Raw genomic sequence first — 57,671 nt, 5'->3', positions numbered from 1 at the left:
GCACAAGGGGGCGCCGGTGGTACCGGATTTCGGCAAAAGGGATTTTTCAGGCATGCCTGCCGGCGAGCAAAACATTCCCGGCCTACGGCGTTCGCCGAGCGGGCGTATCCCACAGTGGGCAATTGATGAAGCCCTTGGCAAGCTGCAGGATCCCGAGCCCTGGCGTACAGTCACGGTACAAAGTTCGGGCAAGAGACGCGGCTATCGCCGAATTAGACCAGCACGCAAACGGAAATGGAAGGCGAGGTCGGCCACGGTACTGGGCCTCGCACTCGTCGTAGGGCTCTATTTCGCTCCCACCCTCTTCGACCGGTTCGTCCTGTCCGCGGCGCTGCCGCACCTGCCCGGATCAGACGTGCCTCCCCCGGGGTTCGAAGCTGCTTCGTCTCCACTCGGCGTCCCACCTGCCACGACCGGATCCACCGCGTTTGTCCTGCAGGAGTCTCCTGACCCGGGCCAGCCATTTGTGGCATATGACCCGTGCCGCCCGGTCCATTACGTTGTCCGCCCGGAGTTGGCGCCAGAAGGCACCGAGCAGCTCATCAAGGAGGCCGTGGCCGCGGCTTCCGCCGCGACCGGGCTGCAGTTCGTCTACGATGGCCCGACGGACGAAGCACCGTCACAGGACCGCGAGGCATACCAGCCTGACAGGTACGGCAAGAAGTGGGCGCCTATCCTCATCTCGTGGTCAACGCCGGAGGCAGCGCCGGAGCTGGCGGGAAGCGTCGCAGGGACCGGCGGCAGTACATCCATCCAGATGCCAGGACAGCCCTATGTGTACGTCAGCGGCCAGGTCCTCCTTGACGCACCGGCCCTCGCGGAAACGCTGGCCTATCCGGACGGGCCCGCATTGGTCCGGGCCGTCATCATGCATGAGCTGGCGCATGTGGTCGGGCTGGACCATATAAACGACCCCACCCAGCTCATGTACGAAGAGAACAGCGGGCAGCTGGACTTCGGTGCCGGGGACCGAGCCGGCCTGGCTTTGTTGGGGACCGGCGAGTGCGTGCCGCAGATATGACAGCCGGCTGATCTGCCGGTCCCCGACGGACTTCAGCGGGCTGTGCGTGCCGGTGCATCCTCAACCGCATTTTCGTCCACCAGATGGTGCAGCTGTTCGGCGTGGCCGCGCGGGGCATGTGCCTTGTCTTCACCATTTTCATAGGCGTTCTCGGCGTGGAGGCTGATATCGAGTCCCTTCGCCTCCACCGGCGCCGCAACCCGGATGCCCATGGTCAGGTCAAGGACCTTTGCGATCACCCACGTGACCGAGAAGGTGTAGGCGAAGACGGCCAGGATGGCGAGCGCCTGCCGGCCCAGGAGTTCGAAGCCGCCGCCATAGAGCAGCCCTGCCGCTCCGCTGGGCGCCTCCGGAGTGGAGAGGACACCGATCAGGAGGCCGCCAACTACGCCACCGATGAAGTGCAGCGCGGTGACGTCGAGGGCATCGTCGAAACCGAGTTTGTACTTGAGTGCGACGGCGAAGTAGCAGACGGCTCCGGCGGCACAGCCGATGGCCATTGCAGCAAGCGGGGTGACGGCACCGCAGGATGGGGTGATGGCGACGAGGGCGGCGATGGCACCCGAGGAAGCGCCCAGGGTGGTGGGATGACCATCCCGGAGCTTCTCCACGAGGAGCCAGACGACGACGCCGGCGCAAGTGGCCGCGACGGTGTTGAAAACAGCGACGGCTGCGTTATTGTCGGCAGCACCCAGGCCGCTGCCGTCGAATCCGATCCAGCCTGTGAAGAGTAGCCCGACGCCCAGCAGCGTCAGGGGGAGGCTGTGAGCTTTGGGCTGCACGGGCCACGTGCGGCGCTTGCCGAGCACAAGAGCCAGGGCGAGTGCGGCCACACCTGAGTTGACGTGGATGGCTGTGCTGCCGGCGTAGTCGACGGCACCGAGAGTGTTGGCGATCCAGCCTCCCTGGACTGAACCGTCCGCCGAGTCGAAGGCGAATACCCAGTGGGCAACCGGGAAATAGACCAGGCTGGCCCAGATGCCCGCAAAAGCAAGCCAGGCACCAAACTTCATCCGGTCAGCCGCCGCACCAGCTACGATGCCGGCCGTCAGGCCGGCGAACATCAAGTGCAGTGCCGCGAGCGCGAGTGGCGGCAGGGCGGCGTCGTCCGGGGCGGTCAGAAGCTGGCCCAGCCCCGCGAACTCCAGCGGGTTGCCCAGCAGGCCCAGCCCGCCGATGGAATTGCCGAAGACGGCGGAGTAGCCGAAAACGATCCAGAGAACACCCACAACGCAGAAGGAGCCGAACACCATGAGCATCATGTTCATGGCGGTTTTGCGGCTGACCATCCCGCCATAGAAGAGCGCCAGGCCGGGCAACATCAGCGCGACGGCAATAACGGCGGTGAGAACCCACGCCGTGTTGCCCGCGATAGTGGCAGTGTCCATTCGAATCTCCAAAGGCTAGATAACGGGCACGCCGCCCGGGAGCGGGGCACCAGCGTTTCGATACGCTATCTAAATTCTTGGAGCCGACGTTTTCGATGCCATATCGAATTCGTTTCGGGTGAGTTAACTTTCGGCGGTGGGGTTCCACGCGGCGGTAAGGGCCGCTGCATCTGCCCTAATGTCAGCCAAGTCCACTTGCAACACCAGCAGCCGGGCGAGGGTGGTGTCTGCGCTGAGTCCGGAAACCTGCTCCGCGGTATAAGACCGCAGCCCCGGAAGCGGCTGGCGGTAGTGCCTTTGCAGGCCCTCGTTCAGACCCAAAGCAGCCGTGGCGGCATCCTCGGGATCAGCAGCCTGGAACTCACCGGCCTCGACACCCTGCCGCACAATGGATGCGGTCAGCCGGTGCAGGGCGGCGTAGTCGTCAAAGAATGCGCCGAAATTCTGAGGCTGGGAGCGTGCCACCCGCTCAAACTCGTAGAAGTCCAAGGGCGCGGAACACAACTGCATGGCATCGGCGTGCAGGACGGCGTAAAGCCTGGCCGCAGCCGGACCGGGCCGGACCTCCAGTGCCGCCGCAAGCGCAAGCGAACCCCGGTTCTCCTCCAGAAGCGCCTGAAGGATGTGCTCCTTGCGCGCGAACCAGTAGTAGAGCGAGGACTGGCGCAGCCCGGCGCTGCGGGCGATCTCGCTCATGGTGGTTTCCGCGTACCCCTTTGCCACGAACAGTGCGGTGGCTTCACGGATGACCTCCTGCCGCGGGGAACCGGCGGGGGCGCCGCTCAGGCGCGGACGCCCCGCCGTTGATGATGCCGCATCCTTTGCCATGCCCTACCCCTGCCGCCGCGCTGTCCGGAACTTACCCACGAGCCTATCGGGGAATGATTTACGGGCACGAAACAATTTCGACACTCTATCGAAATTGCTGGCGGCGAGACTTTCCATAACTTATCGAAATGGCATCGTCCGCGTTGCCACAAGCACCGAACAGGGAGACACCATGAGTGTGGAAACAGCACAAGCCGCAGTTGAGACAGTGCAGCGAAAGCTCCGCGAAGCGGGGGTCAAATACGCAATGTCGAGCTTCGTTGACCTGCACGGGAACATCAAAACCAAGTTTGTCCCGCTGTCCCACCTACCGCAGATGGCCGCCGGCTCCGAACTGTTCACCGGTGCCGCCCTGGACGGGCTCCCCCAGGACATCAGCGACGAGGAACTCTCAGCAATCCCTGATCTGGACAGCGCCGTGCAGCTGCCCTGGCGCAAGGAAGTGGCCTACTTCGCCAGCGACCTCTACACCGCAGGCAAGCCCTTCGAGGCGGCCTCCCGGAACATCCTGAAACGGCAGCTTGAAGCCGCCAAGGAGCTGGGATTCACCTTCAACCTGGGCATCGAGACCGAGTTCTTCGTCCTCAAGGACACCCCTGACGGCCCTGTGGAGGTCAGCGACCGGGACAACCTCAGCAAGCCTTGCTATACCGCCCCGGCAGCCCTGGACAACTTCGACTGGCTCACAGAGATGGTCGAGGCCATGAACGACATGGGCTGGGGCGTCTACTCCTTTGACCACGAGGATGCCCAGGGCCAGTTCGAGATTGACTTCAAATACTCGGACGCCCTCACTATGGCAGACCGGGCAGTGTTCTTCCGGCTCATGGCCAACGAGATGGTCCGCAAGCACGGGTACTTCGCCACGTTCATGCCGAAGCCCTTCGCCGACCGCAGCGGCTCCGGCGCCCACTTCAACATGTCCCTCGCCGATGCGGAGACGGGCGTCAACCTCTTCGAGACCGACGACGACCCGCGCGGTTGCGGCATCTCGGAACTGGGTTACAAGTTCATCGCCGGCGTCCTGAAGCACGCACCCGCCATCTGTGCCGTCATCGCCCCCACCGTCAACAGCTACAAGCGCCTGGTCCGCAAGGGCAGCATGTCAGGCTCCACCTGGGCGCCCGTGTTCGTCAGCTACGGCAACAACAACCGAACCAACATGGTCCGCGTGCCCCTGGCGGGCGGCCGGGTGGAGTGCCGGGCAGCGGATATCAGCTGCAACCCCTACCTGGGGGCGGCCATCATCCTCGCTGCAGGGCTCGAAGGCATCCGCGAAAACCTCGATCCCGGGGCGCCGCACACCGAGAACATGTACAACTACACGGAATCCGAGATCCTGAAGAACGGCCTGGGCCTTCTCCCCCGCAGCCTGGGCGAGGCTATCGAGGAGTTCGCCGCGGACAGCCTGTCGCGCGATGTCTTCGGCGAGTCGATGTACAACGCCTACATCGACTACAAGGGACAGGAATGGGACGAGTACCAGGCCCACGTCTCCGAATGGGAGACCAAGCGCTACCTGAAGTTCTTCTAAGCGGTCCCGTGCACCAGGAATTCGTACTCGGCAGGTTCGGGCTGGTCTCCGGCCTGGACCTGCCGGACGCCAAGCTCGCCTATAAGACATACGGGGAACTCAACGAGGCCCGGGACAATTGCATCCTCCTGCCCTCCTACTACACCGGCACGCACGCCAGCTACGAACCCTGGATCGGCCCGGGCAGGATGCTGGACCCGGAGCGCTGGTTCATCGTTGCCGTGAACATGTTCGGCAACGGCCTGTCCACCTCCCCCTCTTACGCCTCTCCCGAGACCAGGGGTGCGGCTTTTCCGGACGTCGACATCGCGGACAACGTCATTGCGCAGCATCGCCTGCTCACCGCCCTCGGAGTCCGCCACATCCGCATGGTTGCCGGCTGGTCCATGGGGGCGCTGCAGGCGTACGAGTGGGCTGTCCGCTATCCGGAGATGGTTTCCGGCATCCTTCCGGTTGCCGGGGCAGCCCGGTGTTCACCGCACAATTTTGTGTTCCTGGAAAGCGTAAAAGCTGCGCTGACTACTGACCAGGCGTACGACGGCGGCAGGTACAGTTCCCCGCCCGTCCTCGGTCTGAGGGCGTTTGCGACCGTCTACGCCGGCTGGGCGTACTCCCAGGAGTTTTTCCGGGACGAGGTTTACCGGGAACTCGGTTACAGGAGCGTTGAGCATGTTCTGGACGAGTGGGCGAAGGACCATGAACAGATGGATGCCAACAACCTACTGACGGTGCTGGGCGCATGGCAGCGGGCCGATGTCGGGACGCCCGCGCGCGGCGGGTTCGAGGCGGCCCTGGGCCAGATCCGGGCGCGCTGCATAGTTATGCCGGGCACCACCGACCTCTACTTCCCAGCCGCGGACAGCAGGATCGAGGCCGGCCTGGTCCCGGGCGCCCAATTCCGTCCGCTCGAATCAAATCTTGGGCACGTTGCCGGACGGCCCGGAATCCGAGCCGCGGAAACGGATCAGATCGGCGATGCCATGCGACAGCTTCTTGATGGCTGACAAAACGCCACAACAACTACCCGTGGGCGAGGAACTCCAAAAGATGGGAAATCAGCGTCCGAGGTGCCCGATCCAGCGCACCGTGATCCGCTCCCGGCACAGCCGTGCACCGGCCGTGAAGCAGCTGGGCGGAGAGGCTCCTGGCTATCACCGAATAGAACTCGTCGCTATCGGAACCGAAGAGCACAAGCACGGGAACCGGAATGCCGGCGTAGCGCTCTGCAGGAGGCCGGTTGCCGTCAAGGAATGCCAGTTCATTGACGGCACTGTGCACCGTTCCTTTCCACGCCCGGCCTTTTCGTGTGGCAATTGCCAGCAAGCGGACCACCGCTTGGAAGGCAGGTTCCGGAAGCGGGCTTGCGGTGAGCTTGGTGGATATACCCTTACCCAGGATTGACACAGCCCGGTGCGCGTCACCTCGTTGCACCGCCGATTCGAACTCGGGCAGGAAATGGGTTGGCACTGCACCGCCGATGTTGGGAACGGCATCGAATACGGCGATCCGCCGGACGGGCAGCTGAAGCCCGGCTTCGAGGGCAACTGCACCGCCATAGCTATGACCGAAAACCATGATGCTGCCGGTGGCGTCCAGGATGCGCCCGAGGTCAGCCACCTCGGTGTGCATGGAGTAGTCGTGCGGCTGCAGGCTGGATCCAGGCCTGCCCCGTCGGTCGTACACGTGGACGGGCAGGCCCTTGCTGAGCCGCCTCGCGGTTCTGAAGTAGGTTGGCGCAACGGTATTCGTCCCGCACACAAGCACCACACCCGGCCCGTCCCCGAAGCTGAAAACGCGAAGGTGGCCGCCGTCGGATGTTTCCACTGTGTGCTGCCGCACGGCTCTGTTACCGCGGCCCTAAAGGGCTACCGTGCGGAATCCGGTGTTCCCGCTGGAGGATTCCGGGGTGTTCGAACTCCGGGCGGCCACACGGTAGCGGTTGCAGTAGGAGTCGTGGCACAGGTACGAGCCGCCGCGCATCACGCGCCCCGCACCGATGGTGGGCCCAGGCGGGTTCTCACCCGCTGAGTTGCGGTAGTACTTCGGCAGGAACCAGTCGGAGCACCATTCCCACACATTGCCGCTGACCTCGTAAAGGCCGTACCCGTTCGGGGGAAAGGACATCACGGGAGCCGTCCCCAAATGGCCGTCGTCCTGCGAGTTCGCAGCAGGGAAGGTGCCCTGCCAGATGTTGCAGAGGTGTTCCTCCCCGGGACCGAGCAGGCTGTTCCCCCAGGGGTAGCGCTGCCCTTCGAGGCCGCCCCTGGCTGCGTACTCCCACTCAGCCTCCGTGGGGAGCCGGCGTCCGGCCCATGCGCAATAGGCCAGCGCATCATTGTGGGAGACATGGACCACCGGATGCGTCGCCAGCGCCGACCAGTGGGACTTCGGCCCGCCGGGGTGCGCCCAGTCAGCCCCACGGACGTTGAGCCACCAGGGAGTCCCGGCAGCAACGCCGAGCACATCCTTTGTGTCTGCCTGCACCAAGAGGTGGAAGACGGCGGACGATCCGAACAGTTCCGCTTCCGTCCGGTAACCGGTTGCCTCGACAAAAGCGGCGAACTGCTCGTTGGTGACGGCAGTGGCGTCAATGCGGAAGCCGTCGAGCACCACGTCGTGCACGGGTGCTTCTCCGTCGGCCGGGTAACCTTCATCGAAGGGGTCCCCCATACGGAACCGTCCGGCCGGAACAGCTACCTCGGCCCTCGCCTGGGATGCTCCCCCTACCCGGATTGGCGGTACGGCTTCGGCGGGGAAGTCTTCGGCAGTCCGGTTTCCGGAACTCCGCCGGGCCGGGGCGCAGCATCCGTCCGCGTCGTGCATCTGCCCTCCGGATCACCTGTTGCCGGCAGGCCAGCATGGTGGGGGCGGCCGCCGTCGTGGTTTAGTTGAGTTAGATAACAAAACTATACCCTTTTCATCTCAGGAGACTCCGTGACAAAGCTGGGGGGCAGGCCCACTGCGGGAAAGCAGCAAACGACGGCGTCAGCTGGCGGAGCAGGTGTCCCGCCGAGCCTGGTGGACATCCGCCGGCACAACCTCTCGGCGACCTTGAAGGCTGTGCGGGACCGCCAGCGCGTCACCCGTGCGGACCTCATTGCCGAATCAGGGCTGAACCGGGTTACCGTCCTGCACCTCGTCAACGAGCTTCAGGAGATGGGGCTGATCCAGGAATCCGGCCTGGCGCCGACCGGGAAGTCCGGACGGCCCGCGCGCGTCCTTGAGATGAGCGACACCGCCCTGGCCGTGGGCGCCCTCGAGCTGAACGTGGACCACATCGCCCTCAAGTGCACGTCGCTCCAAGGCAGGGTGGTGTTCACCAAGCGGCTGGAGGTTTCGGCCAGTGACCACCAGCCGGAATACGTCCTGGATCTTGCAGGCGACCTGATCAGGCAGGCCGAGTCCTCCGCCGCAGCCGAGGACATGAGAATCGTGCGTGTCAGCGTCGGCTGCCCCGCCTTCGTGGACAACGCCGAAGGCGTGGTGGTGAAATCCCTCAGCCTGGGTTGGACGGACGTGCGGGTCGTCGATGAGCTGGAAAAACGCTCCGGCGGAGGCGTTGCCTTCACCCTGGACAAACTGGCGGATCTGGCGATCCACGCCGAACGCAAGAACTCCGAGATTCCCAGCGAAGAGGGCGTCCTCCTCCTCTACGGCGAAATGGGCGTGGGAGGTTCCTTTCAAAAGCATTCGGAAATCCTCAGGGGTGATGCCGGCATGGGCGGCCAGTTCGGCCACCTGACGGTCAACCACGACGGCCGCCCGTGCTACTGCGGCCGGGCCGGCTGCCTCGAAACCTACGTGGGTGTTGCCCCGCTGTCACTGGCGCTGGAGAGTTCCACCGGCCACCATTCGTCCTCCGCTGCGGTCAGGGTCAGTGAAGCCCTGGCGGCAGTCCAGGACGGGGACCCTGCCGCCCGGAAGGAACTGGCCGACCAGGGAAAGTGGCTTGCCCGCGCGGTGTCCACCCTGACGGCCATCTTTGATCCGCGCGTGATCATCCTGGGCGGATACCTTACCCAGCTGGCTCCGCTGCTGATGCCCGCCTTCGAAGAAGAGCTCGGCCTCTGGGCCGAGGGCGAGTTCACCCACGGCACGGAAATCGCCGTTTCGCGGCTCGGAACTGACGCTGTCCTTGATGGCGGGATTGATACAGCCATCAGCGATCTGGTGCGCTCCCCCTGGACCGTCACAGGGTAGAGCCATGTATTGACAATGTGATGCAGCCCACCATAATCTGAATTTAGTTACATCACCTAACCAAACCCTATCCCTCCGTTGATGCGGAGGCCGTTCAATGGAGAGCGCGATGATCCCCAAGAGTGACCAGGCCAAGTTTGAGACCAACCGCCGCCGCTTCCTGCAGGTTCTTGGACTGGGAGCTTCGGTCCCGCTCCTGGGCGGCGTGGCGGCGTGCAGCCAGGGGGGCGGCGGCGCACTCGGAGGCGGCGGCGGTGGCGGAAAAGTCACAGAGCTTGTGATCCCCACGGCCAAAACCCCATGGCTCGACGCCTACCGCAAGATGGCAGCCAAGTACCAGGAACAAAGCGGCATCCGGGTTACCCTCCGCGAGTTCCCGTACGACGGCCTGTTCACGCAGCAGACGAACGCCGTCCAGGGAAGCAGCTTCCCCTTCGATGTCTTCCAGATCGATGAATTCGGTGTTGGCCAGTTCTACTCCAACGGCTGGGTCCAGCCCTTCGATGCCATCGATCCCGGCTTCACCATCGACTCCGAAGTCCTGACCTATGCAAACCTCCCCTACTGGGACGCGGAAAAGAAGAGCTCCGCCGAGACCGGCAAGGTCATGGGCTACCCGATCAACGGCAACATGGACCTTTTCGTCTACCGCAAGGATCTCTACGAGGAATTGGGCCTTTCGGTTCCCAAGACCTGGGAGGAAGCCATTTCCAACGGACGCAAGGCCGTGGAGTCCGGAAAGATCCGCTACGGTTACGTGCCCCGCGCCCAGGCCGCCCAGGCCGGCCTTTCGGTGACCTATGAATTCATGCCCGTCTTCTACAGCCACGGAGGCTCGTGGTTCAAGGAAGAAGGCGTGGACTGGACACCCACCATCAACTCTCAGGCAGGCATCGCGGCCGCCACAACGTACCGGGAACTGGCCAAGATCGGACCCGAACAGCCCCAGACCGTGGGCCAGGCGGAAGTCATCTCGCTCATGCAGGGCGGCCAGGCACTGCAGACCCATGTGGTGGCCGCAGCGGCCAGCCAGTTCCTGAGCGAGGACAAATCCCAGATCGCCGGCGTCGTGGGCTTTGCCGAAGTACCTGCGGGGCCCGGCGGCACTCCGGCCCCCACCAGCGGCACCTGGAGCCTGGCCATCCCCGCCGGGCTGCCGGCGGAACGGGCGACGGCGGCGCTGGACTTCATCAAATGGGTCCTCACCGACGAGGCGCAGTCCATCTTCATGAACGCCGGCGGCATCCCCACCCGCCGCAGCGCGCTGGCCTCCGGTGCGGAATCCGGCGACGGCTCGGCCTACCTGAAGCCGCTGCAGGAATCCGTGGAACACATCAAGCCGTCCATCCGGCAGCCTTTTGGCCCCGCCATGGCGGCTGAGACCGAGAAGTACCTTTCCCAGATCGCCGCGGGGCAGGTCAGTCCCGCCGAGGGCATGGAAGCCCTGCAGTCCGCGGTCACCAAGGTGGTCAAGGATGCGGGGTACCTGAAGTGACCGCCGCCACTACGACGGCGCCGCTGCGCGCCTCGCGTGGAACAGCGGCCCGGCGCGGGAAGAAGTCCTGGTCCAAATTCGGACTGGTTGCGCTCACCCCGTTCGCGCTCTTCCTCCTGCTGTTCGGCGTCTATCCCGCCGTGGAGCTGTTCCGGATGGCCACCTCCGAAGTACAGGTCATCCAGGGCGGATTCCAGATGGAGTTCGCCGGGCTGGACAACTTCTCCCGCATCCTGACGGATCCGGATACCCTCCCCGTCTTGTTCGCCACCGTCGTCTTCATCGTCGGCGCCGTCGTGTTCACGGTGGTGCTGGGAACCATGCTGGCCGTCATGCTGGACCGGGCCGTGTTCATGAAGACTGTTGCCAAGCGGATCCTGATCTGGCCCACCGTGGTGGCTCCCGTCGTCGTCAGCGTTATCTGGCTCCTGCTCCTCAGCCCCACCATCGGCGCCGTCAACAAGGTGCTCCTCGCCGTCGGCCTTCCTGAACAGGGGTGGCTGGGCGAGCCCGTCGGCGCCATGCTGTCCATCCTCGCGGTGGACGTCTGGCACTGGACTCCCCTGGTGTTCCTGCTGGTGTACACCTCACTGCAATCGATCGACACCGAAATCCTTGAGGCTGCACGGGTGGACGGCGCCAGCGAATGGCAGAGCATCAAGATGGTGGTCCTGCCCATGGTCCTGCCCGTCATCATCACCTCCGCCGTGATCCGCCTCATCATGTCCGTCAAAGCGTTCGACGAAATGTTCCTGCTGACCCACGGCGGGCCCGGCAACGCCACGAACCTCATCAGCCTCCACATCCGCACCATCTTCTTCGACAGGCTGGAACTGGGCTACGGCTCAGCACTGGGCGTGGCCATCATCCTCATCTTCGCTGTGCTGGGCGCCCTCTACGTCCTGGCCAAGAAGGCAGTTACCGGAAGGCGCACCTCCAATGCTTAAGACCCAAACCCGCTCCAGCATGGGCATCATCGGGACCATTGCCGAACTCGTGCTCATCGCTGCCATTGCCGCCACGATCGTGCCGATTCTCTGGATGGTTGCGCTCAGCTTCCAGCCCCTGAAAAATATCATCGGCGCGGACATCGTTGCGGGCTTCTCCCTCAGCAACTACACCGACCTGCTCTCACCCGGCAATCCCCTGCTGGCACAGCTCGGGAACAGCCTGGTCATTGTTGTTGGCACCGTCCTGCTGTGCCTGGTGTTCGGTTCGCTCGCCGGCTATGCGCTGTCCCAGCTGGTCATTCCCCGTGCCGTCCTCCTGCCGCTGCTGGCACTGACGGCCTTCATCCCGCTGATCCCGCCCATGGTGCTGGTGCCGGGCCTCTACGCCACCATGTCCTCCTTCGGCCTCATCGGCGGAACCCTTGGCCTGGTCATCCTGAACACCGTGTTCCAGCTTCCGTTCGCGGCACTGCTCATGAAGGTCTACTTCGATGGACTGCCGGCGACCCTGCGCGAGGCTGCGCTGATCGACGGCGCCTCTGAGGCCACTGCCTTCCGGTCAGTGATGCTCCCCCTGGTGAAGCCGGGCCTGGCATCCGTGGGCACGTTCACCGGGATCATGGCCTGGAATGAGTTCCTGTTCGGCCTCACCATGACCTCCGGCGGCGTCACCGCACCGCTCACGGTGGGCATCGCCTCGCTGGTCCAGCCCTTCGAGGTGGCCTGGGGCCAGATGGCGGCGGCCGGAACGCTGGCGGCCATCCCCATCATCGTCATCACGATCATTGCCAACCGCTACATTGTTGCGGGCCTGACCGCAGGCGCAGTGAAGGGTTAGGAGCCGCTATGAATGACACTCCCACGGCTCCGAAGCAGCCAAACATCGTGCTCATCCTGGCCGACGACCTCGGGTACTCGGATTTGGGATCCTACGGCGGCGAGATCGACACCCCCAACCTGGACCAGCTGGCCGCGGGCGGCACCAGGCTCACCCAGTTCTACACCACCGCCCGCTGCAGCCCCTCCCGGGCGTCCCTCCTGACCGGACTCCACCCGCACCAGACCGGCATTGGCGTCCTCACCGGGGATGACTCTCCCGTTGGCTACAAAGGGAACCTGAACCGCAGCTGCGCCACAGCGGCGGAGGTCTTCTCCGCAAACGGCTACGCCACGGGCATCACCGGCAAGTGGCACCTGGCCGCGGACGCCCGCACCCCGAACGATGCCTGGCCCACGCGGCGCGGGTTCGACTACTTCTACGGAACACTCACCGGCTGCGGCAGCTTCTACAGCCCGGGGACGCTGGTCCGGGGCGAAACCAACATTGAGCATGAAGCCCAGGACCCGGATTTCTACTACACGGACGCCATCACCCAGGAAGCCGTTGGTTTCCTGGACCGAGCCACAGCCGAGAACAAGCCCTTCTTCCTCTACGTCGCCTACACCGCCCCGCACTGGCCGCTCCACGCCCCGGAGCGCGACATCGAAAAGTACGGGGGCCGCTTCGACGCCGGCTGGGACCAGCTGAGGCAGGAGCGCTTCGAGCGCCAGTACGAGCTTGGCATTGTGGAGCCCGGCAGCGAGCTGAGTCCGCGCGATCCTGAAGAACCAGCCTGGGAGGACACTCCGGAAAAGTCCTGGCAGGCCCGGCGAATGGAAACGTACGCGGCGCAGGTGGACAAGATGGACCGGGGAATCGGCAGGATTATTGCCGAGCTCAAGGAGAGGAATGAGTTCGACAACACCGTCATTATTTTCCTCTCGGACAACGGCGCCTCCCCCGAGGAGATCCCCCACTTCGAGCGGGAAACGTTCGTCAAACGGACGGATATCTACAGTTCCCACACAAGGGATGGCCGGCCCGTGCAGCTGGGCAACGAGCCCGGGATCGTGCCGGGGCCGGAAGATACGTACTCGAGCTACGGCAGGGCATGGGCCAACCTGTCCAACACGCCGTTCCGCATGTACAAGAAGTGGACCCATGAAGGCGGCATCGCTGCGCCGTTCATCATCCACTGGGCCGCGGGGGCGGTCCAGCAGTCCGCGCTGCTGCGCCAGCCGCTGCAGCTGACCAGCGTCCTGCCCACGCTCCTGGACGCCGCGGGGATCAGCCCGCTGACGGAGCTGGACGGGAATCCCGTCCAGCCGATTGAAGGGACCAGCTTCCTGAACCTGCTGCGGCAGGACCCCGGGAGCAGCCTCCGCCGGCAGGCCATGGATGCCCAGACCGGCACGCTGTACTGGGAACATGCCGGCAACGGCGCGATCCGCCGGGGAGACTGGAAACTCGTCCGCACCTTCCCCGGGCCCTGGGAGCTGTACAACCTGGCCAAGGACCCGACGGAGCTGAACGATGTTGTCACCGAGAACCGTGACCTTGCCGAGTCACTGCTCGCGGACTGGTCGCAGTGGGCTGACCGGGTGGGAGTGCTGCCCTTCGGGCGGATCGTTGAGCTGTACGAGCTCCGCGGCCGCCCCGCCATCGAGGCAGCGGGGTAGCGCGATGAAGCAGGTTGTTGCGCCGGTGATGGAAAGCCGTACCCGGCAGAGGATCGTTTCGCTCCTGTACTCGGCACCCCAGGGCCCTTCGGAAATCGCAAGCGCCCTGGGACTGTCCCAGCCTTATGTCTCCAACCAGCTGGCGGCACTGAAAAGCCACCGGCTGGTGACATCACGGCGCGTGGGGCGCAAATCGGTGTACCAGCTGGAGGACAAAGCGAAGTCGGCCATGATGGCTGCCCTTTCGAGCTTTTCCTCCCGCTGAGCCCGCTGGTACCTGCAAGCGTCAAGCGGTCGACGGCAGGAAGCACCCGCCGTCGACCGCTTTCTGTTTGTGAGGTGTCGCTTCCTCAGCCAATCCCCCTTGCGCTCTTAGAGCTGCCCGGTGGGGCCGCTGTCCTTGACTTCGCCGCGCCAGCCGCCGGTTTCGGACCCGCGCGATTCGATGAAGTCCTTGAACTTCCGCATGTCGGCCCTGACCTGCATCTCGTCGATCTTCAGCGCCGCGCCTGCCTTTTCGGTGACGGTTTCCGGCGCCCACTCGAAATGGACCTTGACCTTCGTGTGGTTGGCATCCAGCGGCGTGAACCTGATGATGCCGGCATGGGACTTGCCGTCGACGCTGCGCCAGGCAATCCTGTCGTCAGGCTCCTGGTCGACGATCTCGGTATCGAATTCCCGGTGGACGCCACCCACATTGGTCACCCAATGGTTGGTGGTGTCAGTCAGCTGGGTTACGGATTCCACACCGGACATAAACTGCGGAAAGGATTCGAACTGGGTCCACTGGTTGTACGCGGTCCGCACCGGGACATCGACTTCAACGGTCTGTTCAACGCGTTCCATCTGCTTCCTCCTCAAGAAGGACGGCCGCAACGGCGGACCGGCAGGGCTTGCCATCCTGCCAGTCAGGCAGCCGCCACCTTTGCACCATAAATCGGGCGGCGGCCAGTGTCCAGAGCCTCGGGATTCCCGGCACCCCGGACGGAGGTGGGAGCTTGGAAAGGCAGAAGCGGACGACGGCGGGAGGCACCCGCCGTCGTCCGCGTACCTTTGGTGCCTACGAGCTGAAGGGGACCTTTTCCCAGCTCAGGACGTCGCTGCCGTCGGCACTGTTACCGGCGACAGAAAACCTGACGTAGTTGGTGGCGTTCGCGGAACCGTCCACCGTGATGCGCTGCAGGTCATCGGCTTCCGCCTGGCCGTAGATCTCCAGCCAAGGCGAGCCTGCGGCGAGCGGCTGGTTCTCGGCGAAGACGTGGCTGTCGCCATTGATGAGGTACACCGGCGCGTCGAAGCTGTTGGTCTCCTCGACGATGGCCGCCACGATCTCGCGGAAGCCGGAGACAACCTCCGGGTTGGCGGTGGCCGCGGCGAGCAGCGAGGGATCGAACATGTCGGCCTGGGTCATCAGGACGACCGCGCGGTCATTGCGGCGTTCGGCGTCGGCAAAGGTCTCGCGGATCTGGGCGAGGACGGCGCCGGTTCGGTACTCCACCTCGGCCACCTGTTCCGGCGTTGCGCTGGTTTCGCCCAAACCGGTCCACGGCTGCAGTGAATTGTTGCTGCCCTGGACGTTGAGCACGGAGAAGGCCACCCGGTTCTGCGCGAACCTGACGTTCTCCGGCAGCCCGAGGTTCTCCTGGGTCTTGACCGGCAACGTGGCCCCCAAGGTCTTGCCTGGCTCGTTGAAGAACACCTCCCGGAGCCGGTCCAGCCGCTCCAACGGATTGTAGGCTCCGTTGTTGGTGCGGTGGCAGTCCACCCATTCGTTGTCCCCTGGGGTGAAGACCAGCGGGTGCTCGAAGGTGTCGAACTGTGTCCGGATGTTGGCGAAGTACTCGTCCGAGCAGACCGAGGAGCCGTTCTTGATATCACCCACGTGGGTGACGAACTTCAGGTCCTTGTCCGCGTTGATGTCCTGGATGCGGGCGGGAAACTTGGCGATCTCAGCGTCGCCGTAGGGAATATCGCCAATAACGCCGAAGGCGAAGGACTCCTTCTGGGAGCTGTCCTCGGCGGCGTTGGCGGGCTGGGCGGCAAGGAGGCCGAGCGCCAGGACTGCTGCCGCCGTCGTCGTTTTCATGGTTTTTGATGGCATGGGGAGGTACCTGTTTCTGCGGGGAGCGGCTGAGGACGTGGCTTAGGCCGTGCGGGCGGTGAGGAGCGGCTGAGGACGTGGCTTAGGCCGTGCGGGCGGTGAGGAACTGCTGGAGCGCCTCGAGGTCATCGGTGTTGATGTGGTCCACGCCGGCGTCGGCAAGTTCGGTCCAGATGGCCTCCCGTGCTGCGCCGGGCTGGTCCGGGGTGGCCCAGAAGCGGACGCGGTAGCCGCTGGCGTGCGCCTCGGCCACGTAGGCGTGGAGCTTGGCGCGCTCGGCTTCCGGCATGGGGCCGACGCCCTGCCAGGTGAAGAGCCTGGTCCAGTTGTCGCTGACCAGCGGCATCAGGCCGGCGGGCTTGCCGGTGGCGAGGTCGGCGGAGCGGCCATCGTAGAAGCTGAACCGCTTCTCCTGTGCCTGCATCGTGGCCAAGGGGCGGTTGCCGCTGATGACAGCGGTGACCGGTCCGGTCTTGACGTTGCCATTCGTGTAGCGGCTCATGATGTCGCGGTGCTCGGCCAGTTCCTGCTCGATGGCGGCGTAGGTGGCCTCGCCGTCGCTCTTGATGTCGATCAGGAGCTGCAGGCTGCCGTCCCAGTGCGGGTAGACGCTGTGCCCGGGCTGGCTGCGGACCAGGTCCTGGAGCGGGTCAAGGTAGAGGCTTTCGAGCGTGACGCCGGGCTGGACGTCCTCCCGGTCGTGCGCCACCAGCAGTTCGCCGTCCACCAGCCACACGTCGGCTTCGACGCTGGTGAAGCCGTGCTCCAGGGCGTCGAACAGGGGGCGGCCATGTTCGTAGTCATTGTGGGCATGTGCCTGGGCCAGCGGTTGGCCGACGACGACGGGAGCCGGCTTGGTTGCTTCGGCTTGGGCGGGTGCAGCTGCTGCGGTTCCTGCCAGGGAGGCGAGGACAGCGACGGCGGCGAGGGTGCTTTTCACGAACACGGAGTACTCCTACGTACTGCTGGGATGTCCGCCCGGCTCTCTGGCGTGCCGGGCGAAAGGGGGCGTGAAAAGACTGCTGGTTGCGGGAGAACGCTTCGGGGCCGGCGGGTTGCTGGGAAGTGAACTGCGAGGGACATGGCAGGGGTTGCGGGGCGCGATGGCACATCCGCACCTGGTTACTGCCGGGTCAGCTCCACGCTGAGGATGCGGTCGTCGTCGGGGCCGGGCGTACCTCGGCCGTCGGTGTTGTTGGTGACGAACCAGAGCCTGCCGTCCGGAGCCTCCGTGACGTCGCGGATGCGGCCGAATTCGCCGTCGTAGTGGATGGTCGACGTGGAGGGGTCGGCCACGGGAACCGCCCGGAGGACCTGGCCGCGCAGGTTGGCGATGAACAGGGTCCCGTCAATGTGCGCCATTCCGCTGGGGCTGGCCTCGGTGGGCTCCCACTGCTGAACCGGGTCAATGAAGTCCCCTGTGGTGGCTATCCCTTCAACGGTAGGCCAGCCGTAGTTGGCCCCCGGGCTGATGATGTTCAGCTCGTCCCACGTGTTCTGCCCGAACTCGGTGGCGAACATGGTGCCGTCCTCCGCCCAGGCCAGGCCCTGGGGGTTGCGGTGCCCGTAACTGTAGACGAGCGAACCCGGGAAGGGGTTGTCGGCGGGGACGCCGCCGTCGGGGGTCATCCTCAGGATCTTCCCGTTCAGGGAATCGAGGTCCTGCGAGCTGTCGCGCCGGCCCGCATCGCCAATCGCGACGTAGAGCATGCCGTCGGGCCCAAAGGCGATCCGGCCGCCGTCGTGGTAGCTCGCGGAGCCAATCCCGTCGAGGATTGTTTCGGCCTGTCCCAGCGCCAGCGCCCCTGGTTCTCCGGTGACGTCGAAGCGCTGGAGCCTGTTTCCGTCCGTCCCGGTGGAGTAAACGTACAGGCGGCCCTGGCTGTCCACGGCCAGGCCCAGCAGCCCGCCTTCCCCCGCAGCCGTCACACCGGGAATGTCGCCAATGGTGCGTGTGGTGCCGTCAGGGCTGAGTTCGAGGATCCGGCCGCTGTCCCGTTCGCTGACCAGCGGGGTGCCGTTGCGGAACACCACGGACCAGGGAGCTTCCAGCCCGGTGGCCACGGCCTGGGGCGCGCCGGCCGGGGTGGCGTTCCCCGCCGTCGCCGATGCCGACGCCCCGGCTGACGAGGGAGTCGGGGAGGGAGTGGGGGACGGAGCCGACGACGTAACAGGCGAAGGAACCGGCGTTGGCGTTGCTGCCGGCGTGGTGGTGCAGGAGGCCAACATCAGGCCCGCTCCGAGAGTTGCTGCCAACAGGGCTGGGGTGCGGGTGGCTTTCATGGCTTTCTCCTGATGCATTTGAGGATGATTGCTTTGCGGTGCTGCTGTTGCGGGCGCCGCTTTGCTGGCTATGTGGGAAAGGCCGTGCGGCGTCCGTCAACAGCAATAACAATCGCGACGGCGGCCAGGCCCACCAGGGCGGCTGGCAGGACCATTCCGTCAAGGCTGCTGATCACCACCGCACCCGCCACCCCCGCAGCGAAAATCGCGAGGTTGAACGCGACGCCGAGCATGGAGTTGGCAACGTCCGCGTTTTCACCGCTGGCAGCGCTGATGGCCGTTTGCAGCTGCGCTGCCGCGCCGCCGAAGGCGATGCCCCACAGAACGATCGCTATGAGGACTGCCACCAATGACTTGTGGCCAACGATGAAGATCGCACCGGCCACCATGAAGCTCCCCAGGCTGAGCAGGACCAGGCGTCGAAGGCCATTGTCGATCACGGCGCCGGTGATGGCGATCCCCGCAATGGCGGCCGCGCCGAACGTTGCAAGCGCTGCGTCCACCGGGAGGTCAAGGCTTGCCCCGCGGAGGTAGGAGCCAATGTAGGTGTACATGATGTTGTGGCCAAGCATCCAGCTGACGATGACGCCGAGGACAACCGCCACGCCCGGGATGGCGAAGACCCGTACGAGGGGTACCCGCGTCCCGGCCCCTTGGCCGGGCGCGTCCGGGACCAGGAAGACCGCCAATACCAAGGTGACTGCCGTGAGGATTGCGAGGACGCCGAAGGACCAGCGCCAGTCGAGCGTCGTTCCCAGCCAGGAGCCGAAGGGCGTCCCCACTGCCAGGCCCACCGGGGTTCCAACGGACGCAACGGACAGGGCGCGGCCGGCCTGGTGCGGAGCCGTGATGCGCCGGGCATAGCCGGCAGTCATTCCCCACAGCAGGCCGGAGGACGCCCCGGCAATGAGCCGTGCTCCCAGGGAAAGGGCGATGTCCGTGGAGAACGCCGTGATGAGGTTCGCGGCCAGGAAGCCGAAGATCCCGACGACGAAAACGGGCTTCCGGCGCAGGCCCCGGGTCAGGGCAATGGCTGGCATGGCCGCAATGATTGTTCCCAGGGCGTAGGCGCTGACAAACTGCCCCGCAGTCCCCTCGGTGACTGCCAGTCCTGAAGCGATCTGCGGCAACAGGCCGGCGGGCATGGTCTCGGTGGCAATCAGGAGGAACCCCATCAGGGCCATGACCAGCAGGGCCGCCCAGGGAAAACGCCCGGCCGGGACGGAAAGACCGCCTGCCGGGGCGGAATCCTTTGTTTCCTCTGGGATGCTGGTGTTTTCGGAGGGCAGGGCGTCGATGGGTGCCTCGCGGGCGCCTTCCTCAAGGGTTGCTCGGGTCAAAACGGTTCCGTTCTTTTGTGGAGAAATTGTCGGAGCAGCCGTGTCATCCCGCTCAGTTAGCGGGAGCCAGCCTGGCGGTAAAACCGCTTGTCCGGTCCCGGATCGCCTCGAGGTCATCGAAGGATCCGATCCGCACAATTCCGCGGGAATACCCCACATGCTCGTAGAAGAGCACGAGGGCCTGGTCGGGGGCGTAGTAGCCGATGGTCAGTGGTTCTGCGCTGTCACCGGCGGGAACGCCGTCGAGCGAAAGCGCCTCCGGCAGCTCAGCGATCTTTTCCTGGCCGCCGTAGTCCCTGAAGGAGAGCGTCAAGGGCAGCTGGGCGATCAGGGAGCGTGCAGTTGCGTTGCCGGAAAGGGTGCCTGTCACCGTTTCGCCATCGATGTCGATGGTGACCGGAGCGTTGTCTGCCGCCCCCGAGGACGGCACCGGTGATTGCTGGGAACCCCCGGCGGCCGCCGTCGATGTTTCCGGCACCGGCGACTGGTACGGGGAGGAGGGCGGCTCAGTGGTGGAGGCCGGTCCGTTCGAAGGGGTGTTGCATCCGGCCAGGGGCAACGCCAGCACCCAAATCGCAGCAAGGGCCAATGTCTTCAGGTGCATGGGAGCTGGTCCGTTCCAGTGAGGAATGTTCGGTCCATTCCAGCAAAGCAGCTGGAGAAGAAGTGTAGGAGCCCCTGTTATGAGGGGTACTGGCAGGGACCCCTCGGCGGCGTCGGCCATTCTTCCCCAGCTGCCGCCCGGCGTCGTCAACCGTCTGTCCGGGTCCTCTCGGGCACAGCCTGGACGGCATTTCCATACTCGCTGGCCGCCCATGAGGCGAGCAGCTGCATGCGCTCAGCGGACGGCGACCCCGGCTCTGCAGTGTAGACCGTGAGAGTCAGCCCGGGTTCAGCGGCCATCTCCAGCCCCTCGAAAGCGAGAGTCATTTCACCCACGACGGGGTGGTTGAACGTCTTGAAACCAGTGCCGTGGTGGCGGACGTTGTGCGCACCCCAGCGCCGGCGGAACTCCTCGCTGCGGGTTCCCAGCTCGCCGATGAGGTCGTGAAGTTCCTTGTTATGGGGGTCCCGGCCAGCCTCCGTCCGGAGGATGGAAACGGTCACCTCCGCGAAGGCGTCCCAGTCCGGGTAGAACTGGTGGGCACGTTCGTCCAGGAACGTGAACCGGGCGATGTTCGGTGGCTGGCCGGGCATGTCGTAGCAATCCTTGTAAAACGCCCGGGCCAAGGGATTGACAGCCAGCAGGTCCATCCGGCCGTTGCGAACGAACGCGGGGCCGGCCGTGATCGCATCGAGCACCCACTGCAGGCTCTGGTGCGGAACGTAGGACTTTGACGTCCGCCGCCGCGGCGGCCGTGCAACCGGGCTGGCCGCCTGGGCGAGGTTGAACAGGTGCGCCCGCTCGGCGTCGTCCAGGCGCAAGGCCCTGGCGATGCTCTCCAGCACCTGGCCGGAGGCACCGCTGATCGCGCCGCGCTCCAGGCGCGTGTAATACTCCACGCTCAGGCCGGCAAGGGTGGCCACTTCACTCCGCCGCAAACCCTTGACGCGCCTGTTGGTCCCGGCGGGCAATCCAACCTGCTCCGGGGCCACCTGGCCGCGCCGCGAGACAAGGAATTCGCGTACTTCAGCTCGGTTGTCCATGTGCTTCACGCTAGGGCAAGTCTTGCGGGGGAGGGAGTCCCTTCCAGTACCCCTCCCCCGCAGCCCCCCTTCCTAGAGCTGTGTACGGAAGAAGTCCGTGAGCTTGTCGAAGGGGATGAGGCCGGTGCGGTCGTAGAGGTCCACGTGGCCGGCACCGGGAACCCAGAAGAGTTCCTTGGGGCCGGTGGCGAGCCGGTAGGCCTCTTCGCTGAACTCCCTCGAGTGTGCCTGGTCACCGGCGATGAACAGCAGCGGCCGCGGGGCGATCAGGTCCAGGTCATTGAACGGGTGGAAGTTCATGAACTTGGTGTTGGTGGCCAGGGCCGGGTGCGTGGTGGTGTTCGGGTGGTAACCGCGGGCGGTCCGGTAGAAGTCGTAGAATTCCCGGTCCACCGCAGTGGAGTCTGCCGTGAGTTCTTCCGGTGTGCCGCCGGTGTATTCAATCGCGCCGCCGGCGAACTCGACGTCACGCTGGGCGGCTGCCGTGGCGATGAAGGCCTTGCGCTGTTCCAGCGTCACGGACTTGTTGAGCCCGTCGCGGTTGGCGGCGCCCATGTCGTACATGCTCACCGTGGCGATCGCCTTGATTCGCGGATCGATCTTTGCCGCGCTGATCACGAAGCTGCCGCTGCCGCAGATCCCGATGGCCCCGACGCGTTCCTTGGCAACGAACGCCTGCGCCCGCAGGTAGTCGACGGCGGCGCTGAAGTCCTCGGCGTAGATGTCCGGTGAAACGGAGTTGCCGGGCTTGCCGGCACTCTCGCCCCAGAAGGAGAGGTCGAAGGAGAGCGTAACGTAGCCCTGCTCCGCCATCTTGGTGGCGTAGAGGTTGGCGCTTTGTTCCTTCACGGCGCCCATGGGGTGGCCTACCACCAGCGCCGGGTGGGTGGTCCCCCGGTCCAGGTTGTTGGGGACGAAGAGGTTGCCCACAACCTTCATCTCGTACTTGTTCTTGAACGAGATCTTCTTCACCGTGACCTGGTCGCTGGTGTAGAAGTTGTCTGCGCCGTTGGAGGTGTCACCCGGCTCGAGGTCCTTGCGGGAGGTGGGAGCGGCGAAAGCCGGCCCGGCTCCTGCCAGCCCAGCCGCGCTGGAGAGCCCGATGGCCGCCGCGCCTGCCCCTGTCAGCTTGATGATGTTGCGGCGCGACACGCCAGCCTGGATTCCCTGGGAAGTGGTGTTGTTTGCGTTGCAGTCCGTGCTCATCGTCTTCATCCTCGTGATTCGTCGGTTACGTATGTGGTTGGACTTCGTCGTCCTTTCGAGCACACCACAGCCGAAACGGCCAGCGGGAGTCCCTGCTGAGGCTGGTTCTGCCAGAGCCCCCATAGGTACTCATGCACTGGTCACCCAATGAGAGGGGCCCTGCAGCCAACCGGACTCGGTTGGTGGCGGGGCACGCCGCGCCAGCCGGTAGATTTGAGCTGATGATTTCCATTGACCGGGACGACCCCGCACGCGGCGACGTCCACCTGCTCCTCAGCGAACACCTGGCGGACATGTACGCCACCTCGCCGGCCGAAAGCGTCCATGCCCTGGACCCCTCCGCGCTTTCCTCGCCGGCAATTACGTTCTGGACCGCCCGTGAGTACGGCAACTTGATGGGGTGCGGCGCGCTCAAGATCCTGGATTCCCCTTCCGCCCCGCCGGTGCATGGCGAGATCAAGTCCATGCGCACCACGGCAAGCGCACGGGGACGGGGCGTAGCCACCCTGATGCTCCGCCATATCGTCGACGACGTCCGCGCCCGGAACCTTCAGCGCCTCTACCTTGAGACCGGAACCGAGGACTACTTCGCTCCGGCCCGGCGCCTCTACGCCCGGAACGGCTTCACAGAGTGCCCGCCGTTTGCCGGCTACGTCCTTGATCCCAACAGCGTTTTCATGGAGCTCCGTCTGTAGGATCCGCTCCAGCGGGCACCGCGGAGACAGCCCGGAGCGTCCCGGGGGAGATGCGTCGGGCGGCAAAGCGGTCAGGCAACCAGGTCTCAGGCAGCATGGCGCGCCAGGCGGCGAAACGGTCACGCAACCAGGCGCCGGGCCTCAATGGATTAGGCGTCCAGTCGCCTCAGGCGGCGAGACGCGCCAGGATGGCCTGTTCAAGGGGGCTGGTGGCCTGTTCCAGTGGGTGAACAGTACCCGGGAGGCATTCTGGTGGGATGAGTGGTGGTTCCCGGTTCGGCTGTTCGGCCGGATAGTGCCGTCCGGCCGGTGAAATCCAGCCTGGTGGCTCATCCTTCATAGCCGCCGTTGGTGTCCAATCCTGCCAGTGTTTAAGCCGGTGATGCTTGGGGCATGCCTGTCCAAGGTTGCTGATCCCGGTAACTCCGCCGTGTTGCAGGGGGTGTGACATTGTGGCTTGCGGCTGCGGGAACGCGTGCCAAGGAACCATGCGGACGACGGCGGCACCTCCCGCCGTCGTCCGATTGGCTTTAAGCGGTGCGCCTGTCAGCAGGTGACCTGGCGTCACATAACGCGGCTACAGCCGGATCCTGGCGGGCAACGCCCTACCCTTAACAGGTGACTTTGACTAAGATGCGCACCGCCGCCGCGAGCTCACTCGCCGCCGCCGGTCTCCTGTTTTCCCTCGCCGCCTGTTCCGCGCCGGCAACCCAGCCCGCTGCCTCTGAGCCGGCACCAGCAGCCACCTCCAGCGCCGCGACATCCGCCGACGCTCCCTGCGACGGCGTGAAGGTCATCGTTGATTCGGGCGCCCTGAAGCAGGAAGCCGCCGACACCAACGTCTGCGTGCCCGTGGACGAGCCCACCGTCGCCGCTGAGATCCTCGAAGAAGCGGACGTTGAAACCGAGGGCACCACCGAATACCCCAACGAGCTGGTGTGCCGCGTCAACGGCGTGCCCGCCGCGGACTTCGACATCACCCACAAGGGCGGCACCTACCGGGAAGAATGCGGCAATATGCCCGCAGCCTTTGCCTACTGGGCCCTCTGGGTGAAGCCGGCCACCGGTGACTGGGCTTACGCCCAGGAAGGCCTCGCCACCCTCAAGGTGGGCCCGGGCGAGAGCCTGGAACTGCTCTTCACGGTCGACGGCGAACCGGCCGCCCCCGCGGCATGACCTTCCGACCCGCGCCGTTACGCGCCGCGGCGGCCCTCGCCGTCGTGTTCATCGCGGCGCGGGTCCTCTACCGCATCCTCTTCAACGGGACTGGCATTGGCGAACCGGTCCTGCTGGACCTGCCGGCGATGCGGCTGCCTGCCCCGTACTCGCATGTGGTCCTCCTGGGCCCGGTCACGGGTCCCGGGCTGTGGGCGGCGGTCCTGTCCGCCCTGCCGATTGCCGGGATGTTCCTCGGCTTCGGCCTGCTCAACGCCTGGGTGGATGTGGCGCGCGGCTTTGTCCACCTGGCCCGCCGCGGCCCCATGCAGGGTGTGGGCCGGATGCTGGTGGTGGCCTGGGCGGCGCTCCCCGCGCTGTCCGACGCCGTGACCTCCGTACGCCTGGCGTTCCGGCTGCGCGGCGAAAAGTTTGGACCCCGCGCCCTGGTGCCCATCCTCGAGCACACCCTTGAGCATGCGGGCCGGGTTGCCGCAGCCCTGGAGCTGCGCGGCTTCGGGAGCCGTGCGAAGCACCGCTTCAGGAACGACGACGGCGGCCCGCTTCTGGTGCGGGACGGACAGTTCCGCATTGGGGACGCGCAGGTGAACGTCCCGGAGTTCACACCGCGGGGCGGATCCATCACGGTGATCACCGGTCCCACGGGCTCCGGGAAGTCCACCATCCTGCGGGGTATCGCCGGCCTCCTTTCGCATGTTGACGGTGGAGAGGTTTCCGGCACCGTGAGCGTCGCCGGCATGGACCGCAGCACCACACCGCCGCGGGATACTGCCCGCAGCGTCGGTGTTGTGCTGCAGAATCCCCGCGCAGCCTTCGCCACCACCAAGGTCCGGGACGAGATCTCCCTGGCCCTTGAACTGCGCGGCGTGGCATCCGCTGCCGCCAAGGCCCGGGTGCTGGAGGTCGCCGAGCGTATCGGAGTGGCGGCGCTGCTGGACCGGAACGTCAGCACGCTCTCGGCGGGCGAGGCAACGCTCGTGGCCATCGCCGCTGTAGTGGTGGAAAATCCGGCCCTGCTCTTGGTGGACGAGCCCCTGGCCGACCTCGACACCAAGGCCCGCGGGCACGTCATCGCCGTGCTCCACGCCCTCGCCCGCGACGCCGGCGTCTGCGTCATCGTGGCCGAGCACCGTGCCGAAGCGCTCGTCCCGGTGGCCGACTCCTGGTGGACCATCGACGACGGCATATTGATCCCAGCTGCAGGGGTCCCGGGTGCCGCGCCATCGCCTTCCGCCCCGATCCGGGCCATTCCGGTGCCGCTACAGCGAGCTGACATCGCCCCGGTGCTGACGGCCGCAAACCTCACCGTTCACCGCAAGGGCACACCGCTGGTACGCGACGCATCCCTCACCCTGCACCGCGGCGAAGTGGTGGCCCTGGTAGGACCGAACGGAGCCGGGAAGTCATCCCTCCTGGTCGCGCTCGCCCTCGGTGAAGGCAGCGGCGGGAGAGGCGGCGAAAGCGGCGGCGTTGTAACAACGTTCGACGGCGGCCGCGTCGCCCTGGTGCCGGACGCCTCCGACGACCTCTTCACCAGGGATACGGTGGCAGGCGAGCTCCGAGCAGCCGAGCGGCGCCTTGCCCGTCGAAAGAACAGCCGACAGCTCGCACCCGGTTTTGCTGCGTCCCACCTGGCCCGGCTGCGGGGCAACTTCACGATCCCGATTGAGCACGAGCATCCCCGGGACCTCTCTGCCGGCGAGCGCAGGATCCTTGCCATCGCGCTGCAGACCATGGACAACCCCGAGGTCCTCCTGATCGACGAGCCCACCCGCGGGCTCGATCCGGCAGCACGCGCAGCCGTCGCCTCGGCCCTGAAAGCCGCGGCGGACTCCGGCGCGGCGGTCCTCATCGCCACGCACGACCACGACTTTGCCCACGGCCTCGGTGCCCGGATCCTCCCGATGCGTGACGGCGTCGCGCCGTCTGCTTTGGAGGACAAGGCGCCGGAGACCGGCCCGGCTGTTGCCGCCACGGCCCAGCCGGCCAGAGCACCGCGGATCCTGGCACCAACGCCCATCGACGCGCCAACGGACATCACCAGCGCCAAGAAGCCGCACCACATCCGGCTGCCGCGCGGCGCCGAGCTCTCAATACTCGCCGCGGCAAACCTCCTGGCTTTCGGTGCGTTCTGCTGGCCGCTGCTCTCCGCGGCCCTCCCGCAAGAGGCCGCCGCTGCCCTCCCGTACGCGGCGCTTGCCATCGCACCCCTCGCCGCCGTCGCCGTCGTCGTGTCCCTGGACGGTTCTGTCCGCTCGGCACACACGGTGGCGCTGCTCGGCGTCCTGGCTGCGGTAGGTTCCGCGGTGCGGGTGGCGAGCACCGGCGTCGGGGGCGTGGAAGCGGTCTTTATCCTGCTGATCTTGGCCGGCCGGGCGTTCGGTGCCCGGTTCGGCATGCTCCTCGGCGCCGCCACCATCGCCCTCTCAAGTGCGCTGTGGGGCGGCATCGGCCCGTGGACGCCGTTCCAGGTCTTCGCCTGCGCATGGGTGGGCGCGGGTGCAGGTCTGCTCCCCCGCCGGGTGCGCGGGCGAGCGGAACTGTGGATGCTGTGCGGCTACGGCGCCGTGGCGTCCTACCTGTTCGGCCTGCTGACCAACCTGTGGTTCTGGCCGTTCGCGGTGGGCGCCGGCACCGGCATCTCCTACGAGCCCGGTGCGCCGCTGGCCACCAACCTGAGCAGCTTCCTGCTGTACTCGCTGGTGACGTCGACGGCGGGCTGGGACACCCTGCGTGCCGTCACCACGATCATCGGAATCGTTGTGGTGGGGCGGGCCATCCTCGCAGCATTCCGGCGGGTGAAGCCGGTTTCCAGCGCGGGCAGGCAAGCCGCGCAGGCGCAAAACACACAGGCCAAGGACCGGCTTCAACTCAAGGTCTGAGGACGCCCGAACCCGATGAATCCGAGGGCTTGCCACAGCGAAGGACGCGCTCAGCGAACGGGGTGCGTCCTTTTGCTTGCCCGCAATAGCAGCGAGCAGGAGTGGCCACCCGCCGTTTCCGGCCTGTCCACCGGAAGGGCCCCGCTTCCACCGTCCTACCCCCACCGCAGGTAAATGCCTTCGCGGGATTCGGGTATCTGGTACCCGGGTGCCCATCAGCCCGCGGCCGTACCGTGGACAGCGGAGCCGGCGGCGTAGGTGTACGGCTGAGACCACGTGCATCTCCCCCAGCCGCCGCCGGCTCCATTCCCGGTGAGAGGCCGTGCTGCGCCCCTACGCGTCGGGGCGTAGCGGCAGGACAATTGAAGGAGCGCGGACACTATGACCCCTCGCGAAACACCGGGCTACGAGCCCACGCAGTATGAAGCTGGGTGGCGGTTGAAGCCGCGCCCGTGGCCTATTGGCCCACGTGAGAGCTACGGAAAAGTGGACTTTGATGACAGTGAGGGAAAAGCGGTCCTCACCCTCTACATTCAGCGCGCGCCCGAAGAAGGTTACGTCCTGCACGTCGAGCACTTAGCCGCGCCACTGCGGGTGGATGGTACGCTCCTTCGCCTGAGCCCGGCTCCTCACTTGGACATGAGGGCTGCGGACTTCCGCCGGATCTCCGCTGCCCGTACGGCTGCTGCGAAGGCCGAAGCCGAGCTGGACGCCGCCGTCAGCGTCGCCCGCACGAACGGAGACTCGTGGGAGGTTATCGGTGCCGCCCTCGGCACGTCCGCTCGAAATGCCGGGGAGCGGTTTGGACACCATTGAGTTGCAGAATCTGCTGTCGACGAGGTGACGAACGTGCGTATACGACGGCGAAGCGGGCAAGCCCTAATGCTCGCTCCGGCCAGGCCAAAGACCGTTTCAGGAAAAGACGGTTCTGCCTGGCCTGGCCTTCAACGCCCGGGGATCGTTACGACGTCTGCCCGGGCCGCGTCACTTCCTCCAGCAGCTCCAGCACGTGCCGGTATTCAGCCCCGGTTGCCCGGGTCATGCCCAGCTCACAGGTGCGGTTGCAGGACGCATGGGCTGACGCGCCCAGCTCCGCAACCTCCTCCCCCTGCTTCCGCGTGGCCGACTCCGTGAGCTCCGGGTGGAGCATGCCTCGGTCCCCCGCGAAGGCACAGCAGCCCCAGTTCATGGGGACATCCACCTTCTCGGCCACTGCACCGGCCACTGCATCCAGGGAACCGTTGATCCCCATACGCGTGGACGAGCAGGTGGGGTGCAGTGCCAGCGAATCCAGCTTCTTGTGGTCCGGGAGCCTGGGCAGGATGCGCTCGGCTGCGAAGTCCACCGCGTCCACAATCCGCAGCGGACGCTGCCCCACCAGGGGAACGTCCGATTCCACAGCCTGGCGAAGGCCCTCCGTGCAGGACGACGCGTCGCAGATGATGGCCAGTTCCCCGTCGCGGGTGGCTTCCCTGAGTGCGGCCACGGTTTTCTCCTGCATGGTGGCCTGGCCGGCCACCATGCCCTTGGAGGACCAGGGGGTGCCGCAACACAGGCCATCGATGCCCTGCGGCACCAGCAGCGTGATCCCGGCCCGTTCACAGAGTTGCTCGAAGCTGTACTGGACTCCCGGCCCGGGGTTGCCGGACTGGTCCGCACCAGCCGGCCCGAACATGGTCCCCACGCACGCGGGGAAGTAGACGGCGTCCGGTGCCCGGTCCGGCGTCTGACGTTTCCGCACGGAACCGCCGCCCGGCAGCTCCGCCGAGTAAAGCGGGACGGTGTCGGTGCCCAGGACCGCCCTGGCGGCCTTGTTGGGCGGGACCAGCGCGGCGGCCGGCAGCTTGTTGACCACGGTCAGCGCCAGCGAGGCGCCGCGGGTCACCCCTTCCCAGTGCTTGGCAGCCGCGTTCCAGGCGCCGTTGGCCACGGGGCCGGCGTCGGAACGCCTGATCCGCTTGACCAGGAGGCCCGTGTTGATCTCCACGGGACAGGCCGTCTGGCACATGCCATCGACAGCGCAGGTCTGCACCGATTCGTAGTCGTAGTCCTTTTCCAGCTGTTCCACCAGCGCATTGTCACCGGCCAGGCGCGCGGCCTCGATGGCACGCAGGGTGACGATGCGCTGCCGCGGCGTCAGCGTGAGGTCCTTGCTGGGGCACACCGGCTCGCAGTAGCCGCAGGAAACGCAGCGGTCCACCTCTTCGGCCACCGGCGGCGCCGTTTTGATGTGCCGGAGGTGCGCCTCGGGATCGTCGTCCAGGATGACGCCGGGGTTGAGGATCCCGCGCGGATCGAACAGCTCCTTGATCCTGCGCATCACGCCGTACAGCTCATCCCCGTACTGCCGCCGCACATAGGGCGCCATCACCCGTCCGGTGCCGTGCTCGGCTTTTAGTGAGCCGCCCTCCCCCAGCACCAGGTCCACCATGTCCTCGGTGAACGAGCTGTACCTGTCCAGCTCCTCCGCGGTGGTGAACCCGTCCGTGAGCATGAAGTGGACGTTCCCGTCTTTGGCGTGGCCGAAGATCACGCTGTTGCTGTAGCTGTACTTGTCGAACAGCCCGATAAGGTCCTGGCAGGTGCGGCCCAGCACGGGAACCGGGACCACGATGTCCTCCAGCAGGGCGGTGGTCCCCTGCGGCCGGGCGCCCGCCACCGAGGCGTACAGGCCCTTGCGCAGGTGCCAGAGCCCCGCACGTGCTTTGGCGTCACCCGTGAAGTGGGCTTCGGCGGAGAGGCTCAGCTCCTTGAGGATGCTTTCACCGCCCTGCTGCAGTTCCGCGAGCTGATCCTGCCCTTCGGCCGAGTATTCAACCAGCAGGGCTGCGTGGTCCCGCACCACCAGGTCGCGTACGACGGCGGGAGTCCCCTTCAGCGCCTGGCCCACCTTGAGGGACAGCGCGTCCATGAGCTCCACCGTGGCTGCGCCGGTTTCCACCAGCGCAGGCAGGGCGGCGTTGGCCGCCTGCAGGTCAGGGAACACCAGCAGTCCGGTGGCGGCGTGCTGCAGCCGCGGGATGGTGCGGAAGACTGCCTCGGCCACGAATCCTAGGGTTCCCTCGCTGCCGACGATCAGGTGGGCCATGATATCCACCGGGCTGCTGAAGTCCAGCAGCGTGTTGAGGCCGTAGCCCATGGTGTTCTTCATGGCGAACTGCTGCCGGATCCGGCGGACGGACTCACTGTTCCCGCGCACCCGGTCCGCCAGCTGCGCAAGGCCCTGGTACAGCTCCGGCTCGAGCGTGCGCAGCTGGGTGCCCGCGTCCGGGGCTCCGGTGTCAATGACGGTTCCGGAGGGGAGCACGACGGTGAGGGACTCAAGCGTCCGGTAGGCGTTGTCCACGGTGCCGCAGTTCATGCCGGACGAGTTGTTGGCCACCACCCCGCCAATAGTGCACGCGGCCTCGCTGGCCGGATCCGGGCCGAACTTCCGGCCGTAGGGTGCCAGCCGGGCATTCAGCGCCCGCACGGTGACGCCGGGCTGCACCCGGACGCGTGCGCCGCCGTCGAGCACTTCAATGTCCCGGAAGTTGCGCCGCACGTCCACCAGCACGCCGTCGGTGACGGCCTGGCCGCTGAGGCTGGTTCCGCCGGAGCGGAACGTGAGCGGGACGCCCTGGGCGGCGCTCGCGCGGAGCAGGCCGCCCACGTCGGCTGCGCTTCCGGCGGTGACCACGGCCTGCGGGATCAGCAGGAAGTGGGAGGCGTCGTGGGCGTTTGCGTGCAGGTCGATGGCCCGGGTTTTGACCTGGGCAGCGTCGGTGACGGCGGAGCGGAGGGCTGCGAGGTCCAGCGGTGCCATATCAGGGAACCATCCAGCCGAGGACGGGCGTTGACTGCAGGAAGATCAGGACCGTGATGAGGGCCAGGAGGCCCAGGCTCCAGCCGATGAGCTTGCGGAACAGGGTTCCCTCGGCACCGTCAAGACCCACCGCAGCCGAGGCCACGGCCAGGTTCTGCAGGGACAGCATCTTGCCCATCACGCCGGCGGAGGAGTTGGACGCAGCCATCAGCACGGGTGAAAGTCCGGTCTGCTCCGCTGCGGTGGCCTGCATCTGCCCGAACAGCGAGTTGGAGGAGGTGTCCGAGCCGGTGAGTGCCACGCCGATCCAGCCGATCAGCGGCGAGAGCAGGGCGAAGAAGCCGCCGGCGGAGGCCAGGGCGAAGCCCAGGGTGGTGGTCTGGCCGGACAGGTTCATCACGAAGGAGAGGCCCAACACGGCGGTGACGGTGACGATGGTCCAGCGCAGCTGCACCGCAGTGTCGCGGTAGATGCGCAGGCCCTGGGATGCACTGATTTTGTAGAGCAGCATGGTGAGCAGGCCGGAGAACAGCAGCAGGGTGCCGGTGGCCTTGAGGTGGTCCAGCTTGAACTTGGTGGCCGCCACCGGCTTGCCGGCCGAGTCCGTGATGTCCAGGCCGGGCCAGGCGAACGTAACGCTGCCAACCTGACTCAGCCAGGCCTTGACGGCAGGGATCTGGGCCACGGAGAACACGGCGATGATGATCAGGTAGGGCGCGATCGCCATCCAGATCTGGCGCGGCTCGGGCCGGGAGTTGTCCGTGGGGATGGCGGGGTCTGCAGGCAGGGCGCTGCCGCCGCTGCCGCGTGCCGCCGTCGTACCTTCCTGTGCCGTACCTTCCTGTGCCGCGGAGCCGCCCGTTCCGCCGGCGCTGACAACGGCGGGGACGTCAGCAGCCTCCACGGCACCGCCCATGCCCACGGTTTCCTTCGGCTGCCAGACCTTCAGCATGAGCAGGACGGCGGCCACGGTGACGACGGCGGCGACGACGTCCGTGAGTTCCACGGCGAAGTAGTTGGAGGTGACGAACTGGGCCAGGCCGAAGGCGGCGCCTGCCACCAGTGCCACGGGCCAGGTCTGCTTGACGCCGCGGCGGCCGTCCACGATGAACACCAGCAGCAGCGGGACGATCAGGGCGATGAACGGCGTCTGGCGTCCGGCCATGGCGGACAGCTCATTCAGCGGAAGGCCGGTGACGCCGTTGAGGGCAATGATGGGTGCGGCCATGGCGCCGAACGCCACGGGAGCGGTGTTGGCCAGCAGCGAGACAATCGCGGACTTCAGGGGTTTCATGCCAGCGGCCATCAGCATGGCTGCGGAAATTGCCACGGGTGCGCCGAAGCCGGCCAGCGACTCAAGCAGCGCACCGAAGCAGAAGGCGATGAGGATGGCCAGGATCCGGAGGTCGTTGGAGATGGAACGGATGGTGCGTCCCAGAACCTCGAACCACGGCGTGGCCACGGTGAGCCGGTAGATCCAGAGCGCGTTCACCAGGATCCACAGGATGGGGAACAGCCCGTAGAAGATGCCGGCCGCCGTGGCGCTCAGGGCCTGGTTGACCGGCATCTGCCAGCCGACGATGGCCAGCACCAGTGACAGGGCCAGGCCGGCCAGGGCAGCGAAAGGTGCTTTGACCTTGAAGACGCCAAGGAGGACGAAAAGCAGGACGAGGGGAAGAGCCGCGCAAAGGGCTGAAATCACGAGGGACCCGACGATGGGGTCGAGGATCTGCTGAAACATATGTCTCCAGATTGTGTTAGGCGTCACAACACCGTGGCGCCCTTCGATTGTCTAACAAGTACACATGTTGGTCAAGTACCAATGTTGTTCTGTCTGGCAAGATGAAGTAACTCGGAAAGAACCTTGGGAGGGAACGCACGTGCCCGGTCGCATTGCAGCAGTCTCCATCGTGGAGGCGATCGCCGCAGATCTGCGGAGCCGCATCTTCTCCGGGGAGCTCGGTTCCGGGGAGGCTCTCACCGAGACGGACGTCGCTTCCACCTATGAAGTGGCCCGCCCCACCGCCAAAGCCTCCATTGAAAAGCTCGTGGCCGAAGGGCTGCTGGACAGGGGAACGCACAAGACGGCACGCGTGGTGGATCTGGGACCGGAGTCGGTCCGGGACATCTACCTGGCCAGGGCATACCTGGAAAGCGAAGTGCTCCGCCGGCTGGCCTCCGGCCGGACTGTTCCGTCCGGTGCCGTGCAGGCGAACAAGGACATTGCCGCTGTAAAGAGCGGTGCGCCGCTGGACGTGGTGGAACCGGACATGAGGTTCCACACCAGCCTGATCGATGCTGTGGGCAATACGCGCATCAGCAAGATGTACCGGTCGCTCGTTGGGGAAGTCCGCCTGTGCATGTCCCGTGTACAGTCGCTGCATCTCCTCGACACCGCCCTGATCCAGGCGGAGCACCAGAGGCTGCTGGAACTGATCGAGGAAGGCCGGGGCGACGAAGCCGCCGGGCTGCTCGACGTCCATTTGGGGCGCGCCCGTGAACGGCTGGTCGCTGCAATGGGTGGCGAGGCCGGACCTGAAGCCCAGTCGCCGTCCGACTTGGTAACCGAGTAAGGAGCCTGCCTATCTCACCACGAAGGTCATAGTGGGAGGATCCCTAGGATTCGCTATTTCCCGTGGATAGTCTGGGACAGGACGCCACCCGATGGAGGGTCAGTGAGGACGTGAGCGAAGCAGTTGCGGCGGTAATGGGCCGAAACAATGTCACCATATCGGGTCAGGATGATGGGCCTGTGATGATGTTTGCCCACGGTTTTGGCTGTGATCAGGCTATGTGGCGGAAGCTGCTGCCCTATTTCGTTGATGACTACCGGTTGGTGCTTTTTGACCATGTCGGTGCAGGACACTCCGACATCAGCGCCTATGACTGGGAGAAGTACGGGTCCCTGAAGGGGTACGCCTCGGACCTGCTGGAGATTTGCGCCGCCCTTGAACTTGAGGACGTCATCCTGGTGGGCCACAGTGTCAGCACGATGATCGCCGTGATCGCCGCAGTGCAGGACCCCAACCGTTTCTCCCAACTGGTCCTGCTTGCTCCTTCGCCCCGTCATACCGATGACCCGTACGACGGCTACGTGGGCGGGTTTTCGCGGGAAGATATCGAGGGCCTGCTGGCAGCTTTGGACAGCGACTATTTCGCCTGGGCCGCGGCCTTGGCCCCCGTGGTTATGGGCAACCCGCAGGAGCCCGAATTAGCGGAGGACCTGCGAGTCAGCTTCTGCCGGACAAATCCGACCATCGCAAGGCACTTCGCCGGGGTAACCTTTTTCTCCGACACCCGCCCTGAACTGAAAAAGGTGCGCACGAACTGCCTGATTCTGCAGTGCGCCGATGATCGGCTTGCCCCGCCGGAAGTGGGCGCCTACCTGCACGAAAATCTGGAACACAGCACCCTGGTGCAGCTTCAGGCCACCGGGCACTGCCCCCACGTCAGCGCCCCGGAGGAAACTGCCCGGGCTATTCTTCGCTACCTCGACACCCGCTCGTGACAGGCGCCGCCGCCCCTCCCCCGGCGATTTTGAAATCTCCCGTCATCAAGCACTCGGTGGGTGCACAACAGGATTGCCCCGTTAGCGGCTGACCTGCAGGATCCAGGGTCAGGCGAGTTTGGTTACCTCGTAAGTGTGGCCGGCAGCGCGGAGTCGCTGGATGAGGACGTTGCCGAGCGCAGTGGCCGGTGTCAGCGACCCTGCCGCAGTCGGCAGCAGGTCACCGTCGAGGGCAAGAGCGAGGGCAGTTTCCCCTGCCATCACGGCGGTGGCGGCATAGCCGGGATCACCAGGGCCAGCAGCAATCGCCTGGTAACGCTGGCCGCCTTCGGTGCGGGCGGTGACTTGGGAGTGGAACCAGCCCGCGCGCTGCCTGCTGGTGCTCGGTCCCGCACCTGGTGGCGGAAGAAAGCGGTCGAGCACCCTCCGGGTGGGCGGGAACGCCATCGCGCCGGTGAATGTCCGGAGCCCGAATGTCATTGCCCTGGCGATGACCGCTCCTGCCGGTCCCGGGGCCACCCCCATCACCTCGCCGTACTGAAGGGAGCGGCCGTAGGCCCAGCCCTGCAATGCGTTGCTGCGGCGCACTATCCGGGTGTTGAAAGGGGCCATGATGAATGGCGCGGTCCAGGTGCCGTCAGCGGAACGGCGCACAGGACCGGCATCGGGAGGCTGTGGTGTTGTCGGTTCCCGTGCGCGGTCGGGGCTCAGAGCGTAGGGGTCAGCTACTAATGACCGCAGCGCGGTGCTCGATCGCATCGCGTCGAGCTGCCCCCGCATGGATTCGAGCGTGCCGCCGCTGATGCCGGCCTTGGCCGTAGCCACGAGTTGCACCTCGGCTAAACCGCCAGTGCCATCGGCTTCCGCCGCCTGATGAAGCAGCAGTACGGCGAGGTCGGACGGCACAGAGTCATAGCCGCAAGAGTGCACGATCCTGGCCCCGTTCGTCCTGGCCAGAGCGTCGTAGCGATCGATCGCCTCCCGGATGAAGAACACCTCACCGGCGAGGTCGGCGTAGTCGGTACCTGCCCGTGCGCAGGCCTCGACCACAGGTAGTCCGTATCTCGCGTACGGACCGACAGTTGTGAAGAGCACGCGTGTGCTCGCGGCCAGGGCGTCGATCGAGTCCGCGTCCTCCGTGTCGGCTTCGACGAGGGCCCACCCGTGCGCCGCAACCGGCAACCGGGACCGAACCGCCCCAAGCCTGGCCCTCGACCGGCCCGCGAGTCCAACCCGCATACCGGCCGGCGCATGCTCCGCAACGTAGCCGGCGATCAGTCGGCCAACGAAACCCGTCACTCCGAAGAGAACGAGGTCATGGTCCCGCGGTGAGTTGTCCATAACTCCAGCCTTTCACAACGGCAACTCCAAGCGGACGCACGGCTTCCTGCCTTGGTCCTCGAAACAACCGGAACTGATGAGCCCGCTGCACTGCGTGAGTTCGCTAAAACCCTTGAGGAGCACTTGTGGCCTGGCCCACAATGCATATAGGATTCTAGAGATTCCTATATGAAGGGCGTTCGACGATGAGTACCCAGCAACTCTTCCCACAGCCGGATCTTGTTCGCTTCGCTACAGAAGCGTTGGCTGCCCGTGGTGTTCCGCGCACGGATGCGGACCTCACGGCCCGCTCTCTTGTGCAGGCGGATCAGCGCGGCATCTACTCCCACGGACTGCTCCGCCTTCCCTTGTATTGCGAAGCGCTGCGGCTCGGAGGGATTAATCCGCGGCCCAGCCTGAAGTTCTCCAAGGATCAAGGCAGCGTGGCAGTACTCGACGCCGATGCTGCGCTGGGGCAGGTAGCAATGCAGGCTGCTGTGGAGAGGGTCATCAGCGTCGGTCGTGCGCAGGGCATCGCCGCTGTCGCCGTTCACAACAGCAGCCATTTCGGCGCCGGCGCCTTTTGGAGCGACATGCTCGCCGAGGCAGGCTTTATGTCCTTTATTACCTCGTCGACGGGACCGGTCGTCGCACCTCATGGGGGAACTGCAAAGGTCCTCGGTACAAACCCGCTGACACTTGGTGTTCCCAGCTCTTCAGGATGGCCCCTTACCGCTGACCTGGCCACCAGTAATGGCGCCTACGGCAAGGTGATCGCCGCGAAGAACGAAGGCACCCAACTTCCGGAGGGCTGGGCCGTTGACGCACACGGAAACCCAACCACTGACCCTTTCGAAGCGGAAAAAGGATCGATGATCCCCTTCGGCGGACACAAGGGCTCAGCAGTTGCCGTTCTGCTCGAAGCCTTCGCAGCGTCCCTGACGGACGCAACTTACGCTTTTGAAACCATCGATATCTGGTCCAATCCAGCATCCCGCATGAACAATGGTCATCTGGTCATCGGCCTTGATACTGCTGCCTTCGGGGGAAGCGCCCATACGGCTTCGCGGGTGGCAACACTGCAGAACCGCGTGCGTTCATCGGGTCCGGGTGGCCAGCCTGTCGATGCGCCGGGAGACCCGGAGCGTCGTCGCCAAACAGACGCCGCGGAAGCCGTCCCCTTGCCGGCATCGACCGCCAGCCAACTGGACGTCCTGGCCCAGGAACTGTCCCTTTCGCCCCTCAAAACCCACTCAACAACCTAACGACCAACTCGTTTTTCGGAAGGATTCAGCAATGAAGCTTGAAACTAACCCCACCAGCAACGTGGCAGCTCCCCATGGCAAAGGGAAGCTCGTACTAAGCGTGGCCGCCGCAGCGGCTCTGCTGCTGTCCGGTTGCAGCGTCGGTGCACCGGTGGACCGCAGCAAGGTCGAGTCCGTTGACGCTAACGCGAAAACCCTGCGCCTGGCCCACGTTTATGACGCCGGCCACCCTGTGGAAGAGTGCGGCATCGCCACCATCAAGAAGGAATTGCAGGGAAGCGGCCTGCAGGTCCAGAGTTTTCCGTCCGCGCAGCTGGGCAACGAATCCGAGCTGCTCGAACAGGTCGCCTCGGGCAGCCTCGACATGGCCGTGGCAGGCCCGTCCTTCCTGGGCGTCTGGGAGCAGAACGCAGCCGTCCTCGATGCGGCCTACCTGTTCCAGGACGTGGACCACTTCGTGGACACAGCAAACGGCGAGCAGATGAAAACCGTTTTCGACGACCTCTACGAGTCCTCGGACATCAAGGTACTTTCCAGCTGGTACTACGGCACCCGCCACGTGACGGCGAACAAAAAGATCAGCACCGCGGCGGACTTTGCCGGTCTCAAGATCCGCACCCCCAACGCTCCCCTCTATTTGGCCAACGTCGGCGCGATGGGTGGAACCGCAACCCCGATGGCGCTCGACGAGGTGTATCTCGCCCTGCAGCAGGGCGTTATCGACGCCCAGGAAAACCCCATTCCCACCATCGCCACCGCCAAATTCAACGAGGTGCAGGACTACATCAACCTCACCGGCCACATGATCCAGGGCGTTCAGCTGAACACCGGACGGACGGTCTATGAGGGCCTCTCGGATGAAGAACGCACTGCACTCGAGGAAGCGATGCAGGCCGGTGCAGAGGCCACGCGTACCTGCGTCGAGGAGCAGGAGCAGTCCATCCTCGAGGAATGGAAGACCGGCAGCGGCATCCAAGTCAATGAGGATGTGGACCGCGAGTCCTTCGCCGCCGCTGCAGGCGAAGCCATGCGGCAGCAGCCTTGGGGTGACCTCTACGACCAGATCAAGTCCGCCCGATGACTGAAGCTGTAGGTGGGCAAACATACCGGGAAACTGAAAACAACATTGCAACGGGGCTGCGGGTCCCGCAGGAACCCGATGACCCTGATTTCGCTGAACAACGGAGCGCCCCGTACCGGTACCTGGTAGTCACGGAGAGGGTCGCAGCGTGCACATTCCTCGTGGGTACGCTCGGTCTGATCATTCTTCAGGTGGTGAGCCGATACATCTTCAATTCGCCCTTCACCTGGACTGAGGAGCTTGCGCGGTTCGCCCTGCTGTGGTTCACGTTCGTGTCCGCCGGTTTCGTCATGGCGCGCCGCATCCACATCGCAGTGGACCTCCTCGCCAGCAAGCTGGGGCGGAAGGGGACAATCGTCCTGGATACTTTCGCTTTGGCCATGGTGATCATCGCCTCGGGGATGATGGCATTCGCGGGAGCAGAATTCGCAGCTGGCGCGGCGCGCCTCCAGGCCCCCGCGACGTCACTGCCCATGAGCCTTGTCTACAGCTCCGCCGTAGCAGGATTCGCGCTGATCTGCTTCCACGCCCTCGTGCACATGTATCTCAACATCCGCCATCCCGAACTAGTGCCGGATGCGATGGAAAACCTCGAACGGGAAGCGGTCTAGGAACCAATATGACACTCCTCATCATGGTGATCAGCCTTCTGCTGCTGCTCGCCCTTCGCGTCCCCGTCTCAATCGCACTGCTCATTCCGTCCCTCGGCTATGTCCTCATGGACCCGTCCGTGCGTCTCGGCACGGCGGTCCAGCAGACGGTGTCCGGCGTCGACAGCTTCTCAATCCTCGCCGTCCCGATGTTCATTCTGTTGGGCAACCTGGCCAACGTGTCCGGTGTTACGGACAAGCTCTACGACGCCGCGGTGGCAGCCATCGGCCACCTCCGGGGCAGCCTGGGCTACGTCAACGTCGCCACCAGCTTCGGCTTCTCGTGGATGAGCGGCGCCGCTATCGCCGACGCCGCTGCGATGGGCCGGGTTCAGGTGCCGGCCATGGTCAAGCGCGGCTACAAGCAGGAGTTCGCGCTCGGGGTCACAGGCGCCTCGAGCCTGATTGCACCCATGATCCCGCCGAGCATTCCAGCAGTCATCTACGCGGTCACGGCTGGAGTCTCCGTCGGTGCCCTCTTCATGGCAGGGATCGTCCCCGCGTTGATCCTTGTCGCCGCACTATGCGCCACCGTATGGCTGCTCATGCGGAAGAAGAACCAGCTCCGCCTGCCCAAAGCGACGTGGGCCACCCGTGGCAAGACGGCCCTCGGTGCGGTTCCGGCCCTCGGTTCCGCAGTGGTCATCCTGGGCGGCATCCTGAGCGGCATGTTTACCCCGACCGAGGCCAGCGGGATCGGCGTCGTCTACATCGCAGTCCTCGCCGTCGTCTACAAGGCACTCACGTGGCGGAAGGCGTACCGCACGCTGCTGACGACTGTCGAGACCTCCGGCTCAGTGCTCCTCATCGTTGCCGCCGCGGCACTCTTCGGCTGGGTACTGGCCAGGGAACAGGCTCCGCAGGTAGCTGCGAACCTGATCCTGGATATCACCAACCAGCCGATCGTTTTCCTGATCCTCGTCAACGTGCTGCTTCTTCTCGTTGGGTGCGTGTTGGAGCCGACGGCGGCGATCCTGATCCTCGTCCCGGTCCTCCTGCCCGTGGCAGAGACGTTCGGGATCGACCCGGTCCACTTCGGAATCATGGTCATCTTCAACCTGCTGATTGGACTGATCACACCACCTGTGGGGCTGGTGTTGTTCGTCCTTTCCAGCGTTACCAAGGCACCGGTACCCGTCGTTATCAAGGGGATACTGCCGTTCTTCGTCCCCATGGTCACCACCCTGCTGTTCATCACCTTCGTTCCCGCCGTCACGCTTGGCCTCCCCGTGCTGCTCGGCTTCCTCTAAACCTTCCGCCGTTGACCCGCTAGGAAAACACTCATGTCAAAAATTCAATCCGTCCGCACTACGGACGTCCGCTTTCCCACCTCACTCGAACTTGACGGCTCAGATGCCGTCAACGTCGATCCGGACTATTCGGCAGCCTATGTCGAGATCACCACTGACGACGGCGAGAGTGGCAACGGTCTCGTGTTCACCTGCGGCCGCGGCAATGAGATCATCACTGCCGCGATGGACAGCTACGGTGAACTCCTCGTGGGGCGTGACACCGACGAACTCGTCAACAACCTTGGAGACTCTTCCCGGCGGCTCATCCATGACTCGCAGATGCGCTGGCTCGGCCCCGAAAAGGGAGTGTCCCACATGGCGGCCGGCGGGCTCATCAACGCGCTGTGGGACATCCGGGCACGGCGGGAGCAGAAGCCGCTGTGGCTGCTGCTGAGCGAAATGCCTGTGGAAGAAATCATTAGCGCAGTGGACTTCACCCACATCCGCAACGCCCTCACCCCCGAAGACGCCGCGGACATCCTCAAAAAGGGCCAGGTGGGCAAGGAAGCGCGGATCGCCGAACTCAAGGAACACGGTTACCCGGCCTACACCACCACTCCAGGCTGGCTCGGCTACAGCGACGAGAAGCTTGTGCGCCTGTCCAAGGAGGCGGTGGCCGACGGCTTCGGCATGATCAAGCTGAAGGTCGCCGGCAGCATCGAGGACGACCGACGGCGCCTGTCCCTGGCGCGCGAGGCGGTAGGGCCGGACGTCCGCATCGCCATCGACGCCAACCAGCGCTGGGAGGAGCAGGAGGCCATCGACTGGGTCAATCAGCTTCAGGACTTTGAGCCCTACTGGATCGAGGAACCCACCAGCACGGACGACATCCTGGCCCACGCCGCCATCCGCAAGGCCGTCCACCCCATCAAGGTGGTAACGGGCGAAGCCGTCCATAACCGCATCATCTTCAAGCAGATGCTCCAGGCGGGGGCAATCGACATCATGCAGATTGATTCCACCCGCGTGGCCGGCGTCAACGAGAACATCGCCAACCTGCTGCTGGCGGCCCGCTTCGAGACTCCCGTGTGCCCGCATGCCGGCGGCGTCGGGCTGTGCGAGCTGGTGCAGCATTTCTCCTTCTTCGACTATGCAGCCATTACCGGCACCATGGAGGACCGCGTCATCGAGTTCGTGGACCACCTCCACGAGCACTTCACCGAACCGGCAGTAGTCTCCAACGGGCGCTACCAGGCACCTAAGCTGCCCGGTGTCGGCGCCAGGATGCTGCCCGAGTCCACCTCACGCTGGTCCTACCCGGACGGTGCCGTCTGGCAGGAACTGAATGCCCGCTGAGCTTCCGGAAGGATCTCCCATGCACATGACCACCCTGACCATCGCCACCACTCCCGAACAGGTGGACCAGGCCGCGCGGGAAGCCCACGCTGCGTTCCTAACCATTGCCGATGAGTCGCCTGCAACACGCGCTGCCCGGCTCAATGCAATCGCCGATGCCCTTCGTGCCAACGCGGATGAACTGGTGGCGTTAGCGGCCGCCGATACGAATCTCGCTGAGGCCAGGCTTCAGGGAGAACTGAAACGGTCAGCTTTCCAGCTGGACCTGTTCGCCGATGAGGTGCGCACGGGCATCGCCTTCGATGCCACCGTGGACCACGCCGATCCGGACTGGGGCATGGGCCCCCGCCCGGATATCCGCAGGGCCAACGTGCCGCTGGGCGTGGTGGGCGTCTTCGGGGCCTCCAACTTCCCCTTTGCGTTCAGTGTCATGGGTGGGGACAGCGCCTCGGCTCTCGCTGCCGGGTGCGCTGTCCTGCACAAGTGCCACTCCGGGCATCAGAAACTCGCGGTCAGGACGGGGGAAATCGTGGCCGAAGCATTGGCCGAAGCCGGTGCCCCTCCAGGGCTGTTCGCGCTGGTGGACGGCCGCTCCGCAGCGGAGGCACTGGTGGATCACCCGCTCGTCAAGGCCATCGGATTCACGGGTTCCACAGCTGGGGGCCGGGCGCTCTTCAATCGCGCCAATGCCCGCCCCGTGCCGATCCCCTTCTACGGGGAGCTGGGCAGCATCAACCCGGTCTTCGTGATGCCCAAGGCCTGGGACGCCCGTGCTGAAGAGATCCTCACTGGCTACGCGGAATCCTTCACGGCGGGCATGGGACAGTTCTGCACGAAGCCTGGCTTGCTCTTTGTCCCGGCTTCCGCCTCCGAGGAACAGCTGCTCAGCACTTTGGACGCCGCACTCAAGAAGGTTCCGCTGACCAAGCTCCTCACTCCCGGTCTCAGGGAGTCGTTCGGCAAGGCACGCGGAGAGGTCGCCTCGATCGACGGCGTCCAGGCCCTCGTCCCGGGCTCTGATGACGAGGTGCCCGCACCCACAGTCCTGCTGGTCGATGCACGAACCGTCGCGTCAGACCCTGAAGTGCTCCACCGTGAGATGTTCGGTCCGGCAACCGTGGTGGTCCGGTACCACGACGTCGCCGACCTGCCAGCGCTTGCTGCGCAGATGGAGGGCCAGCTGACGGCCACCGTTCAAGCAGACGACGGCGATACGTCCGGGGAACTGCTCTCCACCCTGACGGGTATCGCTGGCAGGGTGCTGTGGAACGGCTGGCCCACCGGTGTCACGGTCTCCTACGCGCAGCATCACGGCGGGCCCTACCCGGCGACGACGGCACCGGGCACAACCTCGGTGGGCACGGCCGCGATCAGGCGTTTCATGCGCCCGGTTGCCTATCAGAACGTTCCCGATTCCGTACTTCCGCCAGCGCTCCAGGAGGCGAACCCCTGGGGCATCGCCCGCCGGGTGGACGGAAGCCTTGAACCTGCAGGAGGACCCCGATGACACGTTTAGAACCGGAAGCAATTCTTCCCCAGGACGCCTCGACTGCCCTGCTGGTTGGCCGCCTGTGGGACCCGGAAACCCAGGGTCCACGCCCCGTCCTGTTCCACGAAGGCATGCTGCTCGATCTCTTCGACCATGCGCACACCGTGTCCGCGCTGCTCAATCACGACGACCTTCACGGCGTCCTGGAGGGTGCGCGGCATGACGGGGCCCGCAGCTGGGACCTGGAGAGCGTCCTGAACGGGGGAAGAAGCCAGGATGAACCCCATCTTCTCTCGCCGGTGGACCTGCAGGCTGTGAAAGCCTGCGGGGTGACCTTCGTGGACAGCATGATCGAGCGGGTCATCGAAGAACGTTGTGCCGGTGACCTGACACTGGCAGAGCAGATGCGCGCACAGGTGCTGGAGTCCATCGGTGGAAGCCTGGCAGGTGTGCGTCCGGGCTCGGAGGAAGCCGCACGGGTGAAGGAAGTGCTGGTCCGGGCGGGGTTCTGGTCCCAGTATCTCGAGGTTGGCATCGGACCGGACCCGGAGGTGTTCACGAAAGCCCCTGTCCTCTCGACCGTAGGATGCGGCGAGGACATCGGCATTCCCTCCTTTTCCTCCTGGAACAACCCCGAACCCGAGCTGGTGCTGGTGGTGGATAGGCAGGGGCGCGTGCGTGGCTGCACGTTGGGCAACGACGTCAACCTGCGCGATGTCGAGGGGCGGAGCGCACTCCTGCTTGGCATGGCAAAGGACAACAACGGGTCAGCCGCGCTGGGCCCCTTCATCCGCCTGTTCAACGATTCCTACACCCTCGACGACGCCCGCCAGGAGACGATCCGGCTGACAGTACGTGGAACCGACGGATACACCCTCACCGGCACCAACAGCGTGCAGCGGCTGAGCCGCCCCTTCGAGGAACTCGTGGGCGCGGCCTTCGGCCCGCACCACCAGTACCCGGACGGCTTCGCACTGTTCACTGGAACCCTTTTTGCCCCGAACGAGGACCGAAAGGCGCCTGGCATGGGTTTCACCCACGAATCCGGCGACACCGTGCAGATCAGCAGCAGCCGCCTCGGAACGCTCACCAACACGGTGAAACCAACCGAGAAACTCGAACCGTGGAGTTACGGCATCGGCAACCTGCTGGAGTATGTATTGAAGATGAACAATCCCGCCGCCCGACCCCACCTGCCGGTACACCATGGCTGAGCAATCCCCCGAACCCGGATCCCGGGCGCGGCCTGCCGTAGATGTCTATGCGATGTTGCGCGCCAGAATCCTTGACCTTCAACTGCCGCCCGACGAGAAGGTGAACATCGATGCCCTCGCCCGGGAGTTCGGAGTTTCCCAAACACCCGTGCGGGAAGCGCTGAGCCAACTCGAGGGCGACAACCTCATCATCAAAACGCCCGGCAAGGGTTACCGGACAACGCAACTGCTGGACATGGCTGAGCTCCGCGAGCTGTTCGAATTCCGGCTGATGGTGGAGCCTTGGGCGGCCGGGGTGGCCGCACTGAACCGCTTAAGCAACCCCGCCCGGATGCTGCAAAAATCACTCTCGACCTTCGAAGCCGGGACCGAGAACGCAACCAGCGTCAGGCACCTCCTCGTGGCGCACGATACCCACTTCCATGACAGTATCCTCAGCGCCAGCAGCAACCAGTTTGCACTGCACGCCTACCGTGCCACGCACTGCCACCTGCACCTCTTCCGCCTTCACCGGGCGGACGACAGGGGAAAGCAAACCGTGGACGAGCACCGCAGCATCGTGAATGCGATTGCGGCCTGCGACACCGATGCAGCCGAAGCCGCCATGCGCGCCCACCTGATCGGGGCCTACCACCGCTTCGCCGAGGCATTTTCGCAGGACGGCGGCAGGGGTTTGCGGGTGCCGCCACCAGCCAAGCTCTGCTGACAGTCCGCCTTCACTCATTACCTCTTAGGAGTGCTTTATGGGCTCATTTTCCGGCGTCCGCGCCATTGTCACCGGTGGGGCGTCCGGCATCGGTGCCGCCGTCACCGCCGCGCTCGTGGACCAAGGCGCACGCGTCGCCGTCCTTGACCTGGAACCCGCCGGCCTTCCCGACGGCGTATTGGGCCAGCAGTGCGACGTGGGCGACCGCGGCTCCGTCGAGGCCGCCGTGGAAGCCGTAGCGCGCACGTTCGGCGGCATCGACGTCGTCATTAACAACGCTGGCATCGGGGCCACCGGCACCGTAGCCGACAACGATGATGAGGACTGGCTTCGCGTGCTGAACGTGAACGTCGTGGGCATGGTGCGGGTATCAGCGGCCGCGCTGCCGCACCTGAAACGGTCAAAAGCCGCAGCGATCGTCAACATCGGATCCATCGCGGCGACGCACGGGCTTCCGCAACGCGCCCTCTACTCGGCAAGCAAGGGAGCAGTAGATGCCCTTACGCGCGCCATGGCCGCGGACCACCTGCGTGAAGGAATCCGGGTCAACTGCGTCAATCCCGGCACAGCGGATACACCCTGGGTCGACCGTCTGCTGGGCGCAGCGGACGATCCGGAAGCAGAACGCAGGGCACTGGAGGCCCGGCAACCCCACGGACGCCTGGTGTCCCCGGACGAAGTCGCCGCCTCCGTGCTGTTCCTGGCAGATCCCGCAAACGCGTCCACGTCCGGGGTCTCGCTTGCGGTCGACGGCGGCATGCACAGCCTCCTCCTGCGGCCGTCCACCTGAACCACCACCTGAACCCACTTGAGCTAGGAGAACGCCAATGGAATTGATGAGACTGGGCGAGGCTGGCCAGGAAATACCGGCTGTCCGCGAAGGAGACGCCTACTACGATCTGCGGGAGATAACAGCGGACATCACCGGCCCCGCCATCGGCGCCGGCTTGATCGAACAGGCGCGCGCTGCCCTTCAAGCCGGCTCCCTGCCTGAGCTGGCAGAAGCCAGAAGCATGCGGGTGGGGCCCCCGGTCACCGGGATCGGTGCGGTCATCTGCGTCGGCATGAACTATGCCGCGCATGCGGCCGAAACCGGCGACACACCACCCGCCGCGCCCATCATCTTCTTCAAGCACCCGAACACCGTTGTTGGCCCCAACGACAACGTCGTTCTCCCGCCCGGTGCCCAAAAGGTCGACTGGGAAGTGGAGCTTGCGGTGGTCATCGGCAAGCGTGCCTCCTACCTGCGCAGCCACGAGGAAGCGCTGGATTGCATCGCCGGGTACACCATCAGCAATGACGTGTCCGAGCGGGACTATCAGCTCCAACACTCCGGCGGACAGTGGTCAAAGGGCAAATGCGCCCCCACCTTCAACCCGCTCGGCCCGGCGCTGGTCCCCGCCGCCGATGTACCGGACCCCCAGCAATTGCGGCTGTACTCCTGCGTGAACGGCGAGGGAAGGCAAAACTCCACCACCGCAGACATGGTCTTCAGCGTCGCGGAAATCATCCGCGACCTTTCCCAGTACATGGCCCTCGATCCTGGGGACATCGTGAACACCGGCACGCCCCAGGGCGTAGCACTCTCGGGGCGGTTCCCGTACCTCCGCCCCGGGGACACCATGACCATCGGCGTCGAAAGGCTTGGCGAGCAGCACCAACAGGTGACGGCGCAATAACCGGCCTTCACGGCAAAGTGATCCACCCCAAGCCAGCCAGAAACCAGATCTTCCACCAGGAGCGACACCATGACAGCTGCCATGTACACCGGCGAACGGACCTTCACGACGGCGGTGCCCACCATTGGCCCCCCGGAGGCCGGGCAGGTGCAGATTGCCGTTGCCTATACAGGATTGTGCGGCACGGACCTGCATATCTTCCACGGAGACATGGATGCGCGGGTAGCCATGCCTGCGGTAATCGGCCACGAGATGTCAGGCACCATTGCAGCAATAGGCGATGGGGTTTCAGGATGGGCAGTCGGTCAACCCGTCACGGTCATGCCCACCCTCTCCTGTGGTACGTGCCATGCCTGCCGCAAGGGGAACAGCCATATCTGCCACAAGTTGAACTTCATCGGCATCGACTCCGAGGGCTCGATGCAGAGCACCTGGAACGTCCCGGCCGAGGTCCTCATTGCCCTGCCCGAGGGACTCGCCCTCGATGAAGCAGCGCTCATTGAACCGACGGCGGTCGCAGTGCACGACGTCCGGCGTTCAAGACTGACCGCGTCAGACTTCGTCGTCGTGATCGGCGGTGGGCCCGTGGGTCAGCTCATTGCCTCCGTAGCCCTCCGGCAGGGCGCCCGTGTGGTGCTGGCAGAGCCCGATCCAGGCAGGAGGGAAACAGCAAAGGGATTCGGCATCACCACGGTCGATCCGCGCGAAGAGAACCTCGTGGACTATGTCCTGCGGGAGACAGACGGGGCAGGAGCGGACGTGGCCTTCGAAGTCTCCGGGGCAGCGGCAGGGGTCAGCTCCGCAGTTGAGGTTCTGACCACCAGGGGACGACTCGTCATGGTTGCAATCCACCCCAAGCCGAAGGAGATTGACCTCCACCGGTTCTTCTGGCGGGAACTGGAAATGTTCGGTGCCCGCCTCTACCAGCGGGAGGATTTCGAGGAAGCTGTTCGCCTCGTGGCTGACGGTGCCATCCCCGCCCGCCAGATGATCTCCCGGGTTGTGGCCCTTGAGGATGTTGAGCAAGGGTTCCTTGCCCTTGAAAGCGGCGGAGCCATGAAGGTCCTGGTCGACTGCCGGGCGGCGGCCTCGTGAGAACTCCGGGGATGTTTGACCTGACCGGAAAGACCGCCGTCGTTACCGGAGCCCGGAGGGGCATCGGCATGGCGATGGCCGTAGCCCTCGCCGAAGCCGGAGCCGACATCATCGGGGTCTCCGCTAACCTCGAAGCCGAAGGCAGCGCGGTCGAGCAACGCGTCACGTCGCTTGGGCGCCAGTTCACGGCAATGAGCGCGGACTTCGCAGATCGCGCCGCGGTGCGCGAACTCGCCGCCAACCTGGTTGCTGCGGGGCCCATAGACATCCTGGTCAACAACGGAGGCACGATTGCCCGGACGCCTGCGGCCGAGCACCCGGACGACATGTGGGACCAGGTCATCCAAGTGAACCTTTCCAGCCAGTTCATCCTGAGCCGGGACGTCGGGCAGCAGATGCTCGCCAGGGGCAGCGGGAAGATCATCTTCACCGCATCTCTCCTCAGTTTCCAGGGCGGCATCAACGTCCCCGGCTACACTGCGTCAAAGTCCGGCATCGCGGGTCTGACAAAGGCCCTCGCCAACGAGTGGGCAGTGCGCGGCGTCAACGTCAATGCGATAGCACCCGGCTACATTGCCACTGACAACACGCAGGCATTGCAGGAAGACCCGGATCGTGAGCGGGCGATTCTCGGGCGCATTCCCGCCGCGAGGTGGGGGCAGCCGGAAGACCTGGGTGGTGCCACCGTCTTTCTCGCCTCCGCCGCGTCAGACTATGTCAACGGAATAATCCTCCCCGTCGACGGCGGGTGGCTGGGCCGTTGACGTCACCACACCGTCGTTGCAGCGGTCCTCCGTCCACACCAGCGCGCCAATAGAAGGAATAGCCGTGCCTCCACCAGAACAGCCGCCAGCCGTCATCGAACGCGCGCCCGCTTCCCAAATACTGCTGGACACCGGAACCATAGCGGTCCTGCGTGCTTCCCATGCACGTGCCTATGCCCCCGTTGTGGAAGCACTGGTTCACGGTGGGGTGTCCAGCATCGAGCTGACCCTGAGCACCCCCGGGGTCTTTGAGGAACTCCCGCTGCTGCAGGACCGGTTCGGCAGCGCGGCCGAGTTCGGTGTGGGCACTGTAACCACGGTCGACGAAGCGGTTCAGGCCATCGAAGCCGGAGCAACATACCTTGTCACTCCCGTAACCGATGGCGCCATCATTTCGGCGGCAGTTCAACGCGGCGTCGCGATCTACCCGGGTGGGCTGACTCCCACGGAACTATTCAAGGGGTGGAGGGCAGGGGCGACGGCGGTCAAGGTTTTCCCCGCGTCGGTTGTCGGTCCCGGATACGTGTCCATGCTGCGGGGACCGTTTCCGGGCATTGACGTGGTTCCCTCCGGAGGGGTAAGCATCGACGACGCCGCCGAATGGGTGGCGGCGGGAGCGTTGGCCGTCAGTTTGGGCGGCCCGCTACTCGGCGACGCCTTCAAGGGTGGAGACTTGCGCAAGCTCAGTGAGCGCGCGCGCCGCCTGCGGAACGTCGTCGACGAAGCCAGGGCAACGCTGTGAGCACGTCCATAGCGGCACCTTATCTGGTGACAGTCGGGGAGACGATGGCTCTCCTCACGGCCCAGCATCCTGGACCGCTGGCCCACGTCTCCTCGATGGGCCTCGGCATCGGCGGTTCCGAATCCAACGTGGCCATCGGTGTCCAGCGTCTCGGCGGCAACGCGGTGTGGTGTGGCCGGACAGGGGCCGACTCGCTCGGCCAGCTCGTCCGGCGCGAAATTCGTGCCGAAGGTGTCACGGTCCGAAGCATCGAGGATCCGTCAGCGCCGACAGGGCTCATGCTCAAGGAACGGCGAACGATGTCTACGCAAAAGGTGAGCTATTACCGCGGGGGCAGTGCCGGTTCAAGGCTGATGCCGGAGGACCTGGATTCGAAGCTCATTTCGGGAGCCGCGGTTCTCCACGTCAGCGGCATCACGCCCGCATTGTCAGCCACCGCAGCTGCGACTATTCGCGAGGCCATCGACATCGCCCGGCCAGAAGGCGTGACCGTCTCGTTCGACCTTAACCACCGGGCGAACCTCTGGACCACAGCGGACGCCCGGCGCGCTTACCAGGAGCTGATTCCCCTCACTGACATCGTCTTCGCCGGCGACGAGGAGGCGGCGCTTGCCATCGGACCTGCACACGAGCCCACCGAACTGGCACAACGCCTGGCCGAGCTCGGCCCTTCACAGGCGATCATCAAACTGGGAAGCAAAGGTGCCGTGGCGTCCATTGACGGCGAGATCTACCGCCAGCCCGCTGTGGCGATCGAACCCGTGGACACCGTCGGGGCCGGCGATGCCTTTGTCGCTGGCTACTTGGCGGACCTGATGGCCGGGAAAGCCCCTTCGGACCGGCTCGAGCTCGCCGCCAAAACCGGAGCGTTCGCCTGCCTTGCCTACGGGGACTGGGAGGGACTCCCAACACGCGCAGAGCTTGCCCTGCTACACCAAACAGAGTCAGTCACTCGGTGAATGCCGCGGCCCTGAAGGGCCCGTAGGATGCTGAAGGGGCGCACGGTTCCCTTGACCTCCGCGAACAAAGGAATCCATGGAACAGCCAGGCCTCGTCCACTTCAACCCGGTGCGCAGGCCGGACCTTTTCTGGATGACTGCCTACGCCCTAATCTTGGGCACGGGTGTCCTCATCGGCGCGGGGCTTGCCGTCGCCCCGCTCGTGCTGGCGGCCATGTACCCGGGCACCTGGTTCCTCGTCACGCTGGCCGCGGTGCCCCTGGGCCTGTGGATGGTTGCCCGGCTGGTATCCGCCGGCCGCAAACTTCGGCTGCGGTACCGGCACCTGCCCGAGTACAGGCTGTTTGAAGACCGGGTGGAGTCCGTGGAGTGGCCTAATCCCCAGGACAAGGGAGTCCGCTTCGACAGGAACACCGTTCCTGCCCGGCGCTCGGTGAGCCTCGATCAGGTCACGTCAGCAGTGGCGTCCCTTTGCATCGTGCGGGAAACCCTCAACCAATATGGAAGGCGTTTTACCGAATCAGCGCCTATTCTGTATGTCCTGTACCAGGCAGGCGGCCGGGATGAATTGCTGAGTATCCCCTTCCCGTCCCACCAGGATCAGGCAGTCGATGTTTGGCTCAGCCGCCTCAGCGACAAGGGAGTTCCGCTTCTCTACACTCCCCAAGTCCTCTACCGGAACGACAAGCAGATACTGGACGACGAGGAGAGGCTCCGGCTTCTCGGCGACCTTAGCAACCTCATCCCGTACCAGTTTGCCCACGGCTGGCAGGCTGACGAGCAGGACCTCCTCGCCCGGTGGTTGGCTGTAGAGCGCGCGGAACGCGACGACGAGGAGGCGGTGCGCTCCTGACCCGCTTTATGGCAGTTGTTGCCCGCCCCGACCTCTACCGCCGAGCAGAGTGTCGCGACTTCGTTCTTCTTTGCAACCGCCTCTTTCCAGCCTTTGTGCTGGGTTCCGTACCTGATAGTCAAGAGGCTTTCCGCTGGCTCGAAAAAACAGCAGCAGGTCGCGGCATGACACCCTGAGAATGGCAGCCCGTTCCAGAGACCACCCCCAACTACACCTTGATGTACTTCAGCGGTCGACGGCGGGCGGGTCGCCCCAGTGCCGGACAGTGACGGAGCGGGACAGCCTTCACATGCTGCCGGGCATGCGCAATATCGTTTCGCAGCGCCGAAGCGCAGTCGAGACAGGTCCCGCAGTGCCTCCCCTAACAAGCCGGGGGCAGCCCCAACCGAAATTATTCATGGGGTCCGCATTCGCCGCTTTGGCGCCACCGGAGTTCCAGTAACGCGGCAGTAATGGTCAAGACGATGTACTGGAACTGAAGCGTAACTGGAGTCAGGTTGCAGAAAGACCCACGAACGTCATGCTTCACCGGGGTATGGACATGTAGCGGGATTCGGCCTGCCATTGGCAAGCACGTATGGATCCCGCCCACTACTGCTGAGAAGGCGCACATTGGCCGTTTGGAGGACAGAATGAAAATTACAGAACCGGGTGCTGTGCACCCTGCATGGGCAGAATGCTTCAACCGCCAGGACTTCGACGGGATAGTCGGCTTCATGGACACAGATGCCGTATTCGCCCCTCAGCCCGGGTTGGCCCTCACCGGTGAGGACAACCTCGTAGCCCAACGGCAGTTCCTCGCCATGGGACTGCCGATCGACTTGACTGTCCGCCACGTACTACAGGAAGGAGATATAGCACTGGCGATCGTTGACTGGACAATCAAGGGCACAGCCGCCGATGGCAATGAAGTGGACCTGAAAGGCACCGCTGCTGATGTTCTTCGCCTGACCGACCAAGGGTGGAAGCTCATCATCGACAACCCCTTCGGCACCGCCTGAGCGGGGTAACTGCTTCGCGATGGGGTTCGTCTGGTCGTTCGATGGCATAAGAAGTGATGGAGGCAGAAATTCATGACCACACAGGAGACCGGACCCAAGAGTGTTGTGGGCCCTGTATTGGTCCGTCCGCTGGTGGAAGCGGACCTTGAACGTGCTGACGAGATCCTCAAGGAAGCATTTGGGACATTCCTCGGAGTCCCCGATCTGTTCGGGACAGCTGACTATGTCAGGACTCGCTTTGCCGCCGATCCGCATGCCGCCTTCGCCGCAATGGTGGACGGCGATCTCGTCGGATCGAACTTCGCCACCAGCTGGGGCAGCGTCGGATTCTTCGGTCCGTTGACCGTGCGTCCCGATCTGTGGGACCAGGGCGTCGGTAAAAGGCTGATGGAACCGATCATGGGCTGCTTCGAGTCTTGGGGGAATAACCACCTCGGCCTGTTCACCTTCTCACACAGTCCTAAACACCTCGAGCTCTACCGCCGGTACGGTTTCTGGCCCCGATTCCTGACCGCCGTCATGCGTAAACAGGTCGCGTCCAGTGGCTCCATGCCCATCCACCTGACCTACGCCGCCATGTCCGCCGCCGACCAGGCCGAATACATGAGTGCCTGTCACACCTTGACCGACTCTGTGTACGTGGGTCTGGACCTGGAACGCGAGATTTCGGCGGTTCATGCCCAGGGACTCGGCGACACCGTGCTGCTCCCAGGTGAGTCGGAGCTAGACGGCTTGGCCGTGTGCCATTGCGGTCCTGGATCGGAGGCAGGGACGGATGTTTGCCTCGTTAAGTTCGGCGCTGTTCGCCCTGGCAGGCAGGCCAGTGACAGATTCGAGCGGTTACTCGACGCTTGTGAGCAACTGGCGTCCGAGCGCGGAATGGGGCAGCTCGAGGCAGGGATAAACCTGGGCCGCCCAGATGCCTATCAGCGCATGGTTGCCCGCGGTTTCCGTACCGGGATGCAGGGCGTGACCATGCACAGGCCCAACGAGCCCGGCTACAGCCACTCTGACGCTTATGTGATCGACGACTGGCGCTAAGAAACCAGGGACCGGCACCACCTCACACCTTGAAGTACTTCGCCTCCGGGTGGTGGAACACGAACGCGTCGGTGGACTGTTCGGGGTGCAGCATCAGCTCATCGCTCAGGATCACGCCCATCCGCTCGGGTTTCAGCAGCTCCGTCACCTTGCGGCGGTCCTCCATGTCCGGGCAGGCGGGGTATCCGAGCGAGAACCGCGCACCGCGGTAGTCGAGCTTGAAATACCCTGCCGTGTCCTTGGGCTCCTCGGATGCGAAGCCCAGCTCCTTGCGGATGCGCGCGTGCCAGAACTCCGCCAGCGCCTCGGTGAGCTGCATGACCAGGCCGTTGAGCTCGTAGTAGTCGCGGTACTGGTTCGCGGCGAACATCTTGGACGTGAACTCCTCGATCTTCGAGCCGGCGGTGACCAGCTGCACCGGCAGCACGTCGATCTGCCCCGATTCGCGCGACTTCACGAAGTCGGCCAGGCACAGGTGCCGGTCGCGGCGCTGGCGCGGGAAGTCGAACCGGAGCCGGTCGGTGCCGATCGGACCGCCTGAACCCCCATCGGGGGCGAGAAGACCCGCGGCGCCCAGGACGCCGTCGTGATCCTCGCCGTGGTGCAGCACCACCACCTGTTCCCCCTCGGAGACCACCGGGAAGTAGCCGTAGGCGACGGACGCGTCCAGCATTCCCTCGGCGAGGATGCGGTCCAGCCAGTAGCGCAGGCGCGGCCGGCCCTCGCGTTCCACCAGTTCCTCGTAGGAGGCGCCGTCGTCGCCGCGGCCGGGCTTGAGCCCCCACTGCCCCATGAACGTGGCGCGCTCGTCGAGCAAGGCCGCGTAGTCGTGGAGCGCCACGCCGCGCACAATACGGGTGCCCCAGAACGGCGGCGCGGGCACGGGATTGTCGGCGGCGACGTCGGACCGGCCGGGCATCGCTTCCGGCTCGGTCACCGTGAACTTCGCACCGCCCTTGTGGATGCGCTTCTTCAAAGGCGGCAGGCCGACGTCGTCCGGCGACGCGCCGCGGGCCACCTTCACCAGCGGTTCCATCAGGGCGAGGCCCTCGAAAGCGTCCTTGGCGTACCGGACCACGCCGTCAAACTGCTCGGCCAGGTCCTGCTCCACGTAGGCGCGGGTTAGGGCAGCACCGCCGAGGATGATGGGCCACTTCTTCGCCAGGCCGCGGGACTGCAGCTCGGCGAGGTTCTCCTTCATCACCACGGTGGATTTCACCAGCAGCCCGGACATGCCGATCACGTCGGCGTTGTGCTCCTCGGCCGCGGCCATGATCTCAGCGATGCCCTGCTTGATGCCGATGTTGATGACGTTGTAGCCGTTGTTGGTGAGGATGATGTCCACCAGGTTCTTGCCGATGTCATGCACGTCGCCGCGCACGGTGGCGATCACCATGGTGCCCTTGCCCGAGGAATCGGACTTCTCCATGTGCGGCTCGAGCAGCGCGACGGCGTTCTTCATCACCTCGGCGGACTGCAGCACGAACGGCAGCTGCATCTCGCCGGCGCCGAAGCGCTCGCCCACCACCTTCATGCCCTCGAGCAGGTGGTCGTTGATGATGCCGAGCGGGGTCATGCCCTCGCTGCGGGCCAGGTCCAGGTCCTCCTCGAGGCCCTTGCCTTCGCCGTCGATGATGCGCCGTTCCAGGCGCTGGCCCGTGGGCAGCGCGGCGAGTTCGGCGGCGCGCTGGTCCTTGAGCGCTGCGGTGTCGACGCCGGCGAACATGTCCAGCATGACGGCCAGGGGGTCGTACGTGGTGTTGCCGTCGGCGTCGTATTCGCGGCGGTCCCAGACGAGGTCCAGCGCCACCTTGCGCTGCTCTTCCGGCAGGGAGGCGAGCGGCACGATCTTGGCGGCGTCGATGATACCGCTGGTCAGGCCGGCCTGTGCCGCCTCGTGCAGGAACACCGAGTTCAGGACGACGCGCGCCGCTGGGTTCAGGCCGAAGGAGACGTTGGAGACGCCGAGCGTGGTGTTGATGCCGGGGTACTTGGCGGTGATCTGGCGGATGGCTTCGATGGTTTCGATGCCGTCCCGGCGGGTTTCTTCCTGGCCGGTGGCGATGGGGAAGGTCAGGGCGTCCACGATGATGTCCTCGACGCGCATCCCCCATTCGCCCACCAGTGCGTCGACGAGGCGGGAGGCGATGGCCACTTTGCCTTCGGTGGTGCGGGCCTGGCCCTCTTCGTTGATCGTCAGGGCGATCACGGCGGTGCCGTGTTCCTTCACGAGCGGCATGATGCGCGCGAAGCGGCTGTTGGGGCCGTCGCCGTCCTCGTAGTTGACGGAGTTGACCACCGGGCGGCCGCCGATGAGTTCGAGCCCGGCCTGCAGCACGGGCGGTTCGGTGGAGTCGATGACGAGCGGGAGGGTGGAGGCCGACGCGAAACGCGACACGATCTCCTTGATGTCAGCCACGCCGTCGCGCCCCACGTAGTCGATGCAGACGTCCAGCAGGTGTGCGCCGACGCGGACCTGCTCGCGGGCAATGTCCACGCAGTCATCCCAGCGCTCTTCGAGCATCGCCTGCCGGAACGCCTTCGAACCGTTCGCGTTGGTGCGCTCACCGATGGCGAGGTAGGCGGAATCCTGGTCGAACGGCACGTGGTGGTAGAGGGAGGCGATGCCTGCTTCCCGCTCGGTGGGGGTGCGGGCGGGGCCGCCGTTGCCGGCTTTCGTCTCCGTGGTGACGGGGGCTGCGGCGCGGAAGGGCGCAAGGCGTTCGACGACGGCGGCCATGTGCTCCGGCGTCGTACCGCAGCAGCCGCCCACCAGTCCCAGGCCGAATTCCCGCACGAACTGCTCGTGCGCGGTGGCAAGTTCGGTGGGTGAGAGCGGGTAGTGCGCGCCGTTGGGGCCGAGGACCGGCAGGCCGGCGTTGGGCATGCAGGCGATGGCCACGGAGGACTGCTTGGAGAGGTGGCGGAGGTGCTCGCTCATCTCGTCCGGGCCGGTGGCGCAGTTCAGGCCGATGGCGTCGACGCCGAGCGGCTCGAGCGCGGTGAGGGCGGCGCCGATTTCGGAGCCCATGAGCATAGTGCCGGTGGTTTCGACCGTCACTTCGACGAAGATGGGGAGCCGGACGCCGCGGGTGACGATGGCCTGCTTGCAGCCGTTGACGGCGGCTTTGGTCTGCAGGAGGTCCTGGCTGGTTTCGATGAGGAAGGCGTCCGCTCCCCCGTCGATGAGGCCCTCGGCCTGCAGGGCGAAGGTCTGCTTGAGGTAGTCGTAGGTGGTGTGGCCGAGGCTGGGGAGCTTGGTGCCCGGGCCCATGGAGCCGAGGACCCAGCGCATGCGGCCGTCTGTTTGTTCTGCTGCTTCTGCGCGTTCGCGGGCGATCTCCGCACCCTTGCGGGCGAGCTCTTCGATCCGGTCGTCGATGCCGTAGTCGGAGAGGTTGGACCAGTTGGCGCCGAAGGTGTTGGTTTCGACGGCGTCGATGCCCGTGGCGAAGTACGCGTCATGGATGTCCGCGAGGACGTCCGGACGGGTGTCGTTGAGGATCTCGTTGCAGCCCTCGAGGCCCTGGAAGTCTGTTTCCAAGGACAAGTCGCGGCCCTGCAGCATGGTGCCCATCGCGCCGTCGGCGATTACAACGCGGTGGTTCACAGCGTCCAGGAGCTCCTGCGAACGGGCAGTGCGGGGCACGGACTCAATATCAAGCGCAAAACGAGGCATCTAAACAGGTTACGTGTGGCGGCTGAAACGTTGCGCTGTGTGTCCGTGTACTACGACGGGGGAGGTCATTCGTTTTGACCACACCTCAATATAAGCCCGCTCAACCCTTCCAACCTGAAGGCTGCCTCTGGCCAACTGAGACGCGAACAATCGTCACTCAGCGTGGTGGCCAGACCTTGTGCCTGCGCTATGGGCGACGGGATCACACTGGGATCGTCGAGTACGTTCGAGTGAAGGCCCACGACGCCATAGCGCATGGCCACCTCGCACTCGGAGGCGGCGCTTTAATCACCAGACAGGGGTCCACGACATCCAGCACGAGGCTAGAAGTCTGGCCGCGAACAAGTGGCAACTGCTTCTCTCTATGTGGTCAGGACAGCCCGGCGAGCATGGTCGTGAATGTCAACCGGGAAAGTCTCAGTCAGAATCAAACCGAGGCCGATCTCGTCAGGAAACAATAGCCGTGAAAGGACCCTCTGCTGTCCAAGAATTCGATGGTCTGAGCAGCCAAGTGGCGCACAAAGGCACCCTTGTAGCTAGGCAGCCGAAAGTTGCGAAAATTTCGGCGAGACAGTTCAAAAGGATAGCCGCGCAGCACTATCATCCGGGGCTAACGGCAACTCCCACAGTATATTTGCCACATGCCTCAAGCAATCGAAGTATTGTCAACCGAAGTTTTCCCGGTGTCGACACCTGCTGACTCCGAACTGTTCCTTCGTCTTGACGACTGGTCGGACCCGGTCACTTACTTCGTCGGTCGAAACGGCAGCGGCAAGTCAAAGACTGCCAGAGTCATCGCACGCAAGGTTCCAAATTCGCTCTACCTATCCACAGATCGGCTGATCGGAGTGATGAGTATCAGCTCCAGCCCAAACGGTGCAAGCATAAATGCGGCTAAGCCTCGATCCACCGATGAGTTTGGGGTGTGAGCGGGTGCCGTGACACGGAAATGCCCCTCGGATCAGGGAAAATAGAGCTTGTCTAAGG

General features: G+C 65.1%; 49 protein-coding genes. 33 read left to right on the top strand and 16 right to left on the bottom strand.

The features are described from left to right. The first annotated feature begins 466 nt into the window (after window positions 1-466). On the top strand, window positions 467-1,021 hold the full coding sequence (locus ACIQF4_RS08335; protein WP_400517751.1) for a hypothetical protein: 555 nt from the start codon (window positions 467-469) through the stop codon (window positions 1,019-1,021). Window positions 1,022-1,053: 32 nt separating this feature from the next. Here ACIQF4_RS08335 and ACIQF4_RS08330 read toward each other — a convergent pair whose 3' ends face one another. Beyond that, on the bottom strand, window positions 1,054-2,409 hold the full coding sequence (locus ACIQF4_RS08330) for an ammonium transporter (RefSeq protein WP_400517752.1): 1,356 nt from the start codon (window positions 2,407-2,409) through the stop codon (window positions 1,054-1,056). Between the two features lie 123 nt (window positions 2,410-2,532). After that, complete coding sequence (locus tag ACIQF4_RS08325; protein ID WP_400517753.1) at window positions 2,533-3,237, bottom strand: TetR/AcrR family transcriptional regulator; 705 nt, start codon at window positions 3,235-3,237, stop codon at window positions 2,533-2,535. Window positions 3,238-3,409: 172 nt separating this feature from the next. Here ACIQF4_RS08325 and glnT point away from each other — a divergent pair, with 172 nt between their 5' ends. Then, on the top strand, window positions 3,410-4,771 hold the full coding sequence (glnT, locus tag ACIQF4_RS08320) for a type III glutamate--ammonia ligase (RefSeq protein WP_350005019.1): 1,362 nt from the start codon (window positions 3,410-3,412) through the stop codon (window positions 4,769-4,771). 8 nt (window positions 4,772-4,779) lie between these two features. Then, the gene (locus tag ACIQF4_RS08315; protein ID WP_400517370.1) at window positions 4,780-5,775 is read left to right on the top strand and encodes an alpha/beta fold hydrolase; all 996 of its coding nucleotides are present in this window, start codon (window positions 4,780-4,782) and stop codon (window positions 5,773-5,775) included. A gap of 16 nt (window positions 5,776-5,791) precedes the next feature. Here ACIQF4_RS08315 and ACIQF4_RS08310 read toward each other — a convergent pair whose 3' ends face one another. Together ACIQF4_RS08310 and ACIQF4_RS08305 are read right to left on the bottom strand one after the other, a co-directional pair. Continuing rightward, the gene (locus tag ACIQF4_RS08310) at window positions 5,792-6,610 is read right to left on the bottom strand and encodes an alpha/beta fold hydrolase (protein WP_400579943.1); all 819 of its coding nucleotides are present in this window, start codon (window positions 6,608-6,610) and stop codon (window positions 5,792-5,794) included. Between the two features lie 18 nt (window positions 6,611-6,628). Continuing rightward, the gene (locus ACIQF4_RS08305) at window positions 6,629-7,594 is read right to left on the bottom strand and encodes a formylglycine-generating enzyme family protein (RefSeq protein ID WP_400517368.1); all 966 of its coding nucleotides are present in this window, start codon (window positions 7,592-7,594) and stop codon (window positions 6,629-6,631) included. Window positions 7,595-7,705: 111 nt separating this feature from the next. Here ACIQF4_RS08305 and ACIQF4_RS08300 point away from each other — a divergent pair, with 111 nt between their 5' ends. The 6 genes from ACIQF4_RS08300 to ACIQF4_RS08275 all read left to right on the top strand — a co-directional run bounded on the left by ACIQF4_RS08300 (window position 7,706) and on the right by ACIQF4_RS08275 (window position 14,180). Continuing rightward, window positions 7,706-8,971 carry an ROK family protein gene (locus ACIQF4_RS08300; protein WP_400517367.1) on the top strand — a complete coding sequence of 422 codons (1,266 nt, stop codon included), beginning with the start codon at window positions 7,706-7,708 and terminating at the stop codon, window positions 8,969-8,971. Between the two features lie 109 nt (window positions 8,972-9,080). After that, on the top strand, window positions 9,081-10,466 hold the full coding sequence (locus ACIQF4_RS08295) for an extracellular solute-binding protein (RefSeq protein WP_400517366.1): 1,386 nt from the start codon (window positions 9,081-9,083) through the stop codon (window positions 10,464-10,466). Then, on the top strand, window positions 10,463-11,413 hold the full coding sequence (locus ACIQF4_RS08290) for a carbohydrate ABC transporter permease (protein WP_400517365.1): 951 nt from the start codon (window positions 10,463-10,465) through the stop codon (window positions 11,411-11,413). Before ACIQF4_RS08295 ends, ACIQF4_RS08290 begins: the two co-directional genes overlap by 4 nt. Continuing rightward, on the top strand, window positions 11,406-12,254 hold the full coding sequence (locus tag ACIQF4_RS08285) for a carbohydrate ABC transporter permease (protein ID WP_400517364.1): 849 nt from the start codon (window positions 11,406-11,408) through the stop codon (window positions 12,252-12,254). Before ACIQF4_RS08290 ends, ACIQF4_RS08285 begins: the two co-directional genes overlap by 8 nt. 8 nt (window positions 12,255-12,262) lie before the next feature. Further along, window positions 12,263-13,915 carry an arylsulfatase gene (locus ACIQF4_RS08280; protein WP_400517363.1) on the top strand — a complete coding sequence of 551 codons (1,653 nt, stop codon included), beginning with the start codon at window positions 12,263-12,265 and terminating at the stop codon, window positions 13,913-13,915. Window positions 13,916-13,919: 4 nt separating this feature from the next. Next, window positions 13,920-14,180: an ArsR/SmtB family transcription factor gene (locus ACIQF4_RS08275; RefSeq protein ID WP_400517362.1), complete on the top strand. Its 261-nt coding sequence runs from the start codon at window positions 13,920-13,922 to the stop codon at window positions 14,178-14,180. 107 nt (window positions 14,181-14,287) lie between these two features. On the opposite strand, the gene ACIQF4_RS08270 is transcribed toward ACIQF4_RS08275, so the two are convergent. The 8 genes from ACIQF4_RS08270 to ACIQF4_RS08235 all read right to left on the bottom strand — a co-directional run bounded on the left by ACIQF4_RS08270 (window position 14,288) and on the right by ACIQF4_RS08235 (window position 22,492). After that, complete coding sequence (locus ACIQF4_RS08270; protein WP_400517361.1) at window positions 14,288-14,761, bottom strand: SRPBCC family protein; 474 nt, start codon at window positions 14,759-14,761, stop codon at window positions 14,288-14,290. Window positions 14,762-14,975: 214 nt separating this feature from the next. Then, the gene (locus tag ACIQF4_RS08265; protein ID WP_400517360.1) at window positions 14,976-16,016 is read right to left on the bottom strand and encodes a hypothetical protein; all 1,041 of its coding nucleotides are present in this window, start codon (window positions 16,014-16,016) and stop codon (window positions 14,976-14,978) included. 82 nt (window positions 16,017-16,098) lie between these two features. Then, the gene (locus tag ACIQF4_RS08260) at window positions 16,099-16,962 is read right to left on the bottom strand and encodes a phosphatidylinositol-specific phospholipase C/glycerophosphodiester phosphodiesterase family protein (protein ID WP_400517359.1); all 864 of its coding nucleotides are present in this window, start codon (window positions 16,960-16,962) and stop codon (window positions 16,099-16,101) included. Window positions 16,963-17,138: 176 nt separating this feature from the next. After that, the gene (locus tag ACIQF4_RS08255; protein WP_400517358.1) at window positions 17,139-18,299 is read right to left on the bottom strand and encodes a PQQ-dependent sugar dehydrogenase; all 1,161 of its coding nucleotides are present in this window, start codon (window positions 18,297-18,299) and stop codon (window positions 17,139-17,141) included. A 68-nt stretch (window positions 18,300-18,367) separates the two neighbouring features. Beyond that, the gene (locus ACIQF4_RS08250; RefSeq protein ID WP_400517357.1) at window positions 18,368-19,639 is read right to left on the bottom strand and encodes an MFS transporter; all 1,272 of its coding nucleotides are present in this window, start codon (window positions 19,637-19,639) and stop codon (window positions 18,368-18,370) included. A 52-nt stretch (window positions 19,640-19,691) separates the two neighbouring features. Continuing rightward, on the bottom strand, window positions 19,692-20,243 hold the full coding sequence (locus ACIQF4_RS08245) for a cyclophilin-like fold protein (protein WP_400517356.1): 552 nt from the start codon (window positions 20,241-20,243) through the stop codon (window positions 19,692-19,694). Between the two features lie 146 nt (window positions 20,244-20,389). Next, entirely contained in the window at window positions 20,390-21,286 is an 897-nt protein-coding gene (locus ACIQF4_RS08240; protein ID WP_400517355.1) for a helix-turn-helix transcriptional regulator, read from the bottom strand. 72 nt (window positions 21,287-21,358) lie between these two features. Beyond that, entirely contained in the window at window positions 21,359-22,492 is a 1,134-nt protein-coding gene (locus ACIQF4_RS08235; protein ID WP_400517353.1) for an alpha/beta hydrolase, read from the bottom strand. A 221-nt stretch (window positions 22,493-22,713) separates the two neighbouring features. On the opposite strand from ACIQF4_RS08235, the gene ACIQF4_RS08230 reads away from it, so the two are divergent. From ACIQF4_RS08230 to ACIQF4_RS08215, 4 genes are all read left to right on the top strand, one after another. After that, window positions 22,714-23,187, top strand: a complete 474-nt coding sequence (locus ACIQF4_RS08230) for a GNAT family N-acetyltransferase (RefSeq protein ID WP_400517352.1) — start codon at window positions 22,714-22,716, stop codon at window positions 23,185-23,187. A gap of 618 nt (window positions 23,188-23,805) precedes the next feature. Continuing rightward, entirely contained in the window at window positions 23,806-24,363 is a 558-nt protein-coding gene (locus tag ACIQF4_RS08225; protein WP_400517351.1) for a hypothetical protein, read from the top strand. After that, on the top strand, window positions 24,360-27,245 hold the full coding sequence (locus ACIQF4_RS08220; protein ID WP_400517349.1) for an ATP-binding cassette domain-containing protein: 2,886 nt from the start codon (window positions 24,360-24,362) through the stop codon (window positions 27,243-27,245). The genes ACIQF4_RS08225 and ACIQF4_RS08220 overlap by 4 nt, the downstream gene beginning before the upstream one ends. A gap of 381 nt (window positions 27,246-27,626) precedes the next feature. Continuing rightward, window positions 27,627-28,061 carry a hypothetical protein gene (locus ACIQF4_RS08215; RefSeq protein WP_400517348.1) on the top strand — a complete coding sequence of 145 codons (435 nt, stop codon included), beginning with the start codon at window positions 27,627-27,629 and terminating at the stop codon, window positions 28,059-28,061. A gap of 145 nt (window positions 28,062-28,206) precedes the next feature. On the opposite strand, the gene ACIQF4_RS08210 is transcribed toward ACIQF4_RS08215, so the two are convergent. Beyond that, a complete protein-coding gene (locus ACIQF4_RS08210) occupies window positions 28,207-31,050 on the bottom strand; it encodes an FAD-binding and (Fe-S)-binding domain-containing protein (protein ID WP_400517347.1) in 2,844 nt (947 codons plus the stop codon). A gap of 1 nt (window position 31,051) precedes the next feature. Continuing rightward, the gene (locus tag ACIQF4_RS08205; RefSeq protein WP_400517346.1) at window positions 31,052-32,791 is read right to left on the bottom strand and encodes an L-lactate permease; all 1,740 of its coding nucleotides are present in this window, start codon (window positions 32,789-32,791) and stop codon (window positions 31,052-31,054) included. Between the two features lie 139 nt (window positions 32,792-32,930). Between ACIQF4_RS08205 and ACIQF4_RS08200 the strand changes: the two genes are divergently transcribed. Together ACIQF4_RS08200 and ACIQF4_RS08195 are read left to right on the top strand one after the other, a co-directional pair. Continuing rightward, a complete protein-coding gene (locus ACIQF4_RS08200; RefSeq protein WP_400517345.1) occupies window positions 32,931-33,623 on the top strand; it encodes a GntR family transcriptional regulator in 693 nt (230 codons plus the stop codon). Between the two features lie 110 nt (window positions 33,624-33,733). Beyond that, window positions 33,734-34,558, top strand: coding sequence for an alpha/beta fold hydrolase (locus ACIQF4_RS08195; RefSeq protein ID WP_400517344.1), 825 nt, complete (start codon window positions 33,734-33,736; stop codon window positions 34,556-34,558). Window positions 34,559-34,666: 108 nt separating this feature from the next. Here ACIQF4_RS08195 and ACIQF4_RS08190 read toward each other — a convergent pair whose 3' ends face one another. Next, entirely contained in the window at window positions 34,667-35,899 is a 1,233-nt protein-coding gene (locus ACIQF4_RS08190) for a saccharopine dehydrogenase family protein (protein WP_400517343.1), read from the bottom strand. A gap of 185 nt (window positions 35,900-36,084) precedes the next feature. Between ACIQF4_RS08190 and ACIQF4_RS08185 the strand changes: the two genes are divergently transcribed. From ACIQF4_RS08185 to ACIQF4_RS08105, 17 genes are all read left to right on the top strand, one after another. Then, window positions 36,085-37,143 carry an Ldh family oxidoreductase gene (locus ACIQF4_RS08185; RefSeq protein WP_400517342.1) on the top strand — a complete coding sequence of 353 codons (1,059 nt, stop codon included), beginning with the start codon at window positions 36,085-36,087 and terminating at the stop codon, window positions 37,141-37,143. 31 nt (window positions 37,144-37,174) lie between these two features. After that, the gene (locus ACIQF4_RS08180) at window positions 37,175-38,224 is read left to right on the top strand and encodes a sialic acid TRAP transporter substrate-binding protein SiaP (RefSeq protein WP_400517341.1); all 1,050 of its coding nucleotides are present in this window, start codon (window positions 37,175-37,177) and stop codon (window positions 38,222-38,224) included. A gap of 161 nt (window positions 38,225-38,385) precedes the next feature. After that, a complete protein-coding gene (locus ACIQF4_RS08175; protein WP_400517340.1) occupies window positions 38,386-38,835 on the top strand; it encodes a TRAP transporter small permease in 450 nt (149 codons plus the stop codon). An 8-nt stretch (window positions 38,836-38,843) separates the two neighbouring features. Beyond that, on the top strand, window positions 38,844-40,124 hold the full coding sequence (locus ACIQF4_RS08170; RefSeq protein ID WP_400517339.1) for a TRAP transporter large permease: 1,281 nt from the start codon (window positions 38,844-38,846) through the stop codon (window positions 40,122-40,124). A 33-nt stretch (window positions 40,125-40,157) separates the two neighbouring features. Next, a complete protein-coding gene (locus ACIQF4_RS08165) occupies window positions 40,158-41,462 on the top strand; it encodes an enolase C-terminal domain-like protein (protein ID WP_188813528.1) in 1,305 nt (434 codons plus the stop codon). Between the two features lie 19 nt (window positions 41,463-41,481). Further along, window positions 41,482-42,969: an aldehyde dehydrogenase (NADP(+)) gene (locus ACIQF4_RS08160; RefSeq protein ID WP_400517338.1), complete on the top strand. Its 1,488-nt coding sequence runs from the start codon at window positions 41,482-41,484 to the stop codon at window positions 42,967-42,969. After that, window positions 42,966-44,165 (top strand): fumarylacetoacetate hydrolase family protein, encoded by a 1,200-nt coding sequence (locus ACIQF4_RS08155; RefSeq protein ID WP_400517337.1) that lies wholly within the window; start codon window positions 42,966-42,968, stop codon window positions 44,163-44,165. The genes ACIQF4_RS08160 and ACIQF4_RS08155 overlap by 4 nt, the downstream gene beginning before the upstream one ends. Beyond that, on the top strand, window positions 44,158-44,871 hold the full coding sequence (locus ACIQF4_RS08150) for a GntR family transcriptional regulator (RefSeq protein WP_400517336.1): 714 nt from the start codon (window positions 44,158-44,160) through the stop codon (window positions 44,869-44,871). The genes ACIQF4_RS08155 and ACIQF4_RS08150 overlap by 8 nt, the downstream gene beginning before the upstream one ends. Window positions 44,872-44,908: 37 nt before the next feature. After that, entirely contained in the window at window positions 44,909-45,661 is a 753-nt protein-coding gene (locus tag ACIQF4_RS08145; RefSeq protein WP_400517335.1) for an SDR family NAD(P)-dependent oxidoreductase, read from the top strand. A gap of 37 nt (window positions 45,662-45,698) precedes the next feature. Continuing rightward, window positions 45,699-46,550 carry a fumarylacetoacetate hydrolase family protein gene (locus ACIQF4_RS08140; RefSeq protein WP_400517334.1) on the top strand — a complete coding sequence of 284 codons (852 nt, stop codon included), beginning with the start codon at window positions 45,699-45,701 and terminating at the stop codon, window positions 46,548-46,550. Window positions 46,551-46,619: 69 nt separating this feature from the next. Then, a complete protein-coding gene (locus ACIQF4_RS08135) occupies window positions 46,620-47,645 on the top strand; it encodes a zinc-binding dehydrogenase (protein WP_400517333.1) in 1,026 nt (341 codons plus the stop codon). 11 nt (window positions 47,646-47,656) lie between these two features. Continuing rightward, window positions 47,657-48,409, top strand: coding sequence for an SDR family oxidoreductase (locus tag ACIQF4_RS08130; RefSeq protein WP_400517332.1), 753 nt, complete (start codon window positions 47,657-47,659; stop codon window positions 48,407-48,409). Window positions 48,410-48,473: 64 nt separating this feature from the next. After that, complete coding sequence (locus ACIQF4_RS08125; RefSeq protein WP_400517330.1) at window positions 48,474-49,151, top strand: bifunctional 4-hydroxy-2-oxoglutarate aldolase/2-dehydro-3-deoxy-phosphogluconate aldolase; 678 nt, start codon at window positions 48,474-48,476, stop codon at window positions 49,149-49,151. Continuing rightward, the gene (locus ACIQF4_RS08120) at window positions 49,148-50,110 is read left to right on the top strand and encodes a sugar kinase (RefSeq protein WP_400517329.1); all 963 of its coding nucleotides are present in this window, start codon (window positions 49,148-49,150) and stop codon (window positions 50,108-50,110) included. The genes ACIQF4_RS08125 and ACIQF4_RS08120 overlap by 4 nt, the downstream gene beginning before the upstream one ends. Window positions 50,111-50,186: 76 nt before the next feature. Then, window positions 50,187-50,963, top strand: a complete 777-nt coding sequence (locus ACIQF4_RS08115) for a hypothetical protein (RefSeq protein ID WP_400517327.1) — start codon at window positions 50,187-50,189, stop codon at window positions 50,961-50,963. Between the two features lie 632 nt (window positions 50,964-51,595). Next, window positions 51,596-51,964: a YybH family protein gene (locus tag ACIQF4_RS08110; protein WP_400517326.1), complete on the top strand. Its 369-nt coding sequence runs from the start codon at window positions 51,596-51,598 to the stop codon at window positions 51,962-51,964. A 72-nt stretch (window positions 51,965-52,036) separates the two neighbouring features. Further along, on the top strand, window positions 52,037-53,005 hold the full coding sequence (locus ACIQF4_RS08105; protein ID WP_400517325.1) for a GNAT family N-acetyltransferase: 969 nt from the start codon (window positions 52,037-52,039) through the stop codon (window positions 53,003-53,005). Window positions 53,006-53,027: 22 nt separating this feature from the next. Here the strand turns inward: ACIQF4_RS08105 and metH are convergent, their stop codons facing one another. After that, window positions 53,028-56,684, bottom strand: a complete 3,657-nt coding sequence (gene metH, locus ACIQF4_RS08100; RefSeq protein ID WP_400517324.1) for a methionine synthase — start codon at window positions 56,682-56,684, stop codon at window positions 53,028-53,030. Window positions 56,685-57,325: 641 nt separating this feature from the next. Here metH and ACIQF4_RS08095 point away from each other — a divergent pair. Then, window positions 57,326-57,613 carry a hypothetical protein gene (locus ACIQF4_RS08095; RefSeq protein ID WP_400517323.1) on the top strand — a complete coding sequence of 96 codons (288 nt, stop codon included), beginning with the start codon at window positions 57,326-57,328 and terminating at the stop codon, window positions 57,611-57,613. The last annotated feature ends 58 nt before the right edge of the window (window positions 57,614-57,671 follow it).

It is taken from the genome of Pseudarthrobacter sp. NPDC092202 (assembly GCF_044755505.1).
Lineage (GTDB): Bacteria > Actinomycetota > Actinomycetes > Actinomycetales > Micrococcaceae > Arthrobacter.
The sequence above is the reverse complement of the archived record's forward strand: the minus strand, read 5'-3'. Positions and strand labels throughout refer to the sequence as shown.

Excerpts from the sequence above, each read along its gene's own strand:
- glnT (WP_350005019.1), top strand. The coding sequence starts at position 3,410 with ATGAGTGTGGAAACAGCACAAGCCGCAGTTGAGACAGTGCAGCGAAAG.
- ACIQF4_RS08110 (WP_400517326.1), top strand. The coding sequence starts at position 51,596 with ATGAAAATTACAGAACCGGGTGCTGTGCACCCTGCATGGGCAGAATGC.
- ACIQF4_RS08215 (WP_400517348.1), top strand. The coding sequence starts at position 27,627 with ATGACCCCTCGCGAAACACCGGGCTACGAGCCCACGCAGTATGAAGCT.
- ACIQF4_RS08140 (WP_400517334.1), top strand. The coding sequence starts at position 45,699 with ATGGAATTGATGAGACTGGGCGAGGCTGGCCAGGAAATACCGGCTGTC.
- ACIQF4_RS08145 (WP_400517335.1), top strand. The coding sequence starts at position 44,909 with ATGGGCTCATTTTCCGGCGTCCGCGCCATTGTCACCGGTGGGGCGTCC.
- ACIQF4_RS08105 (WP_400517325.1), top strand. The coding sequence starts at position 52,037 with ATGACCACACAGGAGACCGGACCCAAGAGTGTTGTGGGCCCTGTATTG.
- ACIQF4_RS08330 (WP_400517752.1), bottom strand. The coding sequence starts at position 2,409 with ATGGACACTGCCACTATCGCGGGCAACACGGCGTGGGTTCTCACCGCC.
- ACIQF4_RS08275 (WP_400517362.1), top strand. The coding sequence starts at position 13,920 with ATGAAGCAGGTTGTTGCGCCGGTGATGGAAAGCCGTACCCGGCAGAGG.
- ACIQF4_RS08305 (WP_400517368.1), bottom strand. The coding sequence starts at position 7,594 with ATGCACGACGCGGACGGATGCTGCGCCCCGGCCCGGCGGAGTTCCGGA.
- ACIQF4_RS08155 (WP_400517337.1), top strand. The coding sequence starts at position 42,966 with ATGACACGTTTAGAACCGGAAGCAATTCTTCCCCAGGACGCCTCGACT.
- ACIQF4_RS08285 (WP_400517364.1), top strand. The coding sequence starts at position 11,406 with ATGCTTAAGACCCAAACCCGCTCCAGCATGGGCATCATCGGGACCATT.
- metH (WP_400517324.1), bottom strand. The coding sequence starts at position 56,684 with ATGCCTCGTTTTGCGCTTGATATTGAGTCCGTGCCCCGCACTGCCCGT.
- ACIQF4_RS08130 (WP_400517332.1), top strand. The coding sequence starts at position 47,657 with ATGTTTGACCTGACCGGAAAGACCGCCGTCGTTACCGGAGCCCGGAGG.
- ACIQF4_RS08295 (WP_400517366.1), top strand. The coding sequence starts at position 9,081 with ATGATCCCCAAGAGTGACCAGGCCAAGTTTGAGACCAACCGCCGCCGC.
- ACIQF4_RS08245 (WP_400517356.1), bottom strand. The coding sequence starts at position 20,243 with ATGCACCTGAAGACATTGGCCCTTGCTGCGATTTGGGTGCTGGCGTTG.
- ACIQF4_RS08240 (WP_400517355.1), bottom strand. The coding sequence starts at position 21,286 with ATGGACAACCGAGCTGAAGTACGCGAATTCCTTGTCTCGCGGCGCGGC.
- ACIQF4_RS08135 (WP_400517333.1), top strand. The coding sequence starts at position 46,620 with ATGACAGCTGCCATGTACACCGGCGAACGGACCTTCACGACGGCGGTG.
- ACIQF4_RS08180 (WP_400517341.1), top strand. The coding sequence starts at position 37,175 with ATGAAGCTTGAAACTAACCCCACCAGCAACGTGGCAGCTCCCCATGGC.
- ACIQF4_RS08255 (WP_400517358.1), bottom strand. The coding sequence starts at position 18,299 with ATGAAAGCCACCCGCACCCCAGCCCTGTTGGCAGCAACTCTCGGAGCG.
- ACIQF4_RS08185 (WP_400517342.1), top strand. The coding sequence starts at position 36,085 with ATGAGTACCCAGCAACTCTTCCCACAGCCGGATCTTGTTCGCTTCGCT.
- ACIQF4_RS08095 (WP_400517323.1), top strand. The coding sequence starts at position 57,326 with ATGCCTCAAGCAATCGAAGTATTGTCAACCGAAGTTTTCCCGGTGTCG.
- ACIQF4_RS08115 (WP_400517327.1), top strand. The coding sequence starts at position 50,187 with ATGGAACAGCCAGGCCTCGTCCACTTCAACCCGGTGCGCAGGCCGGAC.
- ACIQF4_RS08220 (WP_400517349.1), top strand. The coding sequence starts at position 24,360 with ATGACCTTCCGACCCGCGCCGTTACGCGCCGCGGCGGCCCTCGCCGTC.
- ACIQF4_RS08205 (WP_400517346.1), bottom strand. The coding sequence starts at position 32,791 with ATGTTTCAGCAGATCCTCGACCCCATCGTCGGGTCCCTCGTGATTTCA.
- ACIQF4_RS08270 (WP_400517361.1), bottom strand. The coding sequence starts at position 14,761 with ATGGAACGCGTTGAACAGACCGTTGAAGTCGATGTCCCGGTGCGGACC.
- ACIQF4_RS08160 (WP_400517338.1), top strand. The coding sequence starts at position 41,482 with ATGCACATGACCACCCTGACCATCGCCACCACTCCCGAACAGGTGGAC.
- ACIQF4_RS08230 (WP_400517352.1), top strand. The coding sequence starts at position 22,714 with ATGATTTCCATTGACCGGGACGACCCCGCACGCGGCGACGTCCACCTG.
- ACIQF4_RS08210 (WP_400517347.1), bottom strand. The coding sequence starts at position 31,050 with ATGGCACCGCTGGACCTCGCAGCCCTCCGCTCCGCCGTCACCGACGCT.
- ACIQF4_RS08265 (WP_400517360.1), bottom strand. The coding sequence starts at position 16,016 with ATGCCATCAAAAACCATGAAAACGACGACGGCGGCAGCAGTCCTGGCG.
- ACIQF4_RS08325 (WP_400517753.1), bottom strand. The coding sequence starts at position 3,237 with ATGGCAAAGGATGCGGCATCATCAACGGCGGGGCGTCCGCGCCTGAGC.
- ACIQF4_RS08235 (WP_400517353.1), bottom strand. The coding sequence starts at position 22,492 with ATGAGCACGGACTGCAACGCAAACAACACCACTTCCCAGGGAATCCAG.
- ACIQF4_RS08190 (WP_400517343.1), bottom strand. The coding sequence starts at position 35,899 with ATGGACAACTCACCGCGGGACCATGACCTCGTTCTCTTCGGAGTGACG.
- ACIQF4_RS08280 (WP_400517363.1), top strand. The coding sequence starts at position 12,263 with ATGAATGACACTCCCACGGCTCCGAAGCAGCCAAACATCGTGCTCATC.
- ACIQF4_RS08170 (WP_400517339.1), top strand. The coding sequence starts at position 38,844 with ATGACACTCCTCATCATGGTGATCAGCCTTCTGCTGCTGCTCGCCCTT.
- ACIQF4_RS08150 (WP_400517336.1), top strand. The coding sequence starts at position 44,158 with ATGGCTGAGCAATCCCCCGAACCCGGATCCCGGGCGCGGCCTGCCGTA.
- ACIQF4_RS08165 (WP_188813528.1), top strand. The coding sequence starts at position 40,158 with ATGTCAAAAATTCAATCCGTCCGCACTACGGACGTCCGCTTTCCCACC.